This is a genomic window from Paracoccus sp. J55, assembly GCF_000513975.1.
Classification (GTDB): domain Bacteria; phylum Pseudomonadota; class Alphaproteobacteria; order Rhodobacterales; family Rhodobacteraceae; genus Paracoccus.
The window spans coordinates 1-42,269 of the sequence record NZ_AZVA01000036.1 but is presented as its reverse complement, the minus strand read 5'-3'; the positions used below and the strand labels follow the sequence as shown (position 1 = coordinate 42,269).

Here is a 42,269-nt window from a genome sequence, read left to right as displayed (position 1 = left end):
GAATTCCCGCAGCATTTCCCGTCTTCCGGCTGGGTCGAGCACGATGCTTCGGATCTTTGGGTCAGCGTTGCGGGGGTGGCGCGTGCGGCGGTGGAGAAGGCCGGGCTGCATGCCGGCGACATCGCCGCCATCGGCATCACCAACCAGCGCGAGACCACGCTCCTCTGGGACCGCAAGACCGGCCGGCCGCTGCACCGCGCCATCGTCTGGCAGGACCGCCGCACCGCCGCCCTTTGCGACCGGCTCAGGGCCGAGGGGCACGAGCCGATGATCGCCGCCCGCACCGGGCTGCTGCTCGACCCGTATTTCTCGGGCTCGAAGCTGAAATGGCTGCTCGACAATATCGACGGCGCCCGCGATCGCGCCCGGCGCGGCGAGCTCGCCTTCGGCACCGTGGACAGCTGGCTGATCTGGAACCTGACCGGGGGCCGCACCCATGCCACCGACGCCACCAATGCCGCCCGCACCCTGCTTTTCAACATCGCCGAGAACCGCTGGGACGCCGAGATCTGCGCGCTTTTCGACATCCCCATGGCCTTGCTGCCCGAGGTGCGCGACTGCGCCGCCGATTTCGGCATGGCGCGGGCCGACCTGTTCGGGCGCGAGATCCCGATCCTGGGCGTCGCCGGCGACCAGCAGGCGGCGACGGTGGGCCAGGCCTGTTTCGCGCCCGGGATGATGAAAGCGACCTATGGCACCGGCTGCTTCGCGCTGCTGAACACCGGGGAGGAGATGGTGGCCTCGAAGAACCGGCTGCTGACCACCATCGCCTACCGGCTGGGGGGCCGGACGAGCTATGCGCTGGAGGGCTCGATCTTCGTGGCCGGGGCGGTGGTGCAATGGCTGCGCGACGGGCTGGGGATCATCCGTTCGGCGGCCGAGACGCAGGGTCTGGCCGAGGCGGCGGATCCGGGGCAGGAGCTGGTCCTGGTGCCGGCCTTCACCGGGCTGGGGGCGCCCTATTGGCGGCCGGACTGCCGGGGCGCGGTGTTCGGGCTGACGCGGAACTCGGGTCCGGCGGAGCTGGCGCGGGCGGCGCTGGAGAGCGTGGGCTTCCAGACCCGCGACCTGTGGGAGGCGATGCGGGCGGACTGGCCGGGCGCCGCTGCGGGGGTGCTGCGGGTGGATGGCGGCATGGCGGCGAGCGACTGGACGATGCGGTTCCTGGCCGACATCCTGGGCGCGCCGGTGGACCGTCCGCGGGTGACCGAGACGACGGCGCTTGGCGCGGGCTATCTGGCGGGGCTGCAGGCGGGCCTGTGCCCGCCGCCCGAGGATTTCGCCCGCGCCTGGGCCTTGGAGCGCCGCTTCGAGCCCGCCATGGCCGAGGGCGAGCGCGAGGCCCGATACGCAAGGTGGAAAAGCGCCGTGGAAGCGACGATGGGGGCGGCATGAGCGGGGACGGCATGAGCGGGTTTTCCTTTGCCCTGCCGGGCCGGGTGATCTTCGGCCGCGGCCAGGCGCAGAACGCCCCGGCGATGATCCGGGTCCTGCGCCATGGTCCGGCATCGCCTTCCGCCGCGACGTCTCAAAGCAGGGCCGAAGCGGATGGGCGAGCTTCGGCCTGGCGGCTGCGGCGCGCTCCGGTAGGCGGGCAAGGGGCGATGAGGCCCGGTCCTGTCGCGCCTTATCCAGAGATGCCGCGAAGCTGCTGGCCCTGCCGCCTTTCTGGCCGGGCTGGCGCGCTCAGCCCGCCTCGGCCAGTGCGGCGCGGATGGCGCGGGCAAGCCGCCGACAGCCCTCCTCCAGCCGCTCGGGCGGGTTCAGGGTGAAGTTGATCCGCAGCGAGCGGCGGTCAAGCCCCTCGGGATCGAAGACGCTGGAGGGCGAGATGCACACCCCCTCGGCCATCGCATGATGCAGCAGCCGGTCGGTATCCAGCCGCGGATCGCGCGCCGTCGCCCAGACGAACATGCCGCCAACCGGCACCTGCCAGTCCAGGTCCCCGGCCAGATGCTGCTGCATCGCGGCGCAAAGCGCGTCGCGCCGGGCGCGATAGATCGCCAGCACCTCGGGACGGATGCGGTCGGTCATGCCCGCCTGCAACGCCCGCAGCGCCAGCATTTGCGACAGCCCGCTGGTGCACATGTCCGAGCCCTGCTTGGCGGTGGCCAGCGCCCCGATCATCTCGGGCGCGGCGATCACCCAGCCGATGCGCAGCCCCGGCGCCAGTTCCTTGGAGAGCGACCCCATATAGACCACCGGGCCGTCATAGGGCCCGGGCCGCTCGGCCCCCGACAGGTCGAGCAGCCGGGGCAGGGGCTCGCCCTCATAGTAAAGCGCGCCATAGGGGTCGTCCTCGATCAGCCAGGTGCCGGTGGCATGGGCAGCGGCGACCAGCGCCTGCCGCTCGGGCAGGGCCACCAGCCGGCCGCTGGGATTCGAGAAATTCGGCACCGTATAGGCGAATTGCGCCCCCGCCAGCGCGGCATGGGGGTCGAAACCATTGCTCTCGATCCGCATGGCCCGGTAACGCGGCGCATGCGGCATCCAGGCGTCGAGGGCCCCCAGATAGGCCGGGCTTTGCGCCGCGACCAGCCCGCCCGGCTGCAACAGCACCTTGCCCGTCAGTTCCAGCGCCTGCATGCCGCCGGTGGTGATCAGCACGTTCTCGCGCGAAAGCCGCAGCGCCTCGGTCGAGAAGCGGGCGGCGATCAGGTCGCGCAGCGCCGGCAGGCCGGGGATCGGGCCATAGCCCAGCGTCTCGTCGGGGTGGTTGCGGATCGCCTCGGCGGCAAGATCGGCCAGTTCCTCGACCGGCCAGACCGAGGGCTCGGGCAGGCCGCCGGCAAGGTTGACCAGATCGGGCACCTGTCCCGCCGCCAGAAAGACCGAGGTCACATCGTTGCTGCAGGACAGCCAGGGGGCAAAAGCGGGGCGCATCGTCGGTACCGTTTCATCGGGGCATGATCCTGCTGTGACCGTTTTTTGCCAGCGGGGCAAGGGTCGTGCCTTTGCGCCGCGCCCCGGCTTGTGCCCGGCCCGGATGTATATCAGACAGGGGCGCGACAGCGCGAAGGGGCAGGGAATGCAGGCACTGAAACGGATCGGCATCGACACCTACATGCTGCTGCTGATCGGCATGGTGCTGCTGGGGCTGGTCCTGCCCGCCCGCGGCATCGCGGCCGAGATCCTGCGCGGCGCCACCTTCTGGGCGGTGACGCTGCTGTTCTTTCTTTACGGCGCCAAGCTGGACCCGGCCTCGGTGCGTGCGGGGCTGCTGAACCTGCGGCTTCAGGGCCTGACCTTCGCCGCCACCTATGCGCTGTTCCCGGCCCTGGGCATTTTGCTGGCCGCGCTGTTCGGCGGCGTGCTGGGACCACAGCTGGCGCTGGGGCTGCTGTTTCTCGCCGTGCTGCCCTCGACGGTGCAAAGCTCGATCGCCTTCACTTCGATCGCGGGCGGCAACGTGCCGGCGGCGATCTGCGCGGCCTCGCTGTCGAACCTGGTGGGCGTGGTGCTGACGCCGCTGCTGGTCACGCATCTTCTGCATCAGGAGGGGGGCGGCGCCAGCCTCGACGCCATCGAGAAGATCGCCGTGCAGATCCTGCTGCCCTTCGTCGCCGGGCAATTGCTGCGGCGCTGGATCGGCGGCTTCGTCCAGCGCCACCGGCTGCTGACCATGGTGGTGGACCGGGGCTCGATCCTGCTGATCGTCTATTCCGCCTTCGGCGCCGGCACTGTCGCCGGCATCTGGTCGGCGATCCCGGTGCCGGGGCTGGTGCTGTGCTTCCTGGTCACCGCGCTGCTGCTGGCCTTGGCCATGGGGGGCATGGTCGGTGCCGGGCGGCTGTTCCGCCTGCCGCCCCAGGACCAGGCGGTGCTGTTCTTCTGCGGCTCGACCAAAAGCCTCGCCAGCGGGCTGCCCATCGCCACGGCGATCTTTCCGGCCGCGGCGGTGGGTGCGATCGTGCTGCCGGTGATGATCTATCACATGACGCAGCTGCTGGTCTGCTCGGCCATCGCGCAGCGGCTGGCGCGGAACCGACCCTAGAAATTCCAGTCCTCGTCCTCGGTCGCCACCGCCTTGCCGATGACATAGCTCGACCCCGAGCCGCTGAAGAAATCGTGGTTCTCGCTGTCCGGCGACAGGGCGGCCATGATCGCCGGGTTGACCTCGCAGGCCTGCGGCGGGAACAGCGCCTCATAGCCCAGGTTCTGCAAGGCCTTGTTGGCGTTGTAATGCAGGAAGGCCTTGACGTCCTCGGTCAGCCCGATGCCGTCGTAAAGCTCGGCGGTGTATTTCGCCTCGATGTCGTAGAGATCGAAGATCAGCGCGAAGGCGAAATCCTTCAGCGCCGCGCGCTCGGCCTCGCCCAGCCGCTCCAGACCGCGCTGGTATTTATAGCCGATGTAATAGCCATGCACCGCCTCGTCGCGGATGATCAGCCGGATCAGGTCGGCGGTATTGGTCAGCTTGGCGCGGCTCGACCAGTACATCGGCAGGTAGAAGCCGGAATAGAACAGGAAGCTTTCCAGGAACACGCTGGCGATCTTGCGCTTCAGCGGGTCCGAGCCGGCCTTGTATTCCTCCAGCACCAGCCGCGCCTTCTGCTGCAGATGCGGGTTTTCCTCGGCCCAGCGGAAGGCCGCGTCCACCTCGGGCGTCAGGCACAGCGTCGAGAAGATCGAGGAATAGCTGCGCGCATGCACCGCCTCCATGAAGGCGATGTTCGACAAGACCGCCTCTTCATGCGGGGTCAGCGCATCGGGCATCATCGCAGGCGCGCCCACGGTGTTCTGGATGGTGTCCAGAAGCGTCAGCCCGGTAAAGACCCGGATGGTCAGCTCGCGCTCCTCTGGCCGCAGCGTGGCCCAGCTCTGTACGTCGTTGGACAGCGGCACCTTCTCGGGCAGCCAGAAATTCACGGTCAGCCGGTTCCAGACCTCCAGGTCCTTCTCGTCCTCCAGCCGGTTCCAGTTGATCGCCCGCAAGGGCGTGCGCAGGGCATGATCCTTCATCCGAAGAACCTTTCTTTCTTGTCTAAATATCCCACGGGGGTCCGGGGGTGTGAAACCCCCGGCTCAAAGCGTGCAGGAGACGCAGCCCTGCACCTCGGTGCCTTCCAGCGCGGTCTGGCGCAGCCGGATGTAATAGATGGTCTTGATGCCCTTCTTCCAGGCATAGATCTGGGCGCGGTTGATGTCGCGCGTGGTGGCCTCGGCCGGGAAGAACAGCGTCAGAGACAGGCCCTGGTCGACATGTTCGGTCGCCGCCGCATAGGTGTCGATGATCGCCTCGGGACCGATCTCGTAGGCGTCGCGGTAATAGTCCAGGTTCTCGTTGGTCATGAAGGCCGCGGGATAGTAGACGCGGCCGATCTTGCCTTCCTTGCGGATCTCGATCCTGGCGACGATGGGGTGGATCGAGCTGGTCGAGTTGTTGATGTAGCTGATCGAGCCGGTGGGCGGCACCGCCTGCAGGTTGCGGTTGTAAAGCCCGTGCCGCATCACCGATTCCCGCAGCATGGCCCAATCCTCGCGCGTGGGCAGGGCGATGCCCTCGAAGACCCGGGCGACCTCGGGCAGCGAGGGCAGCCAGTCGCGCGTGACGTATTTGTCGAAGAACGAGCCGTCGGCATATTTCGACTTCTCGAAATCCTTGAACGTCCGGCCTTTTTCCTGGGCAAGCAGGTTCGAGGCGCGGATGGCGTGATAGGCGACGGCGGCGAAATAGACCGAGGTGAACTCGATCCCTTCGGGGCTGCCGTAATGGATGCGCTCGCGCGCCAGGAAGCCGTGCAGGTTCATCTGGCCCAGACCCACGGCATGGGCCTCGTCATTGCCGCGCCGGATCGAGGGCACGGCGTCGATGGCCGACATCTCCGACACCGCGGTCAGCGCCCGGATCGCCGCCTCGACGGTCGCGCCGAAATCCGGCCCGTCCATGGTCGCGGCGATGTTCAGCGAGCCGAGATTGCATGAGATATCAGTGCCCAAATGGGAATAGCTCAGATCTTCGTTGAACGTGCTCGCCTCGTTTACCTGCAGGATCTCGCTGCACAGGTTCGACATGCTGATGCGGCCGGCGACCGGGTTGGCGCGGTTCACCGTGTCCTCGAACATGATATAGGGATAGCCGCTCTCGAACTGGATCTCGGCCAGGGTCTGGAAGAAGGCGCGGGCATTGATCTTCTTCTTCCTGATGCGCTTGTCGTCGACCATCTCGGCATATTTCTCGGTGACGGAAATCTCCGAGAAGGGCAGGCCGTAGACCCGCTCCACATCATGGGGCGAGAACAGATACATGTCCTCGTTGCGCTTGGCGAGCTCGAAGGTCACGTCGGGGATCACCACGCCCAGGGACAGCGTCTTGATGCGGATCTTCTCGTCGGCATTCTCGCGCTTGGTGTCCAGGAAGCGCAGGATGTCGGGGTGATGCGCGTTCAGATAGACCGCGCCCGCGCCCTGCCGCGCGCCCAGCTGGTTGGCATAGCTGAAGCTGTCCTCCAGCAGCTTCATCACCGGGATAACGCCCGAGGACTGGTTCTCGATCCCCTTGATCGGTGCGCCGGCCTCTCGCAGGTTGGTCAGCATCAGCGCCACGCCGCCGCCGCGCTTCGAGAGCTGCAAGGCCGAGTTGATCGAGCGGCCGATGCTCTCCATGTTGTCTTCCAGCCGCAGCAGGAAGCACGAGATCAGCTCGCCACGGGACTTCTTGCCGGCATTGAGGAACGTGGGCGTCGCCGGCTGGAAGCGGCCCGAGAGCATCTCCTCCATGAAGCGCATGGCCAGCGCCTCGTCGCCGCGCGCCAGCGTCAGGGCGACCATGACCACCCGGTCCTCGTAGCGTTCCAGGTAACGCTGGCCGTCGCGGGTCTTCAGCGTATAGCTGGTGTAATACTTGAAGGCGCCCAGGAAGGTCGGGAAGCGGAACTTCCGCGCATAGGCAGCATCCCAGATCGCGCGCTGGAAATTGCGCGAATACTGGTCCAGCACCTCGGGCTCGTAATAGCCTTCGTCGACGAGATAGCGCAGCTTCTCGTCGAGATTGTGGAAGAACACGGTGTTCTGGTTGACATGCTGCAGGAAATATTGCCGCGCGGCCTTGCGATCCGCCTCGAAGCGGATGCGGCCCTCGCCGTCGTAAAGGTTCAGCATCGCGTTCAGCGCGTGATGGTCCAGCACGGCCTTTACGCCATTGTCAAGCATTCCGTCCCCCAGAATTTCTCAAGCCCCGCCCGGACGCGGGAAAGATCGTTGTCGTCGCCCGCCAGCTCGAATCGATACAGCACGGGGACGTCGCATTTAGCAGAAATGACCCTCGCCGACAGGGCGAAGGTGGCGCCGAAATTGCGGTTGCCGGCGCCGATCACGCCGCGCAGCAGCGCGCGGCGCCCGGGGTCGTTCAGGAAGCGGATGACCTGTTTCGGCACCGCGCCCCGCCCCGCGCCATCGGCATAGGTCGGGCAGATCAGCACATAGGGCCGGCCGGGCTCGGGCAGGATCTCGCACGGCGAGACCGGGATGCGGAGCGCCGGCAGCCCCAGCCGCGCCATGAAGCGCGCCGTGTTCCCCGAGCCCGAGGAATAATAGACCAGTTCGCCCCGGTGCCCGCCCATGGCCGCGCGTTCAGGACAGCCGGCCGATCATGTCGGGCCGGAAACCCGCCCAATGCGCCTCGCCGGCGACGACGACGGGCGCCTGGCGATAGCCGAGCGAGGTGACCAGTTCCATCGCCGCCTCATCCTCGGTCAGGTCGACCAGCTGATAGGGCAGGCCGCGCGCCTCGAGCGCCCGGGTCGTGGCGGTGCATTGCACGCAGGCGGGCTTGGAATAAACGGTGATGGTCATGCCTCTGCTCCTTCTTTCTGTCGGCAAGCAGGGGCCGCGCCCGATGACCGCGCCATCGGAACCGCTTCAGCCCCGCGCCCGCCGCACGGTTTCGTCCTTTCGCGCCATGGCAGGTCTTCTGACTCGCGGGTCCCGGCTTGGCTGGCCTTCCCGGGGCTGGCCCCAGTGGCATTCCAGCGTCGCTCTCCGCTTACAGCTGCGGGGGCAGTGCCGGCCTTGCACCGGCTTCCCTGTTGATCCCCGAGTCGCCCCGGAGGTAACCATGACCCCTGCAGTTAGCCACGCTCCGCCACGCAGGTCAATCCACATCTAGTGGGAAACTGCCCGCCCATTGGAACATCTGGTGGGCTTTCGAACGCCCGCGGGGCGGGCGCCACTTGCATCCCGGCCGAGAGTTGCGGCACCTTTTCCGACGGGAGAGCATCCGGATTGTTGAATCGCTGCAACAGTCGGGCCTGCCGATCCGGGATTTTACGCAGCGTCGTTTGACAATTTGCGACAATTAACCCTCTTGCATGGATCACGCGCGGCCAGGACAGGGGGCGACTGCTCCCCCTCCCGGCTCGTTTCACCGCAAGCCACTCTGCTGAGCCAGCACGTTCCTGTCGCCTCCATCCTCGCGGATGGCAGCGATTTCTTTTGTGCCGGGAGCAATCCATGAACAAGTCCCATCCGAAACCGCCGGTCACGGGGGGCGCAGCGCAATTGCTGCCGACCCTGGGCCTGCTGCCGGTGCTGGCCATCTCGGCCGGCGTGGCCGGCCCTGCACAGGCGCAGGACACCGTCACTCTGGACACGGTGGTCATCCGCCGCCAGCAGGGCAACGAGGCCGAGACAAGCTACAAGGTCACCGAAAGCACCTCGGACAAGGCCACCGCGCCGCTGCTCGACACCCCGCGCTCGGTCACCGTCGTCACCGCGCGCGAGATCGAGGAGCGCGGCCAGACCTCGGTCGCCGACGTGCTGCGCACCACGCCGGGCGTCACGCTGGGCGCGGGCGAGGGCGGCGTGCCGCAGGGCGTACGCCCCTATATCCGCGGCTTCGAGGCCAGCCAGGACCTGCTGATCGACGGCATGCGCAATGCCTCGCGCACGCAATACGAGGCCTTCAACCTGGAATCGATCGAGATCAACAAGGGGCCGGGCGGCGTCTATTCCGGCGCCGGTTCGACCGGCGGCACCATCAGCCTGAACAGCAAGACCCCGCAGCCGGGCGCCTTTGACCAGGTGGCGCTGTCCTACGGAACCGGCAACTATCTCCGCGGCACGCTGGATTCGAACCGCGAATTCGGCGCCCTCGGCCTGCGCCTGAACCTGATGGGGCAGCGCGCCGACGATCTGGGCGGGCGCGACGGTGTCGAGTCCAGGCGGTTCGGGGTGGCGCCGAGCTTCAGCTATCGGCTGACCGATGACAGCAAGATCACCGCCGGGCTCTATTACTACAAGGACGAGGATACGCCCGATTATGGCGTGCCGATGTCGAATGCCACCACGCCTGCCGAATGGCGGCGCGGCTCGGGCACCCGCATCGACCCGTTCCTGCCGGCCGATGTCGATCCCGATACCTTCTATGGCCTGCATGCGCGCGATTTCCGCGACGTGGAATCCGCCTCGGGCTACCTGAAGTTCGAGCACGCATTCTCGGACAGCCTGCGGCTGACCACGGCGCTGCGCAAGGCGCGCGACACCAATACCTATGTCGTGACCTCGCCGACCTCGGGCAGCGACGGGCTGGTGTCGCGCAGCTCCAAGGCTTCGGACCGGGTGAACGAGACCGTGTCGTTCAACGCCCAGCTTTCGGGCGAAGCGCAGGCCGGGGGCGTCGAGCACAGCTTTGCGGTCGGCGTGGACATCGCCAATTCCCGCGCCACCACCCGCCGGCTGACGGTGGTCAACCCCGATCCTATGCCGACCTCGCCCTACGAGAATCCGGATGCCGGCGCGCCCTGGGGCGGCAGCATCGAGCGCGGCGGCGATACCGGCTACAGCACCACCAAGTCGCGCGGCATCTACGCGCTGGACACCATCACGTTCACCCCGCAATGGGAGGCGACGGTGGGCCTGCGCTGGGACGATTACAGCGTCAACAGCGTCACCCACGCCACCGACGAGAATCCGCGCGAAAGCCATCGCAACGATTCCGACTTCCTGAACGGAATGCTGGGCGTGGTCTACAAGCCGGCGCCGAACGGCTCGGTCTACGCCTCGGTCAGCAGCTCTTCGAACCCGGCCGGCGAGGGCGCGGGCACCGGCGGCAGCAATGCCTCGGACGATCTGGACAGCCTCGATCCCGAGCGCAGCGTGAATTACGAGATCGGCACGAAATGGCTGGTGCTGAACGACCAGCTTCAGCTGAGCGCGGCGCTGTTCAGGACCGAGAAGGACAATGCCCGCGTCACCAACTCGCTGGGCGAGACCGAGAATATCGGCAAGACCACCGCCAAGGGCGTCGAGCTGGGCTTTGCCGGCCAGATAACCGAGCGCTGGGGCATCTGGGGCGGCTATGTCCATCAGGACGTCAAGCTGAAGGACGGCGGCTGGACCACCCCGCGCGGCGGCGGCGATCCCTATCCGAACCCCGGCACCGGCAGGCAGGTGGTGAAGATCCCGCGCAACAGCTTCTCGCTGTGGACGACCTATGACTACAGTCCGGAACTGATGCTGGGCGGCGGCGTGACCTATACGGGCAAGCGCATGGCCAGCTATTCGCAGAACGGCGATGCCGATGCCGGGCTGCCGTCGAGCTGGCGCACCGACCTGATGGCCGCCTACAAGCTGACCGAAGCGACGGCGCTGCAATTCAATGTCAACAACGTCTTCGACCGCCAGATCTATACCGACTCGCATAGCGGGCAATTCGCCAATATCGAGCCGGGGCGGAACTATGTGCTGACGCTGAAGCACGCGTTCTGAGGCATCAACCCGCAGGGGCGGCCTGTCGGTCGCCCTTGCCGCGGCTGGCGCCAAAATAACCGACAGAAACGCTTAACTTCTCGGGACGCCGGTTCTATCCTGCGCCTCGATGCACCGCAGGAGAATCCCATGCTCGTCACCATTCCGGACCTGCTGACGCCCGAAGAAGTCGCCTATATCCGGCAGGTGCTGGAGGGCACCGACTGGGTCGACGGCCGCAGCACCGCTGGCGACCAGGCGGCCAAGGTCAAGAAGAACCTGCAGGTGCCGGTGGACAGCCCGGTGGCGCGCGAGCTCAGCGGCATCGTCCTGCGGGCGCTGGGGCGCAGTCCGGTCTATTCCTCGGCCGCATTGCCCCTGCATGTGCTGCCGCCGATGTTCAACCGCTATGACGAGGGCATGACCTTCGGCGCCCATGTGGACGGCTCGATCCGCATGGTCCCCGGCACCGGCCAGCGCATCCGCACCGATGTCTCGACCACGGTTTTCCTGACCCCGCCCGAGGATTACGACGGCGGCGAACTGGTCGTGCACGACACCTATGGCGAGCATCGCGTCAAGCTGGCGGCGGGCCATGCCGTGATCTATCCCGCCACCTCGCTGCATTCGGTGACGGCGGTGACGCGCGGCTCGCGTTGGGCATCGTTCTTCTGGGCGCAATCGATGGTCAAGGACGACTGGCGGCGGCACATGCTCTATGACCTCGACCAGTCGATCATGCGCATCCGCGCGATGCTGCCCGACGACGATCCGGCGGTGACCGGCCTCACGGCGCATTATCACAACATGATCCGCCACTGGTCCGAGATTTGACGCAGGCCATTCCGCCCGACGTCGTGGCGCTGGAGGATTATCAGCGCCTGGCCGCAGCCATCCTGCCCGCGCCGGTGCGGGCCTATGTCGATGGCGCCGGCGCGGACGGGCTGACCGCCGCCGCCAATCTGGCCGCCTGGCAGGGGCTGAGGCTGCAGTCGCGCCTGCTTTGCGACATGCGGGACGCGCATACTGCCCTGCGGCTTTTCGGCCTGGACCTGCCGCATCCCTTCCTGCTGGCGCCGGTGGCCTTTCACGGCCTCGCCCATGCCGAGGCCGAACATGCGACCGCGCTTGGCGCCGCGGCGGCCGGCAGCCTGATGGTGGTCTCGACCCAATCCGGCCTCTCGCTCGAAGAGATCGCCGCCCGCGCGCAGGGGCCTTTGTGGTTCCAACTCTACATGCAGCCCGAGCCCACAGACACGCTGTCGCTGGTCCGCCGGGCCGAAGCGGCGGGCTATCGCGCGCTGGTCGTGACCGTGGACGCGCCGGTGAACGGCCTCCGCAACATGGAGACCCGTGCCGGATTCGCCCTGCCCGAGGGACTGCGCGCCGTCAACCTGGACGGCTTGCGCCCGCCGCATATCCGCAGCGAGCCGGGGCGGGCTGCGACCTTCCTTGGCCTGCTGGACCAGGCGCCACGTTGGGAGGATATCGGCTGGCTGAAGTCGCAGTCCCGGCTGCCGCTGCTGCTGAAGGGCGTCATGTCAGCGCATGACGCCGGTCGCGCGGTCGAGGCCGGGGTGGATGGCGTGATCGTCTCGAACCATGGCGGCCGGGCGCTCGACACGCTGCCCGCAACGGCCGAGGCGCTGCCCGTCGTGGTTCGGGAGGTGGCGGGCCGCATCCCGGTGCTCTGCGATGGCGGCATCCGGCGCGGCACCGATGCGCTGAAAGCCCTGGCATTCGGGGCTGCGGCAGTGCTGGTCGGAAGGCCGCAGATCCACGCCCTGGCGGTAGGGGGCGCGGCCGGGGTGGCGCATATGCTGACCATTCTTCGTGCGGAACTCGAGGTCGCCATGGCGCTGACCGGGCGCCGCCGCCTGGCCGAGATCGATGCATCCGTGCTCTGGCCCGCAGATGCCGGTCACTGATGCGCGGCGTTTGCGGTGATTCTGCCAGGCTGCCGATTGTTGGGCGGGCGAACTGCGTCGCCCCCGCCCTCTCGCGCGCGTGGTTAAGCCATAGTTGCGCGGCGGGCATCCCAGCTGCCTTTGAACCCTTGCGGTCGAGCAAGGAAGTGCGCCTTCAATCCTGCCTCTCCCCTTGCCTTGGCAGCAGTCCTTGCCGGACCGTATAGCCCTCCGACGTCGGTGAGCCGGGCAGCGGTCGGGCAAAATGACCACTGACGGGGCGCTCTTCCCCATACTGGCTGCGATCCCTCTGCCGCTATGGATCCCCGGTCCACGATCACGCACGCAGGGCGCTTATTTCCCCGACCATCGCCGACCCTCCACCGCTTAAGATCAACCTGGGACCGTTTCCGGTCATCTCGACACCCGTCACGCGGCTATAAGCCTCGATGTCCCGCGACGAGATGATTTCTCCGTTCCTGGTCGCCTCGATCCGGAAACTGTAGAATCCCGAAGGCAGCAAGGCACCATTCGTCCGCTTGCCCAGCCAATCGATCTCACCCGAGCCGGGTCCGATATTTTCCCGCAGGACTTCATTGCCGTTTTCATCAAGCGTAACGAGAGTCGCGCTGTCCGCATCAGCAACGCCGTCTATCGTCAACGTCAGGGGTTGTTGATCGAACCAGACGGGGCGGCTGGTCCGAACTTCGCGGCCGATCCAGCTCGACAGCTGACCAAGTTCGCCGCCGCCGCCACCCTGCAAAAGCTGCAGCAGCAACTGGTTGGTTTGTACCTGCTGCTCGACTCCCGAAAACGTTGCAAGCTGCACGGCAAATTCCGTTCCCTCCATTGGGTTTAACGGATCCTGATGCTTGATCTGAGTGGTCAGCATTTTCAGGAATGTCTCGAACTGGCTCGTTGAAGAGCTGTTCTGGGCACTTGTGGAACCTGCTTGCCGGCGGGTGTCAATGCCGCTGATCGCTGAATAATCGTATATGCTGGTCAATGTCGTGTTTCCTAAACTCGGAGATCGATTCTGTGATCGGAGGATTTGCCTGCCTGCTTCATTTCCACGACCGGATCAGCCTCCCTTCCGGAGGGCGGACGGTCTTGAAGATTGAAAACCTTGGCGGCATTGCTACCATCGGCAGTATCGCCATCTTCCGAAAAGCAAACGTCTGCGCCCTCCAAACCCGCTTCTCGCAGCTCTTTCGCCAGTATGTCCGCATGCCGCCTCAGCAGGTCGAAGGTTTCCGGCCGATCGGCAGAGACCATCACGGAAAGAGCCTCGCCTGCGGTGATCAGCAATCGGACCTTGCCCAGTTCCTCGGGGCTGAGAACCACCTCCAGATGGCCTTCGGCCCTGCCCATCAACCTGTCGGCAACCTGACGGGCGACCTGGTATGCCTGGAAGCTTGGCGCATGCGCTGCCTTTGGTTGTGGCATCTCTCCCAAAACTTGAACCTTCATTTGGTCGCTACCGACGGAGCCCACCTCTTGAACCGCTTGGGGCGAAAAGGGCTCTGGCTCGCCGATCTCGGGGAGCAAAGCTGGAGCGATTCGGTCGAAAGCAGGCTCCGGCGACATGTCCGTACCCGTCCGAATGCCACGGGTTCCGGTCTCCGCGACCTGGAAGATGCCCCGGAGGGCCGGCGCATACTCCTGACCCGCCGGCTGACGCGGGTCGGAGTTATCGGTATCGGTCCCTTCAGACGACACCGGGAAGGTATCGCCCCCGAGAGGGTCGATCTGTGCCGGCTTTGAGAGCTGCGAAAAACGTTCGGGCTTTCGCAGGCCGTTCTGGAAGGGCAGGGGGTCGTGCCCGTTCACTCGAGCAGAACCCGTTGTCTGCTGCATCGCGGATTCAGCCGAGGCTGCCTGGGCGATCTTCTTCGACAGCCTTGAATGAGTAAGAATCAGGGCGCCTTGTTCGGCGAGAGGGGCTTCGTCGACTGTATCGTGATCGACCTCCCTGCCAGCCGCCTCCGGGTCTGTTAAGGCGTCATCCTCATCCTGTTCAGCCAGCACCAAGCTTTCGACTGGCGCAGAATCGTTGCCTTCTGTCACAGCGACAAAGCGCGCGAAATCCGGGTCGATGGCGGGATTCGACCCTCCCTTCGTCACAGCGGGTGCGATCGCGGCGACGCCTCCTGCGGTCAGGCACATGATATCCATCAAAATCCATCCACAACCCGTTCCAGTCAGAACTTTCCCCACATTGCCATAGCATGATTACCAAATATTTACCGGTGACAGGTAAAGTCCTGGATTAAGAAAACTTTATCGAGAAGGAGATTCGGATTGGAAATCGCACGCGTGGCAGATGCCGCCATCCCGACGGGAACAAGGGGAAATCCGTTGGTAGATGGCCTCGAGCAGGCATTTCTTTCCGAAATGTTAAAATATGCAGGACCTCGTGAAGAATCGGGTGAGTTTGGGGGAGGGGTCGGGGAATCACAGTTTGCAAGCATGCTGAACGACGCTTATGCCAAGGCGATCGTCGGCCGGATCGATCTCGGATTTTTTGTGCAGGACGGAGTCCGGAGATGACGAAAGCATTGGGTCTTCTTCAGCAGGCAAGAGAGCGCATGCTTGCCATGAAGACAGATCAAGCCACAGAATACTTGGAAAAATTTGAGTCGCTCGTCGCCGCCGGTGAGGTTTCCAAGGAAGCCGCCTCGGAATGTGCCGAGGTTCTTCGCTCCATTCGCATGCTTGCTGAAGCGATGCGGGACGGCCTCTCTGCCGCGCAGCGCCAACTTGATGAAATTACTGCTCTCTCGCGAAACCTCGACACTTATGATCGCCAAGGACAAAAGGTGGACTGTCAGGTTGGGAAAGGCCGGGATCAGCGTTTTTAAATAAACTTGTCTAAGCTATCTGTTTGCTTTTCGATCAGTGACTGGCTTTATTTGCATCTGACGGATAACCCTATCGGCGCAAAACGGTCATAGGCCCGTCCTTCCGGTCAGAAGGCCGCTCATCTTGAAAACGGGCAAACAGCCCAAACGAACGGAGATAAAATGTCCAGCATTCTGACCAACAACAGCGCGATTGTTGCCCTTCAAACCCTTAAGGGCATCAACGCCAACCTGGCAAAGACTCAGAATGAGATTTCCACTGGCAAGAAAGTTGCCACCGCTCAGGACAACGCTGCGGTCTGGGCCATCTCGAAGGTCATGGAAACTGACCAGTCGACCTTCAAGACCCTCCAAAGCAACCTGAATCTTGCCGAAGCCGTGGTCACTACTGCTCGGGCTGGCGCGGAGCGGATCCACGAGCTTTTGGTGGAGATGAAGAATCTGGCTGCAAGTGCCGGCACCGATGCCAATGACTTTGGAACCGTCAACGATCAGATCCTGGAGAAGAAGGCACAGATTGTCTCGATCATTGACGGCACCCAGATGAACGGGGTCAATCTGCTCAAGACCAACCCGATTGGCACCGCGACGTCCTTCTCGGTTCTGGCCTCGCTGGACCGCACTTCGGGCACGGTTGCGACGACCGCTCAGACCATCACTGTCGACTCGGTTGACTTTGAGGCGGACATCGAGGCGGCAACGCTTACGGCGATCACCGACAGTGCCTCTGCCCGGACTGCGATCGGTGACATCGAAGCGATGATTGACGTCGCGAAAAAAGGTGCGGCAGAGCTGGGCACGGCCGCGAAGCGGATCAACGACCAATCCAATTTCGTTTCCGAACTGGCCGATTCACTGAAAGTTGGTGTCGGCGCTCTTGTGGATGCGGACATGGAAGAAGCCTCTGCTCGCCTGCAGGCTCTGCAAACCCAGCAGCAACTGGGCGTTCAGGCTCTGTCGATCGCGAACCAAGCCCCTCAGACGATCCTCGCGCTGTTCCGCTAACGATGCAAGGGTGCCTAAAGGGCGCCCTTCGCATAATATCGAGTCTAGAACAGGACCATCAACGTGAATCTTGCATTATCTCAAGACGTGAAAAGGAACTTCGGGTCGCAGTACATCCGAACAGACAGGGACAACGAATACCTTGCCTTTTCCCGGGTCACGCAAAAACTACAAAAAGCCATCGAAGACAGCGATCATCCCCCAATGATCGAAGCCATCTATGCGAACAATCAGCTATGGACGGCGTTGGCTGCAGATCTGGCACATCCAGAGAATGGCTTGCCCGCGGAGACAAAGGCCGGCCTTCTTTCATTGGCGATCTTTTCTCTCAAGCAAGGGCGTCGTGTCGTGGAAGAAAGACTGTCTGCCATATCCTTGGTGGAAATCAACTTAAGAGTTATGAAAGGCCTAAGGGGGGAGATCAAGTAATGGGTGGACTCATTCTCAAGCTGGCGCCAAAGGAGCGCATCCTTATCAATGGAGCCGTCATTGAAAATGGTGATCGTCGTGCAAAGATCTCGATCTGTACGACCGATGCGAATATCCTGCGGCTAAAGGATGCTATTCATCCCGAGGCCGTAAATTCCCCTATATCCCGGCTTTGCTATATTTGTCAGCTCGTTTTGTCCGGCGATGCGGAAAAAATTGCAGCCACCCGGCAAGTTGTCCTGGGCATCGAACAGGTATCACGGATATTTTTGGATCCAGATAGTCGTAACATTTTGTCGCATGCCACAAGCGCAATTACCGAGAACGATTTTTATCGTACGCTCAAGCATTTAAGACTTCTTCTTCCTCGGGAAATGAGATTGGTATCCTTGGGCGAAACATGACATACAGTGTTCACATTGGATCCGGGGGCTATCTTGGCTGGAAGATTCTTGCGCGCACTATGACCACGCAACGTAATGCTTTTGTCCAAAGCTCTGCCATGGAGACCGCGCGAGACTACTTTTCTCGGAAAATGCCCGAGGTCATAACAGCCGAATCATTTGTTAATGATCGAAAGCTTTTGACCGTAGCATTGCGAGCGTTTGGGCTCGATGCAGACATCAATAGCAAGTATTTCATCAAGAAAGTTCTTGAAGCGGATCCTGATGATAAGACTAGCCTGGTGAACAGACTTGCTGACAAGCGCTATTTAAACTTGAATCGGGCTTTCTCCGCTTATTTTTCTAACGCAGCGGAAGCTTTGGATGTGGATTTGAGTGAAATTTTAGAAAGATATAATTCCAGATCCTTTGAGAAAAACATCGGTGAACAGTACGCAGAAATAGAGTTAGCTCTAAATGCTCAGCGCGAACTCAGAGAGATTGCAAGAACCGATATCAGTGAAAATGCAAAATGGTATCAGATTCTTGCTTCGAAACCCCTTCGGCAGATATTCGAGGGGGCTTATGGGCTGAGGGGTGGGTTTTCTGCTCTTCCTGTCGACCGGCAACTCTCTGAACTAAAAACAAAAACTGCAAAGCTTACTGGAAGCGACGATGTGTCGCAGTTTTCATCAGGTCAGGCTCTTGAAAGCATTTTGCGACGTTATCTTCTCCGTAGCCAGATGGAGGCGTCTCCAGCAACGTCTGGTTACTCTGTCGCCTTGGCTCTGCTGACTTCCAGCCCCCCATGACGAATCAGCTTGTTTGCCGTTACCTTGAATGCTGGGAATTTCTCGTTTGCTTTCTTAAGGAATGGTCGCGCAACCATTGATGGCAACCCAAGCGCCTAACAAGCCTCTGAAGAACTCCGGCCTCTGACACGCCTTTTTGCGCGCTTTGGCGTTCCCTGTTTAGGATCAAGACTCGTTCTTGGACCACAACCAGAGGGTGATGGCCGTCTGCTCTGATCGTGCAAATAGTCGTAAGGCAGCAACCGTCCGAGCTAACCGCTCTGCCTTGGGATGAGAGTGCGGGATATCCGTCACGCGCCGCTGCTGCTGATCCCGGTCTCGCTGGAACGTGGCACGGCCGGGGAACGGTTCCGCCTGCGGGCACGACCAGAGGATTTCGCGACAAACCTGTCGCTCGAGAATGTCCTGGATCGGATTCATGGGATTCGGCTGAGAGGCTCCGGCAGTAAGTTGGCATCGTTGGAGGTCAGCACCCAGCCGATCCAGCCCATATCGAAGGGGAGTTCATGATAGGGACAGGTCCAGCGTCGGGCCGTCGAGGGCTCGAGCAGCGGCAGCAAGGCGGAGGGGAGGTCGAAGACGCTGCCTTTCATGGAAATGGGCCTGCCGGCCTTTTCGATTTCATCGATTACCGCGATGGGGTTGCCCACCTTGTGCCGGAGCATGTCTGACAGCACTCGGCCCGGCGCTGAGTTGCCCCAGTCGCGCTGCGCCCCCACGATGCCGAAGCTGGCGCTCTCGTTCGTGGCGTCGATCTCGATGATCGACGTGCCGAGCAGGTTCGCCAGATGGCGTGCCCAAGCCGATTTGCCGATGCCCGGAGGGCCGTCCAGGAGCAGCGGCTCCAGTCTGACACCGGGAAGGCCATCGCGGACCGAGCGGCGCAACGACCACCAGACGGACTCGGAAGCAGGGGTGAGCCAGGGGAGTTCACCGTGCAACCGGACCGCGATCTCGTCGGCATGGGCTTCCGAAACGATGCCGACGAGCCGGACACCGTCGTGCAGCTTTTTCAGCCGGGCACGGTCTTCGATCTTCAGGCGGTCGAACCCGCTGATCGCGTTCCGCGGCTCCATGATACGCTTGATCCGTCGACGGATCCGGTGCCGGTCAGCGATACGGATCATGGGGGCTCTTCGGTTTCCGGCTCAGTGCGCTCCCAGGCTTTATCGGCGAAAGGGTCCACGCCGCACAGTTTACCCAAATGCCGGAGGAACCGATCCTCGAGCGACGCGAGCGTTTCTTCGGGGTTGAAAGTCCGGACGAGAAGGAACGGGATGCGCGACATGCGGGATTCCTTTCGGCAAAGTGCGACCGGCGGCCGGCAAACACTTGGCCAGGCAGTAAGTCAGGATTAGATGGCTGCAGGGCAGGGGTCGCACGGACGAATGCCGGCGGGTTTTCACTCAGCGCATGTGAGCGGGAATATGATCGGGGCAGGGCGGTGATTGCGCCAGGACCATGAGAGGGCGTTGTCGGCCCTGACGCCTGCCAGCAAAGCCTTGATGAAACTCATGTTGCGGCATCGCAATCTCCCTTCGAGACACGGCTCCGCCGTTCGGAAAAGCGGCACTTTCCGGCGGGATTGGGAGGGTTCGGAAACTCCGAAGATCCGGCAGCCGTCAGGCCGCGCCACCGCTCCGGAACGGATTAACACGACCTTGCCGGGCCTTGCCTCGGTGGTCAACGGGCCGGGTCTGGGCTTGGGCGGCAAATCACGGCCACAAGCGGTGATTGAGCGTTTCCAACCAATGCATTGAAATTACTTGATTAGGTAAAGATCAGTCGAAGCGGTGGACAATAATTGGTTGTAGCAAGGACACAAAAGGGGCCCGAACGGTCATTATTTCGGTTGTTCGACATCTACCTGAGTTCCACACTTAAAATCTCGATAATCCGAATTATGTCATCCACCATCATGCCAGGTCGGCTTGGCCTTCACTTCGGTCGATGCGGCCTGAGCCTGGCCAAGCCTCGGGCTCATGTTCGGACCACGTTCGACCCGCCACGCAAGCAGCAAGGATTCCGGCTCTGCGCCAGAAGCGACCGGGCAAGCGCGCGCTGGCGCTGGCCCGGAAGACTGTTGCTCAGCCGCGGTGCAGCTGTTCGAGCAATGCCGCCACAGGGTGGCCTGCGAGAAACCATTGCAGCATGGCGGCGTCGTGTAGGTCGGCGCCTCTTTCTTTCCGCGCTTGCGCATCCTAGTCTGCACGGGCGAATCCACCGCCTTCCGCTGCCCTGACAGGCAAAGGCCGCAACCCGAGGAAATCAGATGGCCGTTCGTCCTCCCGTCTGCGATTTTGGCGCCAAGGCGCCGGATTTCACCCTGCCGGACCCCGATGGGCATCTGGTCTCGTTCCGTGACATCGCCGGACCGCGCGGCACGCTGGTCATGTTCATCTGCAACCATTGCCCCTATGTGCAGGCCGTCATCGACCGCATCCAGCGCGACGCGGCCGAATTGCAGCAGCGCGGCATCGGCGTCGTGGCGATCTCGGCCAACGACGTCAGCGAATATCCGCAGGACGCGCCCGAGCACATGAAGGCCGAGGCGCTGAAGCACGGCTTCACCTTTCCTTATCTCTATGACGAAAGCCAGGACATCGCGCGCGCCTATGGCGCCGAATGCACGCCGGATTTCTTCGGCTACAATGCCGAAGGCGAGCTGCAGTATCGCGGCCGGCTGGACGCCTCGGGCCGCAACCCGGCGCCGCCGGATGCGCGGCGCGACCTGTTCGAGGCCATGGCGCAGATCGCCGAAACCGGGCAGGGTCCGCGCGAACAGGTGCCCTCGATGGGCTGTTCGATCAAATGGAAGGCGTGAATGACCATCTGCTTTGCCCCCCGCCCCGTGGTTTTCGACCTTGACGGCACGCTGATCGACAGCGTGCCCGACATCCATGCCTGCGTGAATGCGGTGCTGCGTCTGCATGGCGTCGCGCCCCTGACGCTGGACCAGGTCCGCGGCTTCGTCGGGGGCGGCGTCGATCTGCTCTGGCGCCGGGTGATCGCCACCACCGCGCTGCCGGTCGAGGCGCATCGCGATCTGGTCGCCTCGTTCATGACCCGCTATCACGACGCCACCGGCCTGACCCGGCTTTATCCCAATGTTACCGAGGCCTTGGGGGTTCTGGCGGATCGCGGCTATCCGCTGGGGCTTTGCACCAACAAGCCGCTGGGGCCGACGCGGGCGATCCTGGACCATTTCGGCATCGCCCAGCTGTTCCGCATGGTAATCGGCGGCGATTCCCTGCCGCAGCGCAAGCCCGATCCGGCGCCGCTGCGGGCGACCTTTGCCGGGCTTGGCGCCGATCCCGACAGGCCGCGCGGCGTCTATGTCGGCGACAGCGAATTCGACGAGGAATGCGCCCGCAATACCGGCGTGCCCTTCCTGCTGTTCACCCGCGGCTATCGCAAGACGCCGGTCGAGCAGCTGGCGCATCACGGCACGTTCGACGATTTCATCCGCCTGCCGCTGCTGGTCGAAGAGGCCTCGGCCGTCGGCTAGGATCGCCGGCGTGCCGCGGCGCTTGACAGCGCGGCGAAACGGGACGATCCGTCGCCGCATGCCGCCACTCCGGCCCGACCGAACGCCCAAGGAGCCCCGCATGGACCTGCGTCAACTGACCCCCGACCTCGCCGTCTCGGCCCAGATCCGTCCCGAGGATCTGCCGGCGCTGGCCGAGGCGGGCTTTCGCGTGCTGATCAACAACCGCCCCGATGACGAGGTCGGCCCCGACGAGGATCACGAGGCGATGCGCGCGGCGGCCGAGGCGGCCGGGCTGGACTATCACTTCAACCCCTTCACCCCCGGCCAGATCACGCCGCAGATGATCACGGCCCAGGCCGAGGCCTTGGCCGCGCCGGGTCCCAAGCTGGCCTATTGTCGCTCGGGAAACCGCTCGACCGTGCTCTGGGCTTTGGCGCGCGCCGGGCAGGAGCCGGTCGAGGACCTGATCGAGACCGCCGCGCGGGCCGGATACGACCTGTCGGGCGTCCGGCCGCTGCTCGAATCCCTGGCCCGCCAGGACGTCTGACCGATATCGGGCTGGAACCTTGGCCAGCCCGGCGGGTTACCATGCCGCAGCCCGCGACCGGACGGATCGCCCGCCCGGCAGGCCCAAGGGAGGAATTGCCATGAACTCGATCATCTATCTTGTCGGCCTCGTCGTCGTGGTGCTGTTCATCCTGGGACTTCTGGGCCTGCGCTGACGTCATTTGCGATTGACGCTGGCCTTTCGCGCCCCTCTGCGTTACCGGGGGCGCAAATTCTGATAAAGGCCCCCTATGGACATCCGCAATATCGCGATCATCGCCCATGTCGACCACGGCAAGACCACGCTGGTCGACCAGCTTCTGAAGCAGTCGGGCAGCTTCCGCGAAAACCAGGCCGTGGCCGAGCGGGTGATGGACAGCAACGACATCGAGCGCGAGCGTGGCATCACCATCCTGGCCAAGGCCACCTCGGTCGAGTGGAAGGGCACCCGCATCAACATCGTCGACACCCCCGGCCACGCCGATTTCGGCGGCGAGGTCGAGCGCATCCTGTCGATGGTGGACGGGGTCTGCTTGCTGGTCGATGCGGCGGAAGGTCCCATGCCGCAGACCAAATTCGTGACCTCCAAGGCGCTGGCGCTTGGCCTGAAGCCCATCGTGGTGCTGAACAAGGTCGACAAGCCCGCCGCCGACCCGGACAATGCGCTGAACGAGGTTTTCGACCTGTTCGCGAACCTGGGCGCCAGCGACGAGCAGCTTGATTTCCCGCATCTTTACGCCTCTGGCATCGGCGGCTGGGCCGACGAGACGCTGGACGGGCCGCGCAAGGACATGTCGGCCCTTTTCGACCTGGTGCTGCGCCATGTCGAGGCGCCGAAGCAGATCGCGCGCCAGGACGAGCCCTTCCAGATGCTGGCCACCACGCTGGGCGCCGACCCGTTCATCGGCCGCATCCTGACCGGCCGGGTCGAGGCCGGCCGCGCGAAACCCGGCGACACCATCAAGGCGCTGTCGCGCGACGGCGAGCGCATCGAGCAGTTCCGCATCTCGAAGGTGCTGGCCTTCCGCGGCCTGACCCAGCAGCCCATCGACGAGGCGGTGGCCGGCGACATCGTCACCATCGCCGGCATGTCCAAGGCCACGGTGGCCGACACGCTCTGCGCGCTGGAGGTCGAGACCGCCCTGCCCGCCCAGCCCATCGACCCGCCGACCATCAGCGTCACCTTCGGCATCAACGACAGCCCGCTGGCCGGCCGCGACGGCAACAAGGTGCAGTCGCGGGTGATTCGCGAGCGGCTGATGAAGGAAGCCGAGACCAATGTCGCGATCAAGGTCGAGGACACGCCCGGCGGCGACGCCTTCGTGGTCTCGGGCCGCGGCGAATTGCAGATGGGCGTGCTGATCGAGAACATGCGCCGCGAGGGGTTCGAGCTGTCGATCTCGCGCCCGCGGGTGATCTTCCGCGACATCGACGGCGTGCGCCACGAGCCGATCGAGGAAGCCATCATCGATGTCGACGACGAATATACCGGCGCGGTGATCGACAAGCTGACCGGGGCGCGCAAGGGCGACCTCGTCGAGATGAAGCCCGCCGGCCATGGCAAGACCCGCATTGTCGCGCATGTGCCCTCGCGCGGGTTGATCGGCTATCAGGGCGAGTTCATGACCGACACCCGCGGCAACGGCGTGCTGAACCGCATCTTCCACAGCTGGGCGCCCTACAAGGGCCCGATCCAGGGCCGCCGCCAGGGCGTGCTGATCTCGATGGAGGACGGCGTCTCCGTGGCCTATGCGCTGTGGAACCTGGAAGAACGCGGCAAGATGTTCATCGGCGCGCAGGAACAGGTCTATCAGGGCATGATCATCGGCGAGCATTCGCGCGACAACGACCTGGAAGTGAACCCGCTCAAAGGCAAGAAGCTGACCAACGTCCGCGCTTCGGGCACGGACGAGGCGGTGCGGCTGACGCCCCCGGTGCGCATGTCGCTGGAGGAAGCCATCGCCTATATCGACGACGACGAGCTGGTCGAGGTCACGCCCAAGAGCATCCGCCTGCGCAAGCGCTACCTGGACCCGCACGAGCGCAAGCGCCAATCCCGCGCCGAAGGCTGAATTTATCTCCCTTTCTATTAGATTACAGACTTCCGCATTGTCGGAAGTCTGATAGATTTGAGACGAATGGTTCGGGAGCGGCTGATGGAAAGCCGGGGCAATATTTATCAGACCTTGATTTTCGCCGCCCAGGAGCACCTGGAGGAAACCGGTCACCTTCCCTCCGACCCGGGCGATCTCGCGGCACGCGCCGATGCGAGTCCGGAAGAGATCCGCACCATGTTCAGCTCGACCGAAGAGCTGCATGAAGGGCTGATCTATCACGCGGTCACATTGCTGAACGATGCTCTGCGCCAAGGGGTCATTGAGGCCGATACCGGCGACCCGATCGCGCAGATGCATTCGATCGGCCACAGCTACCTGAACTGGGCCGAGAGCAATCCGACCCTGTTCCGGCTGCTGGTGAACGGGCTGAACGGCGCCATCCGGCCCGACAGCGCGCTGCATCGCTATACCAGCTCGATGCGCGACCTCTATCACCGCAAGTTCAGCGAGGCGCAGCGGCTGGGCATCCTGTCCGAGGAAGCGGATGTCGAAATCCTGACCATGATGCTGCATTGCCTGGTCAAGGGGGGAAACATGATGTTCCTGACCCGCAGCACCGATCCCTGGTTCGACGGCGATCCCCGCTCGACCCGCGAACTCGCCGAAAGGATATTCACCGAGTTCATGGACAACCTGGTCAGGGCCAACGCGCCCGAAAGCCGCGCAACCGCCTGAAGGCGGGCCACGGGCGGGTCAGATCTGCCGCTCGGGCAGATGCAGCACCAGCCCGTCCAGCTCGGGCGTCACCTTGATCTGGCAGGTCAGCCGCGACCGCTCGGGATCGGGCTGCCAGGCGAAATCCAGCATGTCCTCCTCCATCGGTTCCTTGGCCGGCAGCCGGTCGACCCAATCCGGCGCCACATAGGCATGGCAGGTCGAACAGGCGCAGGCGCCGCCGCAATCGGCGTCAATGCCGGGAACGCCGTTGTCGCGTGCGCCCTCCATCACGGTCATGCCGGGTTTGACGTCGATCTCATGGGCGGTGCCGTTGTGCTCGATATAGGTGATCTTGGCCATGGGTGCCTTCCTTGCGCTTCCCTCCGCAGATAGGTCATTGCGCCGGCAGAGAAAAGCCCCGGCATTGCCCTTGGAACGAACCTCTCCGGCTTCTTTCTTGCCCAAATATCCCGGGGGGCGCGCCGCGCCTGCCCCGTCGAGGGGCAGGCGCGGCGCGGGGGGCAGAGCCCCCCGCCAGGCTCACACCTTGCGCAGCGCGATCACCGCATTGAGCCCGCCGAAGGCGAAGGCATTCGACAGCACCGCCTCGACCTTCGCCTCGCGCGCCTCGTTCGGCACCACGTCCAGCGCGCATTCCGGGTCCGGCTCCTCATAGCCGATGGTCGGGGCGATCACGCCGTCGCGCAGCGCCATGATGCAGGCCAGAAGCTCGACCGCGCCGGTACCGCCGATCAGATGGCCATGCATCGACTTGGTCGAGGAGATCATCAGCCGGTCGGCATGATGGCCGAAGGCATGGGCGACGGCGGCACATTCGGTCTTGTCGTTCGCCGCCGTGCCGGTGCCATGGGCGTTGATATAGCCGACCTCCTCGGGACGCATATGCGCATCCAGCATGGCGCCGGTGATGGTGCGCTCGGCGCCGATGGCCGAGGGCATGACGATGTCCTGCGCATCGGCCGACATCGAGAATCCCACCACCTCGGCCAGGATATCGGCGCCGCGCGCCGCCGCATGCTCCCAGTCCTCGAAGACGAAGACGCCCGCCCCCTCACCCTGCACCATGCCGTTGCGGGTGGCCGAAAACGGCCGGCAGGCATCCTTGGACATGACGCGCAGCCCCTCCCAGGCCTTGACGCCGCCAAAGCACAGCATCGCCTCGGACCCGCCGGTCAGCATCACCGTCGCCGCCCCCGAGCGCACCATGTTGAAGGCCAGGCCCATGGCGTGATTGGAGCTGGCGCAGGCGGTGGCCACGGTGAAGCTGGGCCCCAGCAACCCGTATTCCATGCTCAGATGCGAGCAGGCGGCGTTGTTCATCAGCTTCGGCACCACGAAAGGATGGACGCGGTTCTTCCCCTCTTCATAGACGGTGCGGTAATTCTCGTCCCAGGTGTTCATGCCGCCGGCGGCGGTGCCCAGGACCACGCCCGCGCGCAGGCCCAGCTCGCCCTCGAAGACCAGCCCCGACTGCGCCACCGCCTCGCGCGCGGCCAGCAGCGTGAACTGGGTGAACTTGTCATAGAGGACGATCTGCTGGCGGTTGAAATAGGTCTCCGCCTCCCAGTCGCGGACCTGGCCGCCGATGCGGATCGCCAGCCGCTCGACATCGCGGAACTCCAGCGGGCCGATGCCGCAACGGCCCTCGCGCATCGCCTCCAGCGTCGAGGGCACGTCGCGCCCCAGCGCGTTGATCGTGCCCATGCCGGTGATGGCGACGCGGCGCATGCCGTTGCCGTGCCGGCCCATGATGACCCGGCCCAGCACGGTGCGGGCGATCTTGGTCGCGCTCTTGACCTTGCCCTTGACCTTGCCGGGCTTGCGCGGGGATTTCGGCGGCCTCTCGCCCTTGTTCTTCTTGGCGTTCATGCCTTTTCAGCGACCAGCTTTTCCACGGCGCCGATGATGGCGCCGAGGCTCGATATGTCGAACTCGGATTTCTCGGGCTCGTTGGCGTTGAAGGGCACCGAGATGTCGAACGCCTCCTCGATGGCGAAGATGGATTCGACCAGGCCCAGGCTGTCGATGCCGATGTCTTGCGGCGACATCTCGAGCTTCAGCTCGGACGGGTCCAGCATCGCCTGCTCTGCGACAATCTGGATGATGCGGTCGCGGATTTCTGTCATCTCGGCCTCCGTTCTGTCCGGTCGCAGACGCTTGCCTGCGGAAATGCTATTCTGCACCGTCCTTGTCGAGCAGTTTCTTAACAGTTTCGCGAAGCTCGGCCACCTGCGCATAAAGTCGCGGCAGGCGGCGGATGTTCTTCTGCGCCTCGACATGGGTTTCCATCCGCACCGCCGGGCTGCCCAGCAGCACCCGGCCGGCGGGGGCATTGGTGAAGATCTTGGTCGCGCCCCCCGCGATCACGTCGTCGCCGACGAAGATGTTGTCCGAGACGCCGACCTGCCCGCCCAACACCACGCGGTTGCCGATCCGGGCCGAGCCGGCGACGCCGACAAGGCCGCAAAGCAGGCAATCCTCGCCCACGAGGCAATTATGGCCGACCTGCACGAGGTTGTCGATCTTGGTGCCGCGGCCGATGCGGGTGGCGCGGATGGTGCCGCGGTCCACGGTGGAATTGGCGCCGATCTCGACATCGTCGCCGATCTCCAGCCCGCCCAGGGAATGGATGCGGGTCCAGTGCTGCTGGCGGATCTCGGCCCGCTCGCCCAGGGATTGGCGGATCTCCTCGACGCCGGATTTCTCGGGCGTGACGAAGGAAAACCCGTCCGCGCCCAGCGAGACGCCGGGGTTCAGGATCACCCGGTCGCCGATGGTCACGCCATGGGCGATGCGCACGCCGGGATGGATCAGCGCGTCGCGGCCGATCACCGTATCGGCGCCGATCGAGACATGCGAGGCGATGCGCGCCCCCGCCCCGATCCGCACCCGCGGCCCGATGACCACGAAGGGGCCGACGGCGGCGTCCTCGGGCAGCTCGGCCGTGGGGTCGATCACCGCGCTGGCATGGATGCCCGGCGCGATGCCGGGGCCGGGATCGAAGGCGCGGGTCAGCCCTGCCATGGCCAGCCGCGGCCGCCCGACCAGGATGGCCGCGCGCAGCCCCAGCGCCTCGGGGTCGGTCCCCTCGGCCAGCAGGGCCATGCCGCCGGGGCTCAGCTTCTCGGCATAGGCGGGCGAGGTCGCGAGCGCGATCTGGTCCGCGCGCGCCTGCCCGGCTTCGGCCGCGCCGTTGACGATCAGGCCGCCGTCGCCCCAAAGGCGGGCATCCAGCGCGCGGGCCAGTTCGGCGATGGTCAGTGTCATGCGTTTCCCCTTGCTTCGGGGTTCATCTATTCATCCCCGGCCGCGGAATCCAGCCCGGCCTTCACCAGCGCCGCATGCACCAGCGCGTCGCGGCCATAGATATCCGGGAAGCGCCGGATCTGGCCGGTCTGGTCCGGAAATGCGGTGAAATAGACCAGATGCACCGGCACGGGCGGGCGCAGGTTCAGATAGGTCTCGCGCCCGGATTTCAGCGCCTTGGCGAACACCGCCTCGGGGCTTTCGACCTGACCCTTCAACAGCTCATGCGCCAGGTCGACGGGCCGGCCGACGCGGATGCAGCCATGCGAATAGGCGCGGCTGGACTGGTTGAACAGATGCTTGGTCGGCGTGTCGTGCAGATAGATGTTCCAGGGATTGGGGAACATGAACTTGACCTGCCCCAGCGCATTGTCGTCGCTGGGTTTCTGCCGCATCCGGTAGGGAAAGGTCCTGGCCGTATACTTGCGGAAATCGATGCGGTCGCGCGGGATGACATTGCCCGCCCCGTCCACCACGTCGAGATGGCCGACCGCATGGCGGTTGGCCTGCAGCCGCGGCAGGCATTCCTTGACGGTGATCGAGCGCGGCACGTTCCAGCGCGGATTGACCACCATGTATTTCATCGTCTCGCTGAACTCGGGCGTCTCGAATTCGCGATTGGCCTTGCCGATGACCACGCGGGTCTCGAACACCTCCTGCCCGTTCTCGTAGATGCGGGCGTTGAACTCGGGCAGGTTCACCCAGACGTGCCGGGCGTTCAGGTCGTGGCCGGCCATCCAGCGCATGCGCTCCAGCGCGACCAGGATCGCCTCGGCCTCGGGGCCGGTGCCGCGGTTGAGCCGTGCCACGGTGCGCGGTCCCGCCACGCCATCGGCCGGCAGACCGGCCGCCTGCTGATAGGCCGCGACCGCCTGCGCCAGCGGCGCGTCGAAGGTCAGCGGGCTACCCGTGGCGGGCGCGGCGAAACCCACCGAGGCCAGACGCACGCGCAGCGCCGCGACGGCGGGATCGCTGATCCCCTCGCGCCAGAGCCCCTCGGGCACCCGCGGCGCATCGGCCGGCGCGACCAGCCGCGACTGCCGGGCCAGCGCCTGGCGCAACGCTTCGTAGCGCGGATCCTGCGGCGGCAGGCCGGCCAGCATCGCGGCGGGATCGGCAGCGCGGGCGAATGCGCGCAGCAGATCGCCGGTGCGCGGGCGCTGCACCTCGCGCTTGATGCCCGGCTCGACCCGGCGCGGATCGAGAATGCCGCCGGTGACATCGTGGCTCCAATCGGCGAAGCTGCGGGCGAAGCGAAGCTCGGCCTCGACCGTCCCGGCCCCGTCGCGGTCGAGCTGCCGCAGCACGGCCGGACGATAGCGGCCCGCCGACAGCCCGTGCGAGGCCGCCTGTTCCACCGCCTCGATCAGCGCGGCGCGGCGCGCCGCCCCCCCTGCCCCCAGGAAGACCGGCTTCAGCCCGTTGCTGCCGTAGAAATCCGCCAGGCCCGGATGGGCGGCGACCCGCTCGGCCAGGCGCATCTCGGCTTCGGAAAAGGCCAGCCGCGGCGCCGGAAGCGCGGCCACGGGCGCGGCGTCCAGACCCTGCGCCACGGCAGGGCGCGGCAGCACCGCCAGCACCGCCAGAACAACCAGCGCACGAATCAACCCGGAAAGTGGCACGGAACGCATCCTTTTCTCTGTGACGGAAATCTTCGCATCGGCAACGATTCCGGTCCAGCGAACGGCGTTTTTTTCTTGCGTCACTGATGCAGCGCAGGCACGGCCGCGCAAAAACTTGGGCTCCGGTTCCGAATCGGCTTATCGTCGGCGGATTTTTGCCGAGAATGGCGGAACTCCGCCGCGCATGGAACGAAAAGCTTCCCTCGGCTCGCGCGCTGGTGACATATTCTTAACCGGTCCCGGCTAAACCGGGGCGTGCCGTTCAACGGGCGGCAAAACAACGAAAGCAGGACAGGCGATCTGACATGACGTTTGAAACTATCTCGCGTCGGGGCATCCTCGGTGTCTTCGCGGCGACGACGGTGGCAGCAGCGCCGGTTATGGCCAATGCCTTCGGACTTTTGCGGGGCGCCGGCGACATTCGCCGCATCCGCATGTATTCGGGGCGCACGGGCGAAAGCATCGACACCGTCTACTGGGTCGAAGGCAAGTATATCCGGGATGCCCTGAATGAAATCAACATCTTCATGCGCGACTGGCGGACGGGCCAGGCTATCGGCTTCGACCCGCGCACGATCGACATCGCCGCAGCCTCGCATCGGCTGCTGCAAACCAACGAACCCTACATGATGCTGTCGGGCTACCGCTCGCCGCAGACCAATGCCATGCTGCGCTCGCGCTCCTCGGGCGTGGCCAGGAACTCGCTGCACATGGTGGGCAAGGCTGCCGACCTGCGCCTGAAATCGCGCTCGGTCTCGCAGATGTACAAGGCCGCGGCGGCCTGCAATGCAGGCGGCGTCGGCAAATACTCGCGCTCGAATTTCGTCCATATGGACTGCGGTCCGATCCGCCATTGGGGCGCCTGACTCGCGATCGGTCAAATCGCGGTGATCACGCAAAGACCCGCCCCTTGGGGCGGGTTTTCGTTTGCCCGCGCGGCGCTAGCGCAGCCGCGGCGGCGCCGAGGGATCGCGGCGCGGCGGCTCGGGCGCCGGCGCCGGAGGCGGCGGCTCCAGCACCAGCGCGCCCGGCGGCAGCCCCGGCGCGGCGAAGCCGATATCGACCCCGCCGGGCAGTTCGGGCAGAAAGGCCAGCAATTCGGCCAGCGCCTTGGCGACCGCCGCCTCATGCGCCGGATCGACGCCGGCAAGGATCAGCGCGTGGTTGCGCCGCCCGTCCCGCCATTCCGCCGCGACCAGGGCCAGCCGTCCGACCAGCCCCGCCATGTCGCCCAGCCGCTGCGCCAGCGGCTCGGCCAGCAGCGCCACCGCCTCGGCCGAGGGCGCGCCCAGCCGCCGCGCCGCCTCGGCCCCCGCCATGCTGGGCCGCGCCGCAAGCGCCCGCCCCAGCCAGGCCAGCACCTCGGCATCCAGCATCAGCTGCGAGCCGTGGCCGGGGTTGAGAAGCAGCCCCTGCCCCTCCTCGGCCAGGGCCGCGGCAAGGACGCGGCCCGGCAGGGCGACATAGGCGACCGGCCCACCGACGAAGCCCGCCAGCCGATCCTCGCGGTCGCAGGCCAGGGCAAACCGGCCCTCGGGCAGGTCGAACAGCCGCAGCTCGGCACGGTCTCCGGCCGGCTCGGCCACCAGCGCGGCGAACAGCTCGGTATCGGCCAGGCGAGACAGGATGCGCGCGCGGGCGGGGGCGTCGGCCTCGTGAAAAGGAACCTTGCAAAGCTCATCCAGCGGGGTCATCGGGCTCTCTCAACAGGGCGGCAACGGCAGCGCGCAACTCCGGCAGCAACTCGGCCTGGAACCAGGGATTGCGCCGCAGCCACGCGGTATTGCGCCAGGACGGATGAGGCAAGGGAAAGATGTGCGGCGCATGATCGCGCCAGCCGGAGACCGTCGCCGTCACCCCGGCCTTTGCCGCCGCGCCCAGATGCCAGCGTTGCGCATGGCCGCCGACCAGCAGCGTCAGCCGCGGGGCCAGTTCGGCCATCACCCGCTCGCGCCAGGTCCGGGCGCAGATCGGCGGCGGCGGCAGGTCCGAGCCCTTGGCGTCATAGCCCGGAAAGCAGAAGGCCATGGGCACGATGGCGATGCGCGAGCGGTCGTAGAAGGTCTCGGCCGGCACGCCGATCCAGTCGCGCAGCCGGTCGCCCGAGCGGTCCGCGAAGGGCCGCCCCTGCAGATGCACCTGCATACCCGGCGCCTGGCCCACGATCAGGATGCGTGCGCCGGGCCGGAACCAGGCCACCGGGCGCGGGCTGTGCGCCGTCGCGGTCAGGGCGAAGCGCGGCGCGCAAAGCCGGCAGGCGGATATCTCGCGGACAAGGCTGGCAGAAGAGGACATGATCGCCAGATAGGCGCGCGGCGCCCGGCAAAAAAGACCCGCGCCCCTTCACGATATATAAAGCATTGCACGCCATGGTGGACAGCGCGGGCGCCCGGACATATTGTCCGCCTGCCGCGGCCGGGGCGTTCCGGCGGCGGCGGATATTTCGTGTCGTAACCATTGCCAGCCTGCGCGGCGTGCGGGGATCAGGACGGCCAGATGATCGAATTCGACAATGTCTCCAAGTCGTTCTGGACCGGGACCCAGCGCAAGGTGATCCTCGACCGTGCTTCGTTCCGGATCGACCTGGGGCGGTCGATGGGCATCCTGGCGCCGAACGGCACTGGCAAGACCACGATCATCAACATGATGTGCGGCCTGGAAAAGCCCGACGAAGGCACGATCCGCACCGATTGCCGGGTCTCGTTCCCGCTGGGCTTCATGGGCGGCATCACCGCGACGCTCAGCGCCAACGAGAATGCGCGCTTCATCGCCCGCATCTATGGTCTCGACCCGGATTATGTCGAGGCCTTCTGCCGCTGGCTCTGCGATATCGACGAATATTTCGACATGCCCGTCGGCACCTACAGCGCCGGCATGCGGGCGCGCTTCACCTTTTCGCTGATGCTGGCGCTGGAATTCGACGTCTATCTGATCGACGAGGGCATGCCCAGCACCACGGATGCCGAATTCAACCGCAAGGCCGGCTCGGTGCTTTACGACCGCCTGAAATCCGCCACCGTGGTGGTGGTGTCGCATCAGGCGCAAACCATTGAAAAATTCTGCAATTGCGCTGCCGTCCTGCGCGACGGCAGGTTATATCAGTTCGAAACCCTCGAAGAGGCCAAGCAGTATTATGACTACACCGCCTAAGGCCCGCGCCTATCGCATCAGCCGCGAGGAATCGGTCCTGGCGGTCAGCCAGGACGGCGACGCGGTCGAAACGGCGCGCAAGGTGCAGGTCGAACGGCACAGGCGCAGCCAGGCCGCCCCGCCCGAGCAGGCGAGCGAGCAGCTTTTCGCCGGCAACGAGGACGGTTTCGGCGATATGCGCTTCCCCGGCGCCGAGACGCCCGCGCCCCGGGACACGGCGCCCCAAGGCACGGCACCCCAAGGCGCGGCGCTTCAGGACACGACGCCCATGGCCGAACGCATCGCCGCGGTGCGGGCCGAGAACCTGACCGACCGCCAGCTGCGCATGGCCCGCCGCATCGCCGCCATGCACGAGATCGAGGTCGAATCCGATTACGAGGCGATCGTCATGCTGCGCGACCGCGGCATCGATCCCTTTCACCGCACCTCGGTGGGCAAGATCCTCTCGGAAGAGGGCGCGCGGGCCCAGGCGCAGGCCCAGGCCGGCCCGGCCTCGCCCTCGGCCAACATGCCGGTGCCGACCCGCAACTCCAGCCCCGCCCGCCGCGGCCGCGGGACGGAGATCACGCCGCTGCCGCCCGGCACGACCCAGCTTCCCTCGCGAGAGGCGCTGACCGAGGATCGCCGCGCCGCCGAGATCATCCGCATCCAGCAGGACATCGCCCGCCGGCGGCGGCGCAAGCTGGTGATGCTGCTGGCGCGGCTGGCCGCCTTCGTCGCCCTGCCGACGCTGATCGCGGGCTGGTATTACTTCTTCGTCGCGACGCCGCTTTACGCCACGGTGTCGCAGTTCCAGATCCAGCAGGCCGAGAAATCCAGCGCCGGCAGCCTTGGCGGGCTGTTCAGCGGCACGCAGCTTGCGACCAATCCCGATTCGATCTCGGTGCAGAGCTACCTGACCTCGCGCGACGCGATGATGCGTCTCGACAAGGATCTGGGATTCAAGCGCGCCTTCCAGGATCCGGCCATCGACCCCATCCTGCGTCTGCCGCCCGTGGCGAGCAACGAACAGGCCTACAAGCTCTATCGCAACTCGGTGAAGATCGGCTACGATCCGACCGAGGGGGTGCTGAACATGGAGGTGATTGCGCCAAATCCCCAGCTTTCGCAGGATTTCGCCCTGGCGCTGATCGAATATGCCGAAGAACAGGTGGACCAGATGACGGCCCGCCTGCGCGAGGATCAGATGAAGGGCGCGGTCGAAAGCTATCAGGATGCCGAGGCCAAGGTGCAGCAGGCGCAGCGCCGCGTGCAGGAGTTGCAGCAGAAGCTGGGGGTGCTCGACCCGGTGGCCGAGGGCGGCGTCATCATGGGCCATATCGCCGAACTCGAACGGCAACTGGCCGAGAAGAAGCTCGAGCTCGGGCAGCTGCAATCCAACGCCCGTCCCAATCCCAGCCGCGTCGCCGGCGTTACCGGCGATATCAGCCGGCTCGAGGAAATGCTGGCCCAGACCCGCAGCCAGCTGACCGAGGGCAACAGCGCCCGCGGCTCGCTGGCCGCCATCTCGGGCGAGATCCGCATCGCCGAATCCGACCTGCTGACCCGGCAGGAATTGCTGGCCGCCGCCGCCGCGCAGATGGAGAACGCGCGGATCGAGGCGAACAAGCAGGTCCGCTATCTCTCGCTCTCGGTGGCGCCGGTGCCGCCGGACGAGGCGACCTATCCCAAGGCTTTCCAGAACACGATCGTGGCCTTCCTGGTGTTTTCCGGCATCTATCTGATGCTGTCGCTGACCGCCTCGATCCTGCGCGAACAGGTATCCTCATGAAACATGTCCCGATCGGCAACGTCACTTTCGGAAACGATCTGCCCCTGGTGCTGATCGCCGGCCCCTGCCAGCTAGAAACCCTGGACCATGCGCTGATGATCGCCGAGACCGTCGCCGGGGCCTGCGCCAAGGCGGGGGCCGGCTTCGTGTTCAAGGCCAGCTACGACAAGGCCAACCGCACCTCGCTCAAGGGCCGGCGCGGCATCGGCATCGACGAAGGCCTGCGCATGCTGGAAGAGGTGCGCAGCCGCATCGGCTGTCCCGTGCTGACCGATGTGCATGATATCGAGCAGGCGCGCCTGGCCGGAGCCGCGGTCGATATCATCCAGATCCCGGCCTTCCTGTCGCGCCAGACCGACCTGCTGCTGGCGGCGGGCGAGACCCGGGCGGCGGTGAACATCAAGAAGGGCCAGTTCCTGGCGCCCTGGGACATGCCCAATGTTGCCGAGAAGGTCGCCTCGACCGGGAACGAACGCATCCTGCTGACCGAACGCGGCGTCAGCTTCGGCTACAATACGCTGGTTGCCGACATGCGCAGCCTGCCGATCATGGCGCGGACCGGCTGGCCGGTGGTCATGGACGCGACCCATTCCGTGCAGCAGCCCGGCGGCCAGGGCGGCTCGTCCGGCGGGCAGCGCGAATTCGCGCCGGTCATGGCGCGGGCGGCGGTGGCGATCGGCGTGGCCGGCGTCTTCATCGAGACGCATCAGGATCCGGACAACGCGCCCTCGGACGGGCCGAACATGATCCATCTCGAGCGGATGCCGGCACTGATCGCCTCGCTGATGCGCTTCGACGCGCTGGCCAAGCTTGACCCGGTGATGGGCTGATCAGCCGGCCGCGATGGCCCGCGCCGCCGCATGGCCCGAGGCCCAGGCCCATTGGAAGTTGTAACCGCCCAGCCAGCCGGTGACATCGACCACCTCGCCGATGAAATAGAGCCCGGGAACCGATCTTGCCTGCATGGTCCGGGAATCGAGCGCCCGCGTATCGACCCCGCCCACCGTGACCTCGGCCGTCCGCCAGCCTTCCGAGCCGACCGGCCGCAGATTCCAGCGCTTGATCCGCGCGGCGAGCCGGTCCAGCGCGGCATTCCCCTGATCCGCCAGCCGCGCCCCGGCCAGGCCCACCTCGGCCGTGACCGCCTCGGCCAGCCGCGCGGGCAGCCAGCGCGCCAGCGCCGTGGCCACGGCAAGGCGGCCGCCCTGGCCGCGGATCTCGCGCAGGCCGGCGACGATATCCGCATCGGGGGCCAGATCGACGGTGATATCCTCTCCCGGGCGCCAGAAGCTCGAGATCTGCAGGATCGCCGGCCCCGACAGCCCGCGATGGGTGAACAGCAACCCGTCCCGGAACAGACGGCGCCGCCGACCGCTGCCATGGCTGACCTCGGCCAGGACCGACAGCCCGGCCAGGGGCCGGCAAAGGTCCAGGTCCTGCTGGGCGAAGGTCAGCGGCACCAGCCCCGGTCTCGGCTCGATCAGCGAAAGCCCAAACCGGGCGGCGATCTCGTAGCCGATGCCCGTTGCGCCCATCTTGGGAATCGACTTGCCGCCGGTCGCCACCACCACCCGGCGTGCCGCCAGCGGCCCGCGTGCCGTCCCGACCAGGAAACCCTGCCCCGCCGGCTCGACCTGCTGCACCGCAGTCTCGAGACGCAACTCGGCGCCGCGCATCCGATGCAGCAGCATGTCGATGATCTGCCGGGCGCTGTCGTCGCAAAACAGTTGGCCGAGCGTCTTTTCGTGCCAGGCGATGCCGGATGTTTCGACCATGGCAAGGAAATCCGCCGGCGTGAAGCCCGCCAGCGCCGAGGCCGCGAAACGCGGATTGCCCGAGACGAAGCGGTCGAGCGCGGTCGCGAGATTGGTGAAGTTGCAGCGTCCGCCGCCGGAGATGCGAATCTTTTCGCCCGGCGCGTGGGCGTGATCCAGAACCACGACCCGCCCCGCCCCCTCGCCCGCCTGCTGCAGGATCGAGCCGGCGCAGAAAAGCCCGGCCGCACCGGCGCCAAGAATGACTGTGTCCACCTGTTCCATGCGCGGCGCATAGAGTGCCTGCGCCGGGGCCACAAGATTTTTCCGTTTTGCCTCTTGCGCCCCTGCACGGCCTTGGCTAGATACGCCCCCACAGTTGGGGCGTGGCCAAGTGGTAAGGCAACGGTTTTTGGTACCGTGTACCGTAGGTTCGAATCCTACCGCCCCAGCCAGTCATCCGAAAAGCGCAGTTGCTTCAGCACGTTGATGCCGCCCGACAGGGGTTGGTGACAGTATGTCAGCATAATGACACGCCGTCATCCCGCCGCTGCGACCCGCTGGCCCCACATCAAGGGATCCGTTTTGGGCATTGCAAACTATGTGTTTCGGCGCGGTCGGCTGTATGTGTGGCGGCGCCTGTATCGCGGACACGCCGTCCAAATCCCACTCTCAACAGCCGACCCGTTCGAGGCGAAACGATTGGCGGGTGCGGCGGTCAGGGTATCAACCTTAGGTTGGAATCTGCTTGACCGGGGCGAGGCAGAGTTGTCCACTGTCCGGGACGCGATCCGCGCCGCCGTGAAGCACGAGCGAGTCGCGATGGACTATGAGGCCGCCGGGGGGAAACCCCGCCACCTTTCCGGGAGTATCCGCCTTCTAATTCTTTTTCGGACTGACCGCCCCCGATGATGAGCCGGAACGGCCCAAGCGTGACGCGCAGGGGCCGAACATTGCGGATGCCGCCAAAACGCCGACACGTCCCCCCGTTTCATCGGCATCAAGGCCCGCGCCCGCCACCACCCCAGCCCAGACCCGCAAGACGTCGCCCCAGAGCGCCGCACAGTCGGTCCCAGAGGCTTCGCCGCGTCGACCCAAGCAACGCCCCGCCGCGCCTGCCGGATTCTCGGCCCGCATCGCGGATGTGGTGACGCGGATGAGCGCGACTCACGCCCGCACCGGACGCGCCAACGCCAAGACCCTGACCCAGATGCGCGTCATCGCGGATCTGTTCTGCGAGATTACGGGCCTGGATGATGTGAGGGACGTGCGACAGACACATCTGGCGGGCTTCGTCGCCACGCTTGACCGCCTGCCACCTGCCTACCGGCGCAGCGCGGCAGAGCGGGACAAGCCCATCATGGAGATCATCGCGGAAGCGGAGGCGTCCGGCGTCAAGTGCGGGCTGTCCGTTGCCACGGTGAACCGGAACCTTGTTCACCTTGGCAAGGTGTTGAAAGCGGCGCAGGCCGAAGGGCTGCGGATTGACCCCAGCGTGAATCCGTCCCTGCTGCGCCGTTTTTCCAAGCGCGCTGCCAAAGACGACCGCGACGCGTTCACGCCGGACGATGTGCGGCAGATCTTCGGTGCGCCGGTCTGGACGGGATGCAAGAGCGCGAAACGTCGCCGCGAGCCGGGCGACGTGATCGTGAAGGACTGGCTTTATTGGGTGCCGCTGATTGCCGCCTATACCGGCGCGCGGAGGGAAGAGATTTGCGGGTTAGAGACTGTGGACGTTGAGGACGAGGGCGGGATCCCGATTTTCCGCATTCGCGTGAACGCGCGTCGCGGCATCAAGAACGCGCAGTCCGAACGGCGAATCCCGATTCACTCGCATTTGGTAGAGTTGGGGTTTCTCGATTACGTCCGCGACCAGCGGGAGCGCAAACGCACCCACCTGTTTCACGACCTGAAACGGAAGAGTGCCGAGTCACAGATCGGCGACTCCATAGATTATATGTGGCGAAACATCCAGGCCGACCGGCTTGGGCCGCAGCCCCGCAAGACTTTTCATTCCTTCCGGCATTATGCCGTTCAGGGACTGCGTGCGGAATCGGATGTTGAGAAGCATGTCAGGGCCGAACTGTTCGGGCACTTGGTCGGGGACATTGAGGATGACCGCTATGGCGGTCGGGCACCCGTGGCGACTCTGCGTGCCGCCGTCGAGGCGTTGCCTCGGGTGTTTTGATCTTGCCCATTCTTGTTTTTTTAGAGCGCGCGCCTCTGGCGCGATGGGGGTTTTGAAGGGGGCGGTGCCCCCTTCTTGTATATTCAAGATCTGCCTAAGACTCTTGAGGAGTCTTAGACAGATCTTGATCGAAAAACATAAGAAATGCGTGTTATATAATATTATCAATCCGTTGCTGGTCAATATCGTTAAAGAAACTGACACCAATAGAACGCAGTTATGACACCAATAGAACGCACCTTTGACATCAATAAAACGCAGGCGGTCAGGCTGTATTTTCGATCAGTCGAGGACGGATGAAACGCCATTTGTCTGTGCCGGTTTTGGTAATATTCCAGCCCGCAGCGGACCGAATCTCATCAACCGCTTTGCGCACCTTGGTTATACGGCTTCGAGCGGTGCGCGGCGTATCAGCCGGATCCGGCCACACATAGCCAGATAAAGTTTCTGCGGAAACCTCACGTGATTTTCCCGGATCAACGAACGCAGAAAGCCGTTGATGAATCAACCTTGCCGGATCGGAATCAAGGGCACGGGTTTCCATCAGGTCAATCCGAGCATGCGCACCACCAATAACCGCAGCAGCAAGTCGAGGATTGAAAGCGACCCGCAATCCGCCCGTATCCTCATCACTCGCATAGACCGAGAGCAGGCGAGAACCAATGCGCCTTCTGCCTGATTGAACAAAAATGGTGACGCTGAAAAGCCGTTCAATAGATTTCTTTAAGCGCTTGATTCCGGGACCGTCTTCCGGCGCGCCGATTTCGCGCGCCAACCGCCGCAGGCTGTCGTTGATGACGACAGAGGTAGGCTTGATGACTGCCTGCTTTATCTCATCATCTGCTGGTTCGTAGAGCAAATCCAGAAGGCGCTTGCCCACGTCGGAGGCTGTGGCCGAGTTTTGAAGCAGTTTTCCCTCTGGTCCAGCCATCGCAACCAGCCCTTGAAACACCCGCATGTCCAGCACCCCGAGCGGTTCAAAGCCACGAAACTCGAGTCTTTCCCCATCCCCGTAATCATAGGTTATGTCGAGTTTCAGCTTCTTTCGATCGCTTGGGCCAAGCGAACGGAACAGGCCGGGGGCAAGTGCATGCGCGCGGTCAATCCGAGCGTGAGAAAGATCAGCCATCCTCGCCCCTCCGCTGTTGCGCCGCAGGGTGCGGGACGACTTTTCCGGCGACAACGTTGCGAACACCGTTCGCAACCTCCAGCGTTAGGGCGGGTTTCAGGACGCCACCGGCACCCCGTTCAAGCCATTTGTCAGGGATGGGCGGGCCGAAGTTCGCCTTGGCCTGGACGAGCCGCACGAAGCGTTTTCGGTCATCGACCTTGTGGCGTTCCGCCTCTGTCTCGGACATGCCGAGCAGGTTCCATTGCCCGCCCCGGATGTTGTCCACCAGAACGGACGAGCCGCGCGCGGCCTGCTGCTCACCGCCCGCACCGTTCAGGGCGGCTCCTTTCGCGGTGTGGTGCAGGAACAGGATGCTTGCGCCGGTGCGCTCACATATCCCCTCCATGACGCCGAGAAGCTGGGCCATCGGCCCGGATGCGTTCTCGTCCTCGATGTGAAAGCGGCGCAGCGTGTCCACGATTGCCAACCGTGCCGAGTCACAGACGCGCTCCAGCGCGTCCGCCCAAGCCGCCTCCCCGATGTTGACCTGACGCCCCATCAGCGGCAGCACCGTTAGGTTGTTCGAGACGGTCCGGCGGGCGTCCGGGTCCAGATGCTCCGCCAGAGCGTGGAAGCGATGCGCAAGGGCGGAACGTGGATCCTCTGCGGGCAGATACACGACCCGCCCGTGCGCGGGGATGCCGATTTCCGCAAGGTCTGGCCCGCCCGCGACCCCGACCGCGATTTCCAAGGCCAGCCATGACTTGCCCGCGCCGCCTTGGGCAACAAGACTGCCAACCGTGCCCGCGATCATTCCGGGCAGCACGATGTCGATGGGGGGCGGTGCGGCGTCAAACGCTGCGGCTATGTCGAGCGGCGCGATGCCCACCAACGGATTGAGGAAGTTCTTAGTTCTGGTCATGAGCGCACCTCGCTGCTCCAACCCCGCTTTCACCGAAAACTTGGCGCCGTGCAGGGTGGTCCAACGCCAGTAAGTCCAGCAGTGCGATATGTGCGCCGCCGGCTTGCTGCCACCCTCAAGCTACTAACCTTCAGTTTTTTCAAGAAAAATATTTTCAGGAGCATCGCTTGCACCCAAAAAAACACAACGCTTGGCCTCAAACTTTCATTTGACATTCACCTGTATCAAAGCAAGTCTTATCAGACGGTTAACCGTCACGTCAGAAGCATCTCTTACCATCACTGCCTGATGTGCAGAGTCATGAAGGGGCCAGTCTTTGCAAGTCGGGATTCGCGTTTATAAGCTTAGCATTTACAGCAATCACAAATCCTATAAGCACATCTCCGGGAGCGGCGCTCAGGACATCCAAAAAGCCGTAAGGACTTTTATCTCCAAATATAAGCAGACTCCCTTTATTAGAGTCTCCTCATCTGATGACGGTGCAGAGGGCGAAAAAAGATCTCATCGTTTCCTGTCACAAAAAGATGACGTCAATACCCAGCACGGCCTAATCAGATACGGAACTTTCGGATACGGAACAGATGTTGAGGACGTGACGACTGGAATTATCGCTCATACGCGAACAACGGAGGAGGCTGACACCATTCCTCTCTATTATCGTTTCTGGTGGCCAGATGGCTATACTTATGGACTATGGGCGTTTCAGTCTTATTCAGGTAGGTCCTGCGCGACATCGGTGCTATCCGAATTCCGGAGCCAATACAGAGACTGGTTTCCAGATTGGAAGGTCGAGGCGAAGAAAATCGTTCATGATGAGTTGGCGGAACACAAAGTGAAGTCGGTCAAGAAAATCACATTGGTAAAACCGAGAGCTTCAGGCGGAACGGTAGCGCAGGCTTTGCGACCGACCAATCCTAACGTTGAAGTAGATGTATCTCTTGAGGTCACGGCAAGAGGAAAGGGCACATTCGGAAGACTTGGAGATATCAAAGACAGGCTAAAAGGAAATATGAGTGTGGACGGGACGGACTTCAGCCGTGCTTATGCCACTGTATCCGTCAATGGAAAGCCCAAAAAAATTGGTGTTATAGGCGTATCTTCAAATACCGGAGTGATCGATGTTACGGAGCAGGTAACATTTGACGCAGCGACAATGATGCCGACAATCAAAAGCATCGCTGAGATTACCAAGATTGAAATGGAAGATTTCGCCTTGAAGCTCGGAAGCTGAATGTGCTTAGGTCATGTTGACAAATGGCGGAGCCAGAGCCTGATGCAGGCGACGTCGACGAAGCCAAGGAAGCTTTCGGCGGTTTTGTCGTAGCGGGTTGCAAGGCGGCGGCTATTTTTCAGCTTGTTGAAGCAGCGCTCGACCATGTTGCGCAGGGTGTAGATGGTCATGTCGACAGCCTTGCGCACCCTTCGGTTCCTTCGCATCGGTATCATGGGCAGGGCGTTGCGGCTCTCGATGTCTTCCCGAATTTTATCAGAGTCATAGCCCCTGTCGGCGACCAGAACTGCTGGTTGCGGC

General features: G+C 64.3%; 44 protein-coding genes, 1 tRNA gene and 1 riboswitch. Of the genes, 25 read left to right on the top strand and 20 right to left on the bottom strand.

Translation table 11 applies throughout. The features are described 5' to 3' along the window. Nucleotides 1–1,395, top strand: a 1,395-nt coding sequence (gene glpK, locus PARJ55_RS0118170) for a glycerol kinase GlpK (RefSeq protein WP_028714315.1), incomplete at its 5' end; no start/stop codon positions are given. Nucleotides 1,396–1,686: 291 nt separating this feature from the next. Here glpK and PARJ55_RS0118165 read toward each other — a convergent pair. After that, nucleotides 1,687–2,883 (bottom strand): PLP-dependent aminotransferase family protein, encoded by a 1,197-nt coding sequence (locus PARJ55_RS0118165; RefSeq protein WP_028714314.1) that lies wholly within the window; start codon nt 2,881–2,883, stop codon nt 1,687–1,689. Between the two features lie 145 nt (nt 2,884–3,028). On the opposite strand from PARJ55_RS0118165, the gene PARJ55_RS0118160 reads away from it, so the two are divergent. After that, complete coding sequence (locus PARJ55_RS0118160) at nt 3,029–3,994, top strand: bile acid:sodium symporter family protein (protein WP_028714313.1); 966 nt, start codon at nt 3,029–3,031, stop codon at nt 3,992–3,994. On the opposite strand, the gene nrdF is transcribed toward PARJ55_RS0118160, so the two are convergent. From nrdF to nrdH, 4 genes are all read right to left on the bottom strand, one after another. Beyond that, nucleotides 3,991–4,962 (bottom strand): class 1b ribonucleoside-diphosphate reductase subunit beta, encoded by a 972-nt coding sequence (gene nrdF / locus PARJ55_RS0118155; protein WP_028714312.1) that lies wholly within the window; start codon nt 4,960–4,962, stop codon nt 3,991–3,993. The two genes, PARJ55_RS0118160 and nrdF, sit on opposite strands and share 4 nt — an antisense overlap. Nucleotides 4,963–5,025: 63 nt before the next feature. Next, the gene (gene nrdE, locus PARJ55_RS0118150) at nt 5,026–7,152 is read right to left on the bottom strand and encodes a class 1b ribonucleoside-diphosphate reductase subunit alpha (RefSeq protein ID WP_028714311.1); all 2,127 of its coding nucleotides are present in this window, start codon (nt 7,150–7,152) and stop codon (nt 5,026–5,028) included. Next, complete coding sequence (gene nrdI / locus PARJ55_RS0118145; protein ID WP_028714310.1) at nt 7,134–7,562, bottom strand: class Ib ribonucleoside-diphosphate reductase assembly flavoprotein NrdI; 429 nt, start codon at nt 7,560–7,562, stop codon at nt 7,134–7,136. Before nrdI ends, nrdE begins: the two co-directional genes overlap by 19 nt. A 10-nt stretch (nt 7,563–7,572) precedes the next feature. Further along, complete coding sequence (nrdH, locus tag PARJ55_RS0118140) at nt 7,573–7,794, bottom strand: glutaredoxin-like protein NrdH (RefSeq protein WP_028714309.1); 222 nt, start codon at nt 7,792–7,794, stop codon at nt 7,573–7,575. 90 nt (nt 7,795–7,884) lie between these two features. After that, nucleotides 7,885–8,074: riboswitch (cobalamin riboswitch) on the bottom strand. Between the two features lie 377 nt (nt 8,075–8,451). Here nrdH and PARJ55_RS22510 point away from each other — a divergent pair. The 3 genes from PARJ55_RS22510 to PARJ55_RS0118125 all read left to right on the top strand — a co-directional run bounded on the left by PARJ55_RS22510 (nt 8,452) and on the right by PARJ55_RS0118125 (nt 12,614). Further along, nucleotides 8,452–10,707, top strand: coding sequence for a TonB-dependent siderophore receptor (locus PARJ55_RS22510; RefSeq protein WP_051416345.1), 2,256 nt, complete (start codon nt 8,452–8,454; stop codon nt 10,705–10,707). 129 nt (nt 10,708–10,836) lie between these two features. After that, on the top strand, nt 10,837–11,520 hold the full coding sequence (locus PARJ55_RS0118130) for a Fe2+-dependent dioxygenase (protein WP_028714308.1): 684 nt from the start codon (nt 10,837–10,839) through the stop codon (nt 11,518–11,520). Further along, nucleotides 11,517–12,614 carry an alpha-hydroxy acid oxidase gene (locus PARJ55_RS0118125; RefSeq protein WP_028714307.1) on the top strand — a complete coding sequence of 366 codons (1,098 nt, stop codon included), beginning with the start codon at nt 11,517–11,519 and terminating at the stop codon, nt 12,612–12,614. The genes PARJ55_RS0118130 and PARJ55_RS0118125 overlap by 4 nt, the downstream gene beginning before the upstream one ends. A 316-nt stretch (nt 12,615–12,930) precedes the next feature. Here the strand turns inward: PARJ55_RS0118125 and PARJ55_RS0118120 are convergent, their stop codons facing one another. Together PARJ55_RS0118120 and PARJ55_RS23065 are read right to left on the bottom strand one after the other, a co-directional pair. Continuing rightward, the gene (locus PARJ55_RS0118120) at nt 12,931–13,599 is read right to left on the bottom strand and encodes a flagellar hook capping FlgD N-terminal domain-containing protein (protein WP_232215744.1); all 669 of its coding nucleotides are present in this window, start codon (nt 13,597–13,599) and stop codon (nt 12,931–12,933) included. 11 nt (nt 13,600–13,610) lie between these two features. Then, on the bottom strand, nt 13,611–14,768 hold the full coding sequence (locus PARJ55_RS23065; RefSeq protein ID WP_051416343.1) for a flagellar hook-length control protein FliK: 1,158 nt from the start codon (nt 14,766–14,768) through the stop codon (nt 13,611–13,613). A gap of 126 nt (nt 14,769–14,894) precedes the next feature. Here PARJ55_RS23065 and PARJ55_RS23520 point away from each other — a divergent pair, with 126 nt between their 5' ends. From PARJ55_RS23520 to PARJ55_RS24890, 7 genes are all read left to right on the top strand, one after another. Beyond that, entirely contained in the window at nt 14,895–15,143 is a 249-nt protein-coding gene (locus PARJ55_RS23520; protein WP_371257437.1) for a rod-binding protein, read from the top strand. Continuing rightward, nucleotides 15,140–15,454 (top strand): hypothetical protein, encoded by a 315-nt coding sequence (locus tag PARJ55_RS0118110; RefSeq protein WP_028714305.1) that lies wholly within the window; start codon nt 15,140–15,142, stop codon nt 15,452–15,454. Before PARJ55_RS23520 ends, PARJ55_RS0118110 begins: the two co-directional genes overlap by 4 nt. A 162-nt stretch (nt 15,455–15,616) precedes the next feature. Further along, on the top strand, nt 15,617–16,459 hold the full coding sequence (locus PARJ55_RS0118105; RefSeq protein WP_028714304.1) for a flagellin: 843 nt from the start codon (nt 15,617–15,619) through the stop codon (nt 16,457–16,459). A gap of 63 nt (nt 16,460–16,522) precedes the next feature. Next, a complete protein-coding gene (locus PARJ55_RS23515; RefSeq protein ID WP_198019383.1) occupies nt 16,523–16,888 on the top strand; it encodes a flagellar biosynthesis regulator FlaF in 366 nt (121 codons plus the stop codon). Next, nucleotides 16,888–17,292 (top strand): flagellar biosynthesis repressor FlbT, encoded by a 405-nt coding sequence (locus PARJ55_RS23510; RefSeq protein WP_084637909.1) that lies wholly within the window; start codon nt 16,888–16,890, stop codon nt 17,290–17,292. Before PARJ55_RS23515 ends, PARJ55_RS23510 begins: the two co-directional genes overlap by 1 nt. 59 nt (nt 17,293–17,351) lie before the next feature. Beyond that, nucleotides 17,352–18,083 (top strand): DUF1217 domain-containing protein, encoded by a 732-nt coding sequence (locus PARJ55_RS23505; protein WP_232215743.1) that lies wholly within the window; start codon nt 17,352–17,354, stop codon nt 18,081–18,083. A gap of 270 nt (nt 18,084–18,353) precedes the next feature. Beyond that, nucleotides 18,354–18,593 carry a DUF4011 domain-containing protein gene (locus PARJ55_RS24890; RefSeq protein ID WP_084637907.1) on the top strand — a complete coding sequence of 80 codons (240 nt, stop codon included), beginning with the start codon at nt 18,354–18,356 and terminating at the stop codon, nt 18,591–18,593. Here the strand turns inward: PARJ55_RS24890 and PARJ55_RS22500 are convergent. Both PARJ55_RS22500 and PARJ55_RS24125 read right to left on the bottom strand, forming a co-directional pair. Beyond that, nucleotides 18,500–19,210 carry an AAA family ATPase gene (locus PARJ55_RS22500; RefSeq protein ID WP_051416342.1) on the bottom strand — a complete coding sequence of 237 codons (711 nt, stop codon included), beginning with the start codon at nt 19,208–19,210 and terminating at the stop codon, nt 18,500–18,502. The two genes, PARJ55_RS24890 and PARJ55_RS22500, sit on opposite strands and share 94 nt — an antisense overlap. Then, nucleotides 19,207–19,371, bottom strand: coding sequence for a hypothetical protein (locus tag PARJ55_RS24125; RefSeq protein WP_156929531.1), 165 nt, complete (start codon nt 19,369–19,371; stop codon nt 19,207–19,209). The genes PARJ55_RS22500 and PARJ55_RS24125 overlap by 4 nt, the downstream gene beginning before the upstream one ends. Nucleotides 19,372–20,355: 984 nt before the next feature. Between PARJ55_RS24125 and PARJ55_RS0118090 the strand changes: the two genes are divergently transcribed. The 6 genes from PARJ55_RS0118090 (at nt 20,356) to PARJ55_RS0118065 (ending at nt 24,911) form a co-directional block, all read left to right on the top strand. Beyond that, entirely contained in the window at nt 20,356–20,907 is a 552-nt protein-coding gene (locus PARJ55_RS0118090) for a thioredoxin family protein (RefSeq protein WP_028714303.1), read from the top strand. Continuing rightward, on the top strand, nt 20,908–21,591 hold the full coding sequence (gph, locus tag PARJ55_RS0118085) for a phosphoglycolate phosphatase (RefSeq protein ID WP_028714302.1): 684 nt from the start codon (nt 20,908–20,910) through the stop codon (nt 21,589–21,591). Nucleotides 21,592–21,691: 100 nt separating this feature from the next. Further along, nucleotides 21,692–22,120, top strand: coding sequence for a TIGR01244 family sulfur transferase (locus PARJ55_RS0118080; protein ID WP_028714301.1), 429 nt, complete (start codon nt 21,692–21,694; stop codon nt 22,118–22,120). A 19-nt stretch (nt 22,121–22,139) separates the two neighbouring features. Next, nucleotides 22,140–22,295, top strand: a complete 156-nt coding sequence (locus PARJ55_RS24120; protein WP_156929530.1) for a hypothetical protein — start codon at nt 22,140–22,142, stop codon at nt 22,293–22,295. 75 nt (nt 22,296–22,370) lie between these two features. After that, on the top strand, nt 22,371–24,191 hold the full coding sequence (typA, locus tag PARJ55_RS0118070) for a translational GTPase TypA (protein ID WP_028714300.1): 1,821 nt from the start codon (nt 22,371–22,373) through the stop codon (nt 24,189–24,191). Between the two features lie 84 nt (nt 24,192–24,275). After that, nucleotides 24,276–24,911, top strand: a complete 636-nt coding sequence (locus PARJ55_RS0118065; RefSeq protein ID WP_028714299.1) for a TetR/AcrR family transcriptional regulator — start codon at nt 24,276–24,278, stop codon at nt 24,909–24,911. 18 nt (nt 24,912–24,929) lie between these two features. Here PARJ55_RS0118065 and PARJ55_RS0118060 read toward each other — a convergent pair whose 3' ends face one another. The 5 genes from PARJ55_RS0118060 to PARJ55_RS0118040 all read right to left on the bottom strand — a co-directional run bounded on the left by PARJ55_RS0118060 (nt 24,930) and on the right by PARJ55_RS0118040 (nt 29,842). Next, nucleotides 24,930–25,253, bottom strand: coding sequence for a 2Fe-2S iron-sulfur cluster-binding protein (locus tag PARJ55_RS0118060; RefSeq protein WP_028714298.1), 324 nt, complete (start codon nt 25,251–25,253; stop codon nt 24,930–24,932). Between the two features lie 180 nt (nt 25,254–25,433). After that, the gene (locus PARJ55_RS0118055) at nt 25,434–26,642 is read right to left on the bottom strand and encodes a beta-ketoacyl synthase (protein ID WP_028714297.1); all 1,209 of its coding nucleotides are present in this window, start codon (nt 26,640–26,642) and stop codon (nt 25,434–25,436) included. A 137-nt stretch (nt 26,643–26,779) separates the two neighbouring features. Then, nucleotides 26,780–27,040 (bottom strand): acyl carrier protein, encoded by a 261-nt coding sequence (locus PARJ55_RS0118050; protein ID WP_028714296.1) that lies wholly within the window; start codon nt 27,038–27,040, stop codon nt 26,780–26,782. 46 nt (nt 27,041–27,086) lie between these two features. Next, on the bottom strand, nt 27,087–28,181 hold the full coding sequence (gene lpxD, locus PARJ55_RS0118045) for a UDP-3-O-(3-hydroxymyristoyl)glucosamine N-acyltransferase (protein WP_028714295.1): 1,095 nt from the start codon (nt 28,179–28,181) through the stop codon (nt 27,087–27,089). Between the two features lie 26 nt (nt 28,182–28,207). Beyond that, nucleotides 28,208–29,842: a murein L,D-transpeptidase gene (locus tag PARJ55_RS0118040; RefSeq protein ID WP_028714294.1), complete on the bottom strand. Its 1,635-nt coding sequence runs from the start codon at nt 29,840–29,842 to the stop codon at nt 28,208–28,210. A 305-nt stretch (nt 29,843–30,147) separates the two neighbouring features. Between PARJ55_RS0118040 and PARJ55_RS0118035 the strand changes: the two genes are divergently transcribed. Then, entirely contained in the window at nt 30,148–30,708 is a 561-nt protein-coding gene (locus PARJ55_RS0118035; protein WP_028714293.1) for a DUF882 domain-containing protein, read from the top strand. 75 nt (nt 30,709–30,783) lie between these two features. Here the strand turns inward: PARJ55_RS0118035 and PARJ55_RS0118030 are convergent, their stop codons facing one another. Both PARJ55_RS0118030 and PARJ55_RS0118025 read right to left on the bottom strand, forming a co-directional pair. Continuing rightward, the gene (locus tag PARJ55_RS0118030) at nt 30,784–31,536 is read right to left on the bottom strand and encodes an SseB family protein (RefSeq protein ID WP_028714292.1); all 753 of its coding nucleotides are present in this window, start codon (nt 31,534–31,536) and stop codon (nt 30,784–30,786) included. After that, the gene (locus PARJ55_RS0118025; protein WP_028714291.1) at nt 31,520–32,137 is read right to left on the bottom strand and encodes a uracil-DNA glycosylase family protein; all 618 of its coding nucleotides are present in this window, start codon (nt 32,135–32,137) and stop codon (nt 31,520–31,522) included. The genes PARJ55_RS0118030 and PARJ55_RS0118025 overlap by 17 nt, the downstream gene beginning before the upstream one ends. A 201-nt stretch (nt 32,138–32,338) precedes the next feature. Between PARJ55_RS0118025 and PARJ55_RS0118020 the strand changes: the two genes are divergently transcribed. From PARJ55_RS0118020 to kdsA, 3 genes are read left to right on the top strand one after another with little or no spacing between them, the layout of a single operon-like run. Next, nucleotides 32,339–32,992: an ABC transporter ATP-binding protein gene (locus tag PARJ55_RS0118020; RefSeq protein ID WP_028714290.1), complete on the top strand. Its 654-nt coding sequence runs from the start codon at nt 32,339–32,341 to the stop codon at nt 32,990–32,992. Further along, on the top strand, nt 32,976–34,763 hold the full coding sequence (locus tag PARJ55_RS0118015; protein WP_028714289.1) for a capsule biosynthesis protein: 1,788 nt from the start codon (nt 32,976–32,978) through the stop codon (nt 34,761–34,763). The genes PARJ55_RS0118020 and PARJ55_RS0118015 overlap by 17 nt, the downstream gene beginning before the upstream one ends. After that, entirely contained in the window at nt 34,760–35,593 is an 834-nt protein-coding gene (gene kdsA / locus PARJ55_RS0118010) for a 3-deoxy-8-phosphooctulonate synthase (RefSeq protein ID WP_028714288.1), read from the top strand. Before PARJ55_RS0118015 ends, kdsA begins: the two co-directional genes overlap by 4 nt. On the opposite strand, the gene PARJ55_RS0118005 is transcribed toward kdsA, so the two are convergent. Next, nucleotides 35,594–36,802, bottom strand: a complete 1,209-nt coding sequence (locus PARJ55_RS0118005; protein ID WP_028714287.1) for an NAD(P)/FAD-dependent oxidoreductase — start codon at nt 36,800–36,802, stop codon at nt 35,594–35,596. Between the two features lie 95 nt (nt 36,803–36,897). Here PARJ55_RS0118005 and PARJ55_RS0118000 point away from each other — a divergent pair. Together PARJ55_RS0118000 and PARJ55_RS0117995 are read left to right on the top strand one after the other, a co-directional pair. After that, a tRNA-Gln gene (locus PARJ55_RS0118000) sits at nt 36,898–36,972 on the top strand. 701 nt (nt 36,973–37,673) lie between these two features. Next, a complete protein-coding gene (locus PARJ55_RS0117995) occupies nt 37,674–38,705 on the top strand; it encodes a site-specific integrase (protein ID WP_028714286.1) in 1,032 nt (343 codons plus the stop codon). Nucleotides 38,706–38,970: 265 nt separating this feature from the next. Here the strand turns inward: PARJ55_RS0117995 and repC are convergent, their stop codons facing one another. Further along, nucleotides 38,971–39,834 (bottom strand): replication protein C, IncQ-type, encoded by an 864-nt coding sequence (gene repC / locus PARJ55_RS23495; RefSeq protein ID WP_084637906.1) that lies wholly within the window; start codon nt 39,832–39,834, stop codon nt 38,971–38,973. After that, nucleotides 39,827–40,738: a helicase RepA family protein gene (locus PARJ55_RS22495; protein ID WP_084637905.1), complete on the bottom strand. Its 912-nt coding sequence runs from the start codon at nt 40,736–40,738 to the stop codon at nt 39,827–39,829. Before PARJ55_RS22495 ends, repC begins: the two co-directional genes overlap by 8 nt. A 316-nt stretch (nt 40,739–41,054) precedes the next feature. Between PARJ55_RS22495 and PARJ55_RS24115 the strand changes: the two genes are divergently transcribed. Then, complete coding sequence (locus PARJ55_RS24115) at nt 41,055–41,969, top strand: hypothetical protein (protein WP_156929529.1); 915 nt, start codon at nt 41,055–41,057, stop codon at nt 41,967–41,969. An 11-nt stretch (nt 41,970–41,980) separates the two neighbouring features. Here PARJ55_RS24115 and PARJ55_RS0117985 read toward each other — a convergent pair. Beyond that, the coding region (locus PARJ55_RS0117985; RefSeq protein ID WP_028714285.1) for an IS5/IS1182 family transposase at nt 41,981–42,269 on the bottom strand (289 nt) is incomplete at its 5' end.

What these genes read in the sequence shown, in the direction of transcription:
- PARJ55_RS24125 (WP_156929531.1), bottom strand. Translation starts at nt 19,371, where the DNA reads ATGTCGCGCATCCCGTTCCTTCTCGTCCGGACTTTCAACCCCGAAGAA.
- PARJ55_RS22510 (WP_051416345.1), top strand. Translation starts at nt 8,452, where the DNA reads ATGAACAAGTCCCATCCGAAACCGCCGGTCACGGGGGGCGCAGCGCAA.
- PARJ55_RS0118165 (WP_028714314.1), bottom strand. Translation starts at nt 2,883, where the DNA reads ATGCGCCCCGCTTTTGCCCCCTGGCTGTCCTGCAGCAACGATGTGACC.
- PARJ55_RS23510 (WP_084637909.1), top strand. Translation starts at nt 16,888, where the DNA reads ATGGGTGGACTCATTCTCAAGCTGGCGCCAAAGGAGCGCATCCTTATC.
- PARJ55_RS0117995 (WP_028714286.1), top strand. Translation starts at nt 37,674, where the DNA reads ATGAGCGCGACTCACGCCCGCACCGGACGCGCCAACGCCAAGACCCTG.
- nrdE (WP_028714311.1), bottom strand. Translation starts at nt 7,152, where the DNA reads ATGCTTGACAATGGCGTAAAGGCCGTGCTGGACCATCACGCGCTGAAC.
- PARJ55_RS0118105 (WP_028714304.1), top strand. Translation starts at nt 15,617, where the DNA reads ATGTCCAGCATTCTGACCAACAACAGCGCGATTGTTGCCCTTCAAACC.
- PARJ55_RS23505 (WP_232215743.1), top strand. Translation starts at nt 17,352, where the DNA reads ATGACCACGCAACGTAATGCTTTTGTCCAAAGCTCTGCCATGGAGACC.
- nrdF (WP_028714312.1), bottom strand. Translation starts at nt 4,962, where the DNA reads ATGAAGGATCATGCCCTGCGCACGCCCTTGCGGGCGATCAACTGGAAC.
- kdsA (WP_028714288.1), top strand. Translation starts at nt 34,760, where the DNA reads ATGAAACATGTCCCGATCGGCAACGTCACTTTCGGAAACGATCTGCCC.
- PARJ55_RS23065 (WP_051416343.1), bottom strand. Translation starts at nt 14,768, where the DNA reads ATGGATATCATGTGCCTGACCGCAGGAGGCGTCGCCGCGATCGCACCC.
- gph (WP_028714302.1), top strand. Translation starts at nt 20,908, where the DNA reads ATGACCATCTGCTTTGCCCCCCGCCCCGTGGTTTTCGACCTTGACGGC.
- repC (WP_084637906.1), bottom strand. Translation starts at nt 39,834, where the DNA reads ATGGCTGATCTTTCTCACGCTCGGATTGACCGCGCGCATGCACTTGCC.
- PARJ55_RS0118080 (WP_028714301.1), top strand. Translation starts at nt 21,692, where the DNA reads ATGGACCTGCGTCAACTGACCCCCGACCTCGCCGTCTCGGCCCAGATC.
- PARJ55_RS0118030 (WP_028714292.1), bottom strand. Translation starts at nt 31,536, where the DNA reads ATGACCCCGCTGGATGAGCTTTGCAAGGTTCCTTTTCACGAGGCCGAC.
- PARJ55_RS0118130 (WP_028714308.1), top strand. Translation starts at nt 10,837, where the DNA reads ATGCTCGTCACCATTCCGGACCTGCTGACGCCCGAAGAAGTCGCCTAT.
- PARJ55_RS0118090 (WP_028714303.1), top strand. Translation starts at nt 20,356, where the DNA reads ATGGCCGTTCGTCCTCCCGTCTGCGATTTTGGCGCCAAGGCGCCGGAT.
- nrdI (WP_028714310.1), bottom strand. Translation starts at nt 7,562, where the DNA reads ATGGGCGGGCACCGGGGCGAACTGGTCTATTATTCCTCGGGCTCGGGG.
- PARJ55_RS22495 (WP_084637905.1), bottom strand. Translation starts at nt 40,738, where the DNA reads ATGACCAGAACTAAGAACTTCCTCAATCCGTTGGTGGGCATCGCGCCG.
- typA (WP_028714300.1), top strand. Translation starts at nt 22,371, where the DNA reads ATGGACATCCGCAATATCGCGATCATCGCCCATGTCGACCACGGCAAG.
- PARJ55_RS0118060 (WP_028714298.1), bottom strand. Translation starts at nt 25,253, where the DNA reads ATGGCCAAGATCACCTATATCGAGCACAACGGCACCGCCCATGAGATC.
- PARJ55_RS0118160 (WP_028714313.1), top strand. Translation starts at nt 3,029, where the DNA reads ATGCAGGCACTGAAACGGATCGGCATCGACACCTACATGCTGCTGCTG.
- PARJ55_RS0118050 (WP_028714296.1), bottom strand. Translation starts at nt 27,040, where the DNA reads ATGACAGAAATCCGCGACCGCATCATCCAGATTGTCGCAGAGCAGGCG.
- PARJ55_RS0118035 (WP_028714293.1), top strand. Translation starts at nt 30,148, where the DNA reads ATGACGTTTGAAACTATCTCGCGTCGGGGCATCCTCGGTGTCTTCGCG.
- PARJ55_RS0118025 (WP_028714291.1), bottom strand. Translation starts at nt 32,137, where the DNA reads ATGTCCTCTTCTGCCAGCCTTGTCCGCGAGATATCCGCCTGCCGGCTT.
- PARJ55_RS0118020 (WP_028714290.1), top strand. Translation starts at nt 32,339, where the DNA reads ATGATCGAATTCGACAATGTCTCCAAGTCGTTCTGGACCGGGACCCAG.
- PARJ55_RS24890 (WP_084637907.1), top strand. Translation starts at nt 18,354, where the DNA reads ATGAGAGTGCGGGATATCCGTCACGCGCCGCTGCTGCTGATCCCGGTC.
- nrdH (WP_028714309.1), bottom strand. Translation starts at nt 7,794, where the DNA reads ATGACCATCACCGTTTATTCCAAGCCCGCCTGCGTGCAATGCACCGCC.
- lpxD (WP_028714295.1), bottom strand. Translation starts at nt 28,181, where the DNA reads ATGACACTGACCATCGCCGAACTGGCCCGCGCGCTGGATGCCCGCCTT.
- PARJ55_RS0118055 (WP_028714297.1), bottom strand. Translation starts at nt 26,642, where the DNA reads ATGCGCCGCGTCGCCATCACCGGCATGGGCACGATCAACGCGCTGGGG.
- PARJ55_RS0118015 (WP_028714289.1), top strand. Translation starts at nt 32,976, where the DNA reads ATGACTACACCGCCTAAGGCCCGCGCCTATCGCATCAGCCGCGAGGAA.
- PARJ55_RS22500 (WP_051416342.1), bottom strand. Translation starts at nt 19,210, where the DNA reads ATGATCCGTATCGCTGACCGGCACCGGATCCGTCGACGGATCAAGCGT.
- PARJ55_RS0118110 (WP_028714305.1), top strand. Translation starts at nt 15,140, where the DNA reads ATGACGAAAGCATTGGGTCTTCTTCAGCAGGCAAGAGAGCGCATGCTT.
- PARJ55_RS0118065 (WP_028714299.1), top strand. Translation starts at nt 24,276, where the DNA reads ATGGAAAGCCGGGGCAATATTTATCAGACCTTGATTTTCGCCGCCCAG.
- PARJ55_RS0118005 (WP_028714287.1), bottom strand. Translation starts at nt 36,802, where the DNA reads ATGGAACAGGTGGACACAGTCATTCTTGGCGCCGGTGCGGCCGGGCTT.